Raw genomic sequence first — 57,671 nt, 5'->3', positions numbered from 1 at the left:
GCAACCGCGGTGGCGCCATCGTAGGCCGTTGCGACTTCGTAGCCTGCGGACCTTAGAGTGTCCGCGATCAGCTTCTGCGTGACTTTGTCATCTTCGACTACCAGTACTTTTTTGGCCATCATGAGTTCAGTACGTTCGCACACTATTGCGGCTAGTGTGGGTCAAGAGGACGCCAAACGTCAAGCCCACATCGGACTCGCCCAGTAGTTAACCATCTCTCATCGAAACCTACTTTGCGGACCGATGTGACCCGCGCAAGCAGGCACCCGTGCATATGAGGGCAGGATGGATGAGTAAGCGGCCTCGTCACAGCGCTTCTGTCCTTCGACCTCTCCCTGCAAGAATTCGGGATGGAACAGATTGACGCGGAGAATACCGCCCTGCGAGGGCTTCCCATGCATGAATATGGAGGCGGACAACTATATCCGCGCTCCATTCGTGTACAGAGGTTTGGGCGCGGATTATCTCCGGTCGGGCCGACCGTGCCGTCCGCCGCGGTCCCGCCGCGGTCCGCGGTCGCCCCCTCGGCGCTCGCCACGCTCGCCACCACGGTAGTCGCCGCGGTCGCCGCGCGGCTCGCCGCCTTCACGAGGTTGGCCCTGATCGGCCCCCTCGGCGGGCTGGTCGCCCTGGTCGGTTGGGGCACCCTCGGCGGGGGCGCCGCCCATTTGCTGGTCGCGTTCCGCCATGGCAGCCCGGCGGGATAGCCGCACGCGGCCCTTTTCATCCACGCCGAGGCATTTGACCCAGATTTCGTCGCCGAGTTTGACAATGTCTTCAGTCTGTTTGACACGGAAGTTGGCCAGCTCGCTGATGTGCACCAGGCCATCCTTACCCGGCAGAAATTCAACAAACGCGCCAAACTCTTTGATGGTGACGACCTTGCCGCGGTAGATCTTGTTGATTTCGGCTTCGGCGGTCATGCCCGTAATGGCATCAACGGCAATCTTCATCCCCTCGGCGGAGACTGAGTAGATGTTGACGGTGCCATCGTCATCAATGTTGATTTCACAACCAGATTCCTCGACGAGCTTCTTGATGTTCTTGCCGCCGGGGCCGATGAGCAGGCCGATTTTCTCAGGGTTGATCTTCACCGTCGTGATGCGCGGCGCATACTTGCTGATCTCCGAGCGCGGGGCGGACAGGGTCTTGGCCATCTCCGCCAGCACGTGCAATCGCGCCACGCGCGCCTTTTCCACCGCCTCGGCCATAATGCTATGCGGAATGCCCGGCAGCTTGAGGTCAAGCTGGAAGCCAGTAATGCCTTTCTCGGTGCCGGCGATCTTGCAGTCCATGTCGCAGAATGCGTCTTCCCAGCCGATGATGTCGGTCAGCAGCTTGTAGCTCGCGATCTTGTTCTGGGCATCATGCTCGGTGCATAGGCCGATGCTGACACCGCCCACTGGTCGGATCATCGGCACACCTGCGTCCATGAGCGCCAGGCAGCCGCCGCACACCGTCGCCATCGAGGAGGAGCCGTTGGACTCCATGATCTCGGCGGTGATGCGGACAGAATAGGGGTAAGTCGCTACCGGGACCATGGGTTCAAGCGAGCGTTCGGCCAGGGCGCCGTGCCCGATCTCCCTCCTGCCCGGACCGCTGATGCGCCCGGTCTCGCCGACGGAGAAGTTCGGGAAATTGTAGTGCAGGATGAATTTCTTCTCAGTCGCGCCGCCGGTGTAGGCATCGAATTCCTGAGCATCCTCGCCCGTGCCGAGCGTACACAGCGTCATGGCTTGGGTTTCGCCGCGCTGGAACATGGCGGAGCCGTGCGCTCGCGGCAGCATGCCAACCTCGCTGACGATGGGCCGGACCGTCTCAAAGTCGCGGCCATCCAGGCGCTTGCCCTGGTTCATAATCAGGCCGCGAACCGCCTCCTTCTGGATATAGTAGAACGCGTCCTTAAGCACAAACTCGGTCACCTTCTCCTCGCCAAACTTCTCGACGAGTTTCTTGCCGACCTCCTCGGTGATAGCCGCAACCGCCCCTTCGCGAGCGAGTTTGCCGGGCGTGAGCAGGGCGGTGATGATCCGGTCGCCCGCCAACGATTTGGCTTCCTTGAGGATATCGTCGGGAACTACGTTGAGAGTGATCTGGCGCTTGGGCTTGCCGGCGCGAGCCGCCAATTCCTTTTGGGCTGCGATAGCCGGCTGGATTGCCTCCTGCCCAAACTTGAGGGCCGCGTTGAAGTCCGCCTCGCTGATTTCCTTGGCCGAGCCCTCATACATTACGAGGTCCGATTCATTGCCGACGTAGACCAAGTCCAGGTCGCTTTCGAGCATCTGGCTGTGAGTGGGATTGGCGACAAACTGACCGCCAACGCGCCCGACCCGCACCCCGCCCAACGGGCCGGCCCAGGGAATGTCGCTGACCATCAGGGCGGCAGATGCCCCCAGGACCGCCAACATATCGGGGTCGTTTTCGCCGTCGGCGCTCAGGACGATGCATTGGACCTGGACTTCGTTATACCATCCCTTGGGAAACAGCGGCCGAATGGGCCGGTCAATGAGGCGAGAGGTAAGGATCTCCTTTTCCGTCGGGCGACCTTCGCGCTTGAAGTAGCCGCCGGGGAATTTGCCAGCCGATGCCGCCTTTTCGCGATAATCCACCGTTAGCGGAAAGAACTCCTGGCCTGGTTTGGCCTTGGTAGCAGCGACCGCCGCGACGATGACAATGGTCTCGCCCAGTTGAACAGTTACAGCACCGTCGGCTTGTTTGGCGAGTTTTCCGGTTTCAACAATGAGTTGCTTGTCCCCCACGAGGACTGTGGCTTTTTCTGACATAATACTCTACCCCCCCATTGCCACCGAGGAACTTCAGTGAATCCCGAAATCGTTCGGGACTGAACGAAATTACCCAGGGCAACGGAGCTTTCTCATACGCGTTGGTTTAAACAACTAACCGGGCTGTTCGCGTTTACCAGTCCAGTTAGATCAGGACGTCCGGCCCAGACCTCCACTTCAACAGCTTCGGAAGGGCAGGCAGCCGGGCGGGCGCTTACTTGCGCAACTTGAGCTTCTTGGTAACGGCCTGGTAGCGGTTTGCGTCCACGGTATGCAGGTAATCCAGCAAGCGGCGCCGCTTGCCGACCATCATCAGCAGCCCGCGGCGGGAGCCGTGGTCCTTGTTGTTCTTTTGCAGGTGCTCGGTCAGGTGGTTGATGCGTTGCGTGAGCAACGCGATTTGCACATCCGCCGAGCCGGTATCCTGCTCATGCAGCCTGAAACCATCAATCGTTTTCGCCTTCGCTTCCATACTTTCGAATCCAACCAGTCAATCCTTCATTCAATATAGCTAAGTCATTGTAGATACTCTGGCAGACAGTGTAAAGGGGTATTACATACGAAGGCAAAATCTCCCGGCAGCTACCAATAGCGGGGGATTAGACCGCCGCTGCCATTGTTTGCTGGAAGCGGCGCAGAGGGTAGGTGCGCGGGCCCGCGCGGCCGGATGTGCGCGATCCTAATAGGCCCCAGGAATGACGAATTCCTTTTGGTGGAGCTGCCTGTCTTCGGGTTCGGTCGGTTTGATCAACAGGAAGCCCAGATTCTCCTTAATCCAGGGCCCGGTGAGCGACTTGTCGAAGACGGTCGCCTGCACGGTGTGGAGTGTGGGAAAGAAATTGCTGCCGTACAAGTCATTCTGGAACTTCTCCATCGCCCTTACTTCGGTGGGGCTGAAGTAGCGGGCGTTCAAGAGCGCCAGCACAGCCAGCAGGATACAGCTAAACCGCACCAAACCCGAGCCCATGCCTAAGTAGTACTCGGCACGTCCGAAAACATCGCTGCCCAGCAATTTCCCTCCCAACGCGCGTTTTATCCCGATAAACAACATCACTACCAGCAGCGCCCCGATTACGTAGGCGAGCAGGTAACAGGTCAGTTGACCAAACAGGCTGGTGAATTCCCCAATGAGCTGCGCGCCAGGTTGGTAGAGGAACGCACAGCCGAAGACAATTCCCAGCCATGTCAGCAGGCTCAGCAGCTCTTCCGACATCCCATGCTTGCGGCCCCGGTAAATGCCCGTCATCAGCACGACGATTAGCACCAAATCAAAGAAGTTTATTGGCAATTGATCAATACTCATGCGTTTGTCCTGTCACACGCATCCCTTCGGGAATGCTATATTTTAGGACGTTGGCAGCCAGTTTTGTGCCATAAAACCGGCCGGAATAGGTGCATTTAACGAGTAGCCGCCCCGGTGCGACAACGCTGTGACACCCGTTATAGCCCGGTGTGGTTCCCATGGGGGCCGACCCCCATGGGAACCACACCGTAGTCCCTCCGGATTGACACCGTCCCAACGCCTTTGCTGGCTTGGGTATGGGGTGCCTCAGGCTTGGGGGGCGGGCGGAGCCGGCAGCGGGGCGGCAGATGGCGGGTTTGGCCGGGTACACCCGGCTTACGACGCGTGTCTTGAGCCCACCAGCCCCTGGCCCCGATTCTAGCCGATACTGACCAGGTTGGATTCTGCGTTGTGGGCGGGCATTACGTGGATTTGCGAAATCACGCACTAAGGCGGATTCGCTGCCAACCAGAAGTTAATTGCGCTCGCCTGCGGATGACGCGGGTCGACCTCCAACACTTTGAGGTAGTGCTGACGCGCTTTGGCCGGTTGCTGCAATTGCTGGGCATAGAGATTCCCCAACGCCAGGTGGGCCCGCACTTCGTTTGGGTGCTTGGCCAGGATTCTGTCCAACTCGACAACGGCATCGCTCAAGTGGTTCGCCTGCTTGAGCACCAGTGCAAAGTTATAACGCGCGTCGAGCGATGCCGGCTGAACGGCCAGTGCATTTTCATAGGCCGACAGGGCCAGCGGTAGGTTACCTGCCTGGGTAGCGGCCAGCCCAAGATTGTAATGCGCTTCGAAGAAAGTCGGGTCCTTCTGTACCGCTGCACGATAAGCTTGTATGGCCTCTGGCAACCGGTGCGCCTGGGACAACTGAACTCCCTGGGCAAAAAGTCGCTCAGCCGCCGAACGATTACCCGGTGCGGGTGGGGTTGGTGTCCTATAGCCATAGCGAGCGGACGGGTCGCCCGGAGCAACCGCTGCGTGGCTGGCGGCTGCCGGCTCGGTTGCGGTAGTCCCTCTGCTAACCGATTCACTCCCAGCAGCGCTGGACGCAGATCCCAGCGGCGTCGGCCGCACGGGGGTGTTATCCCCGCTGCGAAGGAGGTTCAAGGGATTGATGCGCCCGAAGAAGCCACGCTTGGCAACTCTTGTGCCGGCTGTCCCCGTTGCCGGTGAAGTGGCAGAGAGGGGCGCGGCAGTCGAAGCCTGCGTTGGGCTCGGGGCAACGGCAACCTCTTGCCCCGGTCTCAGGGCCGGCTCCTCTGGAATCCTGACAACCTCCACATTGGACGGTGCTGTGGTCACGACGGCAGGGGCGGGCTTGGGCATATTGGTCGCGGCCCGTTTCGGTACATTGACTGCCGCCGGCTTAGGCACATCGGAGGCTGGCACGGGCTTGGGTGTGCTGGAGATCCGGGCCACATTGGTCGCGACCGGTTTGGAAGGCGTTGTGACTGCCTTGGACTGGGTGGGGCCATTCGTTGCCACGCGCCGCGAGGGGGGGGTGAGTTCCTGTTCAAGCTGCCGCACGGTCGCCGCCAGCGCGTCGGCATTGGCGGGCGGTGGCATGAGCGCGAGGTACTCCCGGTACTTTTGCAGCGCCAACCGATGATCGCGCAGATGCTGGTGCGCCACGATTGCCAGGTTCAACAAGGCGGGACGGTAATCCGTCCGCTGCTTCAACGCGGCCTCGAAGCACCGCGCCGCTTCGCCCGCCCTCCCGCTCCCAAGCCGGGCCAGGCCAAGCCCATTGAGCGCTTCCGGATTTTGCGGACTGAGGCGGAGTGCCTCGTTGAAGCTCTTCTCTGCGGCGCCGGGCTCGCGCGTGCGCAACTGCGCGGCACCCAGTTTCAAAAAGCCTTGCACGGCATTCGGCCGGCGCAGCGTGTAGGCCGTGAATTCGGCCTTCGCCACCTCGGGTTTGTTCTGGCCCAGCCAAAGGCATCCCAGATTGAAGCGCGCTTCACTCAAATCGTGGTTCAATGTCAGCGCCCGCTGGTAGGCTCGCTGTGCCTCGGCAACCTCGCCCGCATGATGGTAAGCCAGCCCCAGATCATTCCACGCCTGAGCGTTGGTGCCGCCCAGCAGAACGGTCGCCGCCTTCAGCTTCTCAATTGCCCGCGGATAGTCACCTTCCGCGATAAGGCGTTGGCCCTCGAGCAAAGCGCGCGGGCCTGAAGGAGTGCACCCAGCCAGCAGGAGCAACATTGCAGCAAGCGTCGCCAATTTGAAAAAGTTCAACACACTGGTCTCCCGTGTGCCGGCGTCCCCGCTTCCCGCCCGATTTTTGATGGTCAGCATGCGCGGGGGTGGTAACATCCGCGCTCTGAAGTGTCAAGAAACGCACCATTCAGACGCAGCCAAGTTCCGGCGTCAGCCGCCGCCTGTCAGGTTTCAGGGTTGGTGCTGGTGTCGCTTCTTGCCGTGCTCCCCCACTGCAGCCTTTGGTCGGCCCAGGAGCCGGCCCCTTTCTCCCCCGGCGCGTCCCCCGCGCGCGCCCGTGTTGTTATAGCGCAAGATCCCGAGGCCACTGACGCCTTCCGGCCTCGCCTGAAGAAAGTCCGGCCATTAGTTGACCGAGCCATTACCAACCTCACCCGCCAAACCACCGTTCCGGAAGCCTGGCGCAGCTTGGTCTCGACCCAGGACGTCGTTGGAATCAAAGTCTTCTCGGCCCCCGGACCGAACAGCGGCACTCGCCCATCCGTGGTGGCGGCAGTGGTCGAGGGGCTTTTGGAGGCGGGTCTGCCGCCCAGGAATATCATCGTTTGGGACCGCCAAGTCTCGGACCTCCGGCTCGCAGGCTTTTCGTCGCTCTCCGAACGCTACGGCATTCGCCTCGCCGGCAGCGCGCAAGCGGGCTGGGATCCCGAAACTTTCTACGATCCGGACAGCCCCATCCTCGGCAACCTCGTTTGGGGCGACCTGGAATTCGGCCAGAAGGGCAACGGCATCGGCCGCAAGTCCTTTGTCTCCCGGCTTCTCACCCGCCAGATCACCAAGCTCATCAACATCACTCCGCTCCTTAACCACAACATCGTGGGGGTATCCGGCAGCCTCTACAGCCTGGCGACAGGCAGCGTGGACAACCTGATTCGTTTCGAGTCCAATGCGCAGACCCTGGCCATCGCCATTCCTGAGATCTACGGCTTGCCCGCCCTGAGCGACCGCGTCGTCCTAAACATTACCGATGCCCTCATTTGCCAGTATGAAGGCGGCGAACGTAGCTTGCTTCACTATTCCGCAGTGCTGAACCAGCTTCGCTTCAGCCTCGACCCCGTTGCCCTCGACGTGTTGTCTATCCAGGAACTCGATCGCCAGCGACAGGTGGCCCGCGCGCCGGCAGTCAAACCCAACCTTCAGCTTTACAGCAACGCCGCCCTCCTCCAATTGGGTGTGGACGACCCCAAACGCATCCAGGTGGACAACGTGCCGTAAGCAGAACCAACTGCACCGGGCCTCTTTCACTCATTACCTCCGCGCGGCTCCTCTCACTCGCGCATCGCTAGCGATTTGGATTGACCTGCTAAGGCGCGCACACCGCGCGATAGAAACGCTGCGGACTCCCGCCCGCTTCCCGACCGCAAACGTAGGCGTACGGTGAGAACGGCACGTTGGTAATCACCGTCAGCAACTTCCACACCGCTGGCGCGAGGGAATCCGTGTATTCCACACCCACATTCGCGCCCACCGGACAATCAATGATCATCACCGGGTGAAGCGGGGAATCCAATGCGTTTCCCTTGGACTCTGAAGCAGAGGTCGTTCCGGCGCCACCGGTACTGGTCGCAGGCGCGGGCTTAGCCTCGGATGGTCCTCCCGCCACCAGCGCCGGTGCGTCGCGCGTCATTCGAATTGTCACCACGATCCCGTTCGTGGCCACGTCCGGGCGCCGGAACCACAGCCACGGATCATCCGGCAACCGACGCCAACCCTCCTTGATCACCGCGAAGTAGATGCAGGCGCTTTCATACCTTGGGTACCTGACTGTGCCCATCCCCTCCGCCCCGGTGTAAAGCGGCGCCGTGACGGTCGCGGACGGGCTTCCCGCCACACTGATGTTTGGCACGACCAACACCCCTTCGATCGGCTGGTCTGCTTCGTTAATGAGCCGCACCGTAAGCGCCCCGTCGAACGCCCGCTCCGGCCGGTCGAGCGGAACCGGTGGCGTCACCGGCCGAGTAGGATCGGTGCCGGCGACCGTAGCCGCCGCCACGTCATAAGAGGCCACTTTCCCGGCCGACAAAAAATCAATCGTCAGCACCTCCTTGCCCGGAAAGGGATTCACCAGCCGCGTCTTCGACATGCGTGTCGTGGACTTGAAACGGGCCACGCCCGGCCCTCGCCAGACGACCTTTGTGTTGGGGTCGGAGTAGATTTCCTTCTCCTCGGACTGCAGACGTTGCCAGTCGCGCACCTGGCCGCCGTAGGTAATGGGAAACACGTGCCGGGTGCCGTCCGCATAGTTGAGACGCACCGTGGCGACCGTCTCACCTTCCCGATCGGTGAACTGCGTCGCATGGAGAAGGTGCAGCTCGTTGAAGGCGCGCCCCACCTTGACACCAATAATGTCGGGATAGGCGGAAACGGGCCGTTGCCGCTGGTTGGCCAGCGCCCGTCCGTAAAGGCAGGCCCGCCCGTCAACCTGGAATGGCAAGCCATCAAATACCTGCCGGCCGGAGACTGTCACCAGCTCCGCATTCGTGCGATCGGGGGTAACAAACCGCTCCCAGAAGAACGGCGAAAGATCCAGGATGAGCGGCTGCGGCTTGACGGGCCGGTTGCCAATCGCCGGCAATGCACCTGGAGCAGCAGGGCAGAGGCCGGCAGGCAGAACAAGTGCCGCCACGCAGGCCGCAAGAAGTTCAGGTCTCATAGCTTGTTATCGAACCAGAAGAACCCGCTCATTATTTACCGGCGGCAACGCCAGTATGGCGGACATCCGAACTGGCATCCAGCCAGGAATCCCGGCCGGTAGTTCTATTCGGACGATTGGCCGACAGCACAAATCCAGGATGCGCCAGCACTTAAAGCGCCGCGCGGACGACGGGACCGCCGCAACTACTTCCCTGATTTCCCTTGCGCCTTGGCGGCCGCGTTGGCTTTCAACAGCTCGATCGCCTCGCCAGCCGAAACCGCCAGCGTGGCCACCACGCCCGAGCCATCCTGCTTGAGCGCGAGTCCTTCGGCCAGCTTCACCGAGCCGGGGTTGTCCTGTTGCATCCTCATCAACGCCACCAGCCCCTGGCCCACTGACGCCATCTGCCTGGCCGCTTCTTCGTCAGTGGCATCAAGGTTGAGGATCGCCTTTAGCTTCCCTTGCGCCTCGCCAACTTCCAGGCGGGCGCTCTTCGCCGACTGCAACAGGGCCGTGTTAGGGTCCGAGTTCGGCAGGTCCAGCTTGCGCGCTGCGGCCTGGATAAACCCGCCGCCGCCGCGAGCCCCCAGTTGCGCAAACAACGCGCTGCCGGCCAAACTGGCCGTCGCGCGATCCAACACATCCAACGCCCGGGCGACGCGCGGCTCCTGCTGGCCGAAGATCACCACCCGCCTGCCGTGGATGGCGGAATACACGCGCGGTTTGACCCCCTCCTTCCCCCGCCTGTTCTCGTCAATCCAGTTATGGATCACGTGTGCCTTGTAGGTCGTGCTTCGGTAATCCTCCGCTTCCTTGGCCCGCTTGACGAGCCGGTCCGCCTCGAAATCCGCATAGACCAGCATCACCGCATCCTGCGCCGACTTTCCCGCGCTGTACAGGGTCAGCCCGTGCACTTGTTTGCGCAGGTCAAAATTGAAGATGGTCTTGAAGGGGGCCAGCTTGGCCTGCGCCTCCGGCTTCTCCATCTCGGCGAGCAAGTGCTGGCCAATGGCTGTCGGGCGCAGGCCATCGCAGTCCAGGTGCAGCACCCACATCGGTTCCGCCATTACGTCCGATCGTTGAAGCGGCGAGCCTAAAAGTGGCCAGCCAGCACCCGCCAGACTGAATGCCCAAAGGATAAACCTGAGCGAAGTTGTATTCATCGTTGACCGGCGTGGGTGTAGCAACTTCACCCATGCTCCGCAAGACAAACCGGCGCTGCGGTCAATTACCACGTTGGGCGTGGCTCGAACGCAAGAAAAGTGATCTTGGAAGGGCTGTAAGCCGAATTCTGTCTGCGCCCTTGCGGGCGGAGAGAATCATTTGTCTCAGCAGCCAATACCCGGAACCCGTTCCGCAGTGCGGAACTTGGAGCGGGCCGCTCCGGGGTCCCCTATTTGGCCTTGCACCCGATGGGGTTTTCCGTGCCTCCGCGCTTGCGCTTGGAGCGGTGGGCTCTTACCCCACCTTTTCACCCTTACCCGCGCCTCTTGCGAAGCCCGGGCGGTCTAAGTCTCTGTGGCACTGTCCGTCGGCGCGCCTCGCGGCGGCGCCGCCCGCGTGTATCCTGCCCCGGACCTTCTTGCGTCGGTCCCGGCCGGTTACGCGGCATCGCGCCCTTTGGTGTTCGGACTTTCCTCCTCCCCCGGATTGCTCCGGAAGAAGCGATCCTCCGCCCTTCCAAAATCAAGGCAAATATACCTTGCACCCGGCGCAATGACAAGCTTGGCGGCCTTCGGGGCCCGGCCCCGCGTTTGCCCCATCACTCCGTCACAGCCAGGTCCATATCCCGCGTGTAGTAGAGAAGGCGGCCGCAATTGCTGCACGACACCAGTTCCTTCTCGGACTGGCAGGTCACCAGCAATTGAGGCGGCACTCGCATATGACACCCGCCGCAAACCCCATGCTGCACACCCACAACCACATTCTCGCCCTTGCTCCGCACCAACCGCTCATAGCGCGCGCGCGCGGTCTCGTCCACGGCGGAAGCCAACATCTCGCGGTTGGCCTGCAGTTCGGCCAGCTCCTTCTTCAAATTCGCCTCGCGCGCGTCCAGCCGCGCGATTTGCTCCTCCACCAATTTCCCGGTGTCCTTGGCGGCCTGCGCGGCGCGCGCGACTTCCTTTTGCGCTGCTTCCCCTTGCTCCATCAGCTCTATCTCCTGATCTTCGATCTTGAAGATGGCGTCCTTACACAGCTCGATCTCGTGCGCCAGCGCGCGATACTCCTCATTCTTCCGCGTCTGGAACTGCTGGTTGGCGTACCGGGCGATCAACTGCTTCTTGCCTTCAACTTCCAGTTCCAGCTCCTTGCGCGCGGATTCGGTCTGCTTTACCCGCAGCTTGGCACTCTCCAACTCGGACTGGGCGTTGGCAGCCTTGACCTTGAACCTCTGCCGTTCCGGCTCGATGCGCGCCAATTCCACCTCCTGCCGGCGGATTCTCTGGTCGCGGTCCTGCAAAATCAGCAGTTTCTCAATTATCTCAAACATGGTCGCAATGCTAACGGCGACGCAGAATATCTGCGGTCCCGGCTCAAGTCAACCTGCGGTATTCCCATTGCGGATTTCTTCCCGCTGCGCTACTACTAATCTCCCATGCGATTCATCGGCAACGTCATCGAGAAACTGCAGCGGCATCCGAAGCGGATTGTCTTTCCCGAGGGCACCGAACCGCGCGTGCTCCAGGCCGCCCGCCAGTTTCAGGCGTTGCGGCTTGGCGTTCCGATGCTGCTCGGCGAGCACGACCGGATTCAGGGCGCCGCCGATGCCTTGAACCTCTCGCTCGAGGGCATCCGCATCATCAACCCGGCCGAAAGCGAGGACCTCGATAACTTCGCCCGCCGCTTCAAAATGTTGCGCCATTACAAGGGCAAGCGCATGAAGAGCTTCGAGGCCCGCGAGGCCGTCCTCCAGCCCAATTACTTCGCCGCCATGATGCTCGCCATGCACCAGGCGGACGGCTTCGTCGCCGGCACCCGCCAGGTTACCGCTGGTGTTCTCCGTCCGCTCTTCCAGACGATCAAGCCCGCCCCCCACACCAGCACGGTTAGCAGTTGCCTGGTCATGGAGGTCGAGGACTCGCGCCTCGGCGAAAATGGCGTCCTGTTCATGGCGGACTGCGATGTTATTGAGGACCCCTCGGTCGAGCAGCTTGCGGACATCGCGGTCTCGACAGCACAACTCGCCCGGCACTTGCTGGGTGTCCGGCCTCGGGTCGCGCTGCTCTCCTTTTCAACCAAGGGCAGCGCAACACATCCCTCAGTCGGCAAAGTCCAGGCCGCCACTGCCCTGGCCGAGCAGAGAGCCCTGGAACAAAGGCTCGACGCGGAATTTGACGGCGAACTTCAGGTGGACACCGCCCTGGTCCCCGACATTGCCAACTTGAAGCTGCCGAACGGCAAACTGGGTGGCCACGCCAACGTGCTGATCTTCCCCGACCTGAACGCCAGCCAAATTGCGAGCAAACTCGCCCGTTTGTTGGCACGTGCGAAGGGCTACGGCCACATCCTGCTCGGACTGGACCGCCCCGCCGCCGATGTCTCCCGCGGCTCCAATGCTCACGACATCCTCGGCGTGGCCGCCATCGTCGGCGTGCAGTCGGTTGACTACCAGAAGCTTTACCCCGGTGCCGGCGAAAGCTTGCCGGGAGATTGAGTCGGCGCCATCCAGGAAGCAACCGCTTAACACTGATTCCTCTCATGCCCCTCCCTTACTCGACTAATCTGAATCTCCAAGCGATACCCGTTTATCAACCCGGCCGGCCGATCGAGGAAGTCGCCCGCGAACTCGACCTGTCCGCCGACGACATCATCAAGCTCGCCTCCAACGAGAACCCGCTCGGCCCCTCGCGTCGTGCCCTGGCTGCCATGCGCAAGGCACTCGTTCAGGCAAACCTCTACCCGGACGGCAACGCCTACTATCTCAAAGAGAAACTCGCCGCCAAACTGGGCGTGACGCCTGCTCACTTAATCCTCGGCAACGGTTCCAATGAAGTCCTTGAATTCGTTGGCCACGCTCTCATCGCCCCCGGCGCCGAAGTGGTCGTTTCGCAGTATTGCTTCGCTGTCTATCCCATCGTCACGGCCCTGTTCGGCGGCAAACTGGTCATCGTGCCGGCGAAGAATTACGGCCACGATCTTGATGCCATGCTGGCCGCAATCACGCCAAATACGCGGGTTGTTTTTGTGGCCAACCCGAATAATCCCACCGGCACCTGCGTTCGCCCGGAAGACCTTGCGCGGTTCGTCGCCGCTGTCCCGGAAAACGTAGTGCTGGCCATGGATGAGGCCTATATCGAGTTCCTGGACCAGTCCTTCGACCTCGTGCCTGAGATCCGCGCCGGCCGCCGGCCCAATCTGCTGCTCATGCGCACCTTCTCCAAGATCCACGGCCTGGCCGGCCTGCGCCTCGGTTACGGCGTAGGCCACCCAGACCTGATCGCCGATCTGGAGAAGATTCGCCAGCCCTTCAACATCAATGTGATCGCGCAAGCCGGCGCGCTGGCTGCCCTTGATGACACTGCCCACGCCGAAAAGACCCGGCGGCTGAATTCCCGCGGCCTCAAGTTCTATGCGCGTTCCTTCCGCAAGCTGGGCCTGGAATTCGTCCCATCCGCAGCCAACTTTATTCTGGTCCGGGTCGGCGACGGCCAGCGCGTGTTCAACGAACTGCAGAAGCTGGGCGTCATCGTCCGCCCTATGGGCGGCTACGCGCTCCCCGAATGGATTCGCATCTCTATCGGCACGCCTAAAGAGAACAAGCGCTGCCTGGAGGCGCTCAAATCCACTCTCGCCAAGCCCGCCGCCGCCGCCGTATAATCCCGCGTCTAATCTAACGTGAAACTGACTGACCTCCGGGGCATACTCCAGTACATCCCGCAATTCCGCGAGAAGACGTTCATTATCAACGTGGATGGCGCGATCGTCACCGACGAGAACTTCGCCAACATCCTGGTGGACATCGCCGTGCTGCGCTCCCTGAGCATCCGCATCGCCCTCGTCCATGGAGCCTCCGCTCAGATTAACGCGTTGGCTCAAGAGAGACGCCAGACTCCCTCCAACCTCGACGGGACCGGCGTCACCGACGACGCTACGCTCAAGCTCGCCCTGACCGCCGCCAACCGCCTCACCCACGAGATTCTGGAGGGTCTCTCCGCGATAGACCTCCGCGCCGCCTCCACTAATGCCATCATCGCGCACCCGGTCGGCATCCTCCACGGCGTGGATCACCTCTTTACCGGCAAAGTCGAGCGCGTGGACGTCGAGATGCTCCAGCAACTCCTCGAGCACGGCATCATCCCTATTCTGCCTCCCCTGGGCTTTGACGGCGAAGGCAAGACCTACCGTGTCAACTCCGACGGCGTCGCCCTGGCCGTTGCCGAGGCGCTCAGCGCTACCAAGCTGATGTTCATTACCCCATACGATGGCATCAAGGTCGGCGACCACATCATCCGCCAGATGCCCCTCTCGGATCTGGAATCTGTGCTCGCGCTCCAGAAACCGGACATCCGCCCGGATATGCTTTCGAAGGCCATCCACGCGGCCGCCGCCTGCAAAGCCGGCGTGCCCCGCGTCCACGTCATCAACGGCACGGTCGAGGAGGGGTTGCTGGCCGAAGTCTTCACCAACGAAGGCGTCGGCACCCTCGTCTATGGCAATGAATTTCAACAGATCCGCCGTGCCCTCAAGAAGGACATCCGCAGCATCCTCAACCTGACCCGCCGCTCGGTTGAATCCGAGGAACTGGTCAAGCGCACCCGTTCGTCCATCGAAAAGCACCTCGGTGACTACTACATTTTCGAGATAGACAAAAACCCGGTGGCCTGCGTTTCCCTTCACACCTGGCCGGACCTCGGCAAGGGCGAACTGGCCTGCCTCTACGTCAGCCCCGCGCACGAAAACCAGGGCATTGGCCGCAAGCTGGTCCAATACGTGGAAAATAAAGCCCGCGAGCTGGGCCTCCGGGAGCTAATCGCCCTCTCCACCCAGGCCTTCACCTGGTTCCAATCCAAGGGCGGCTTCGCTGAGGGCAGCCCCGACGACCTCCCCCCCTCACGCCGTGACAAATACGACCAGAGCGGCCGCAACTCCAAAGTCTTGCTCAAGAAGCTCAAGTAGCTCGCCGACAGCCAGTCATTTAACCTGGCAATACGCGGCGCAGGCGCAGGCGCACAAGCGGACCACACTGTATGCTCCCCCTATCCACACCGTATCCACAAGCTGGATACAGCCTTGACACCTGTGGCTGTTTTTGGCGTAACCAACTGTAATATTGGCACTTGCGTTGAAAGCGCCATTGGAGACGCCACCGGAACCAGATTCCGTTACAAGTCGCTGCGCCACAGATCAGAACTTATCCCCGTTTTTCCCTGGCTATTTGGAACACAGAACGTCATTCGGCTGAAATGCGGGGGAAGTCTCGAATCCCTGACGTTTGACTTGCCTTCAGCACGCGCTTAGCCTGCGTACGATGAATGTGCTGCAAGATTCGCTGCTGGAACTCATCCGCCGCACCTCGGCCGAAATCCCCGACGACGTCCACAGGGCTATCGTCGCGTCGTTGGAACGCGAGCAGCAGGGCACCATCGCGGCGAGCGCCATGCGCATCATCGAGCAGAATATCGCTCTCGCCAGGAACAAGTCCCAGCCCATCTGCCAGGATACCGGCAGCATCATCTTTTACGTGGATTGCCCGCTGGGCTTCGACCAGGGCGCATTCGAGCGGGCCGCCCGCGAAGCCGTCAAGCTCGCCACCAGAAAGGGCTTCCTCCGCCAGAACTCCGTGGACTCCGTCACCGGCAAGAATGACGGCACCAACGTCGGGCCTGGCTCGCCGACCATCCACTTTCACCAACAGGCTGCTCCCGAGGTCCGCGTCCGACTTATCCTCAAAGGCGGTGGCTGCGAAAACGTCGGCGCCCAATACTCTCTGCCCAACGAGAAGCTCAAGGCCAACCGCGACCTCGACGGCTGCCGCAAGGCGATCCTCGATGCGGTCTTGCAGGCCCAGGGCAAAGGCTGCGGGCCAGGCATCCTCGGCGTCTGCATCGGCGGCGACCGCGCCACCGGCTACGAGTTCTCCAAGCAGCAGTTCCTCCGCAAACTCGACGACACCAACCCCAACCCCGACCTTGGCAGGCTTGAGCGCGACATCGTTGACACCGCCAACCAACTCGGAATCGGGCCCATGGGCTTCGGCGGCAAGACCACCTTGCTGGGCGCCAAGATCGGCGTGCTGAACCGCCTGCCCGCCTCCTACTTTGTCAGCATCAGCTACATGTGCTGGGCCTACCGCCGGCAGGGTGTGGCTCTTGATGCTGGCGGCAATATCACCAACTGGCTCTATTAAACTATGGAATCCCTGACTCCCGGCTCCCAGGCAATTCATCCCGTGCCGCCGAAGGTCGTGTTCTGGTTCCGCATTTACAGCGGATGCATGACCGGTGTCTATGCGCTCTGTGTGCTCGCCGCGCCTTTGATCTTCTTCGCGGGAACCCGATCCAGCCGGGAGGATGCCTTCGTCCTCAAAATTCAGGCGGGCGTCCTGTTGGCCGTTGGGTTGGTGTTCGCCGTCGTGTTCGCCCTGCCTTTTGTGCTGCCGCGCAGACCCTGGGTCTGGGTATACAGCCTAGTGCTCATCTGCATCGGGATGACCAGTTGCTGCATCCTCCCGGCTGCCGTGCCCCTGCTGATCTACTGGCTGAAACCCGACGCCAAAAGTTGGTTCAATTCGGCCCTGACCTTATGACCACCCTCACCACTCCCATCTCCGAATCTGCCGTCCGCTCACTCAAGGTCGGCGAGGAAGTCCTCATCACCGGCACGCTCTTTACCGGCCGTGACGCGGTCCACAAGTACCTGCACGAGGGCGGCCAGCTCCCCGCAGGCGTCAGTTTCCAGGGCGGCGTCCTCTACCATTGCGGCCCCGTTATCATCAAGGACGAGCAGGGCAACTGGAAGTGCGTCGCTGCTGGCCCCACCACGTCCATTCGCGAAGAGCCTTACCAGTGGCAGATTATCCGCGACTTCGGTTTGCGCGGGGTGATCGGCAAGGGCGGGATGGGGGAAAAGACCGTCGCGGCCTGCAAGGAACACGGGTGCGTCTATTTGCACGCGGTGGGCGGCGCGGCCCAAGTGCTCGCCGAATGCATCGAGCGCGTGCCAAACGTTTATTTCATGGAGCAGTTTGGCGCGCCCGAAGCCATCTGGGAGTTCCAGGTCGTCAGCTTTCCCGCGGTAGTGACCATTGACGCCCACGGCAACTCGCTGCACAAGGACGTCCTGGCCGCCAGCCAGGCCGAGCTGGCCAAGCACCTTTAGGCGCCGGGTGGGGAACTGAGCGCCGGTTGCGTCGGGGCGTCAATCAGCTCGATGCGCCGCAGATGCCGGCCACCCTCGAAGGCCGTTTCCAACCAGGTTTGGACAATCTGGAGCGCGGTTTCCAGGGTCATCATCCGCTGGCCGAGCGAGAGAACATTGGCGTTGTTATGCTGGCGGCCCAGTCGCGCGGACTCCACGTTCCAGCACAGCGAACACCGGATGCCTTTGACGCGATTGGCTACGATTGCTTCGCCATTGCCCGATCCGCCCAGGACAATGCCGCGGTCGAAGTCCCCTCGCGCCACTGCCTCCGCCACAGGCCGGATGAACAGAGGATAGTCGGTCGCCTCCTCGGAATGCGTGCCGAAATCCGTAACGCCGTGGCCCGACTTTTCAAGGAACTCCCGGATCTTGCCCTTGTATTGGAACCCGGCGTGATCTGAACCGATAGCGATCTTCATACGGTAAATTGTGCTGCGCCCAGCTTGCCACGTTCACCCTTGCTCCGCCAGCCTCCATTCGCATCGGATGGCAATCATGGTATGCGAATTGTCATCAGCCTTTCTTCCCAGGCGAGTGCTCCGGTTGACCGAGCTGCCGACGCCGAGGACGTTGATCCAAACAAAGTACGGGTGAAACGGCCTGGTAAGAGAAAAGGCCGCTCTGCTTTCACAGAACGGCCTTGAATTCAAGCCGTCAGCTCGACGGCTCTGACGTTAGCCCTACTTTTTGGCCGACTTCCTGGCGCCTTTGCCTTTCTTTTGCGTCGCATCCTCGAGGGCAGCCTGCGCCGCGGCCAGGCGCGCCACGGGCACGCGGAAGGGCGAGCAGCTCACGTAGGTGAGGCCGATCCGATGACAGAACTTCACGCTGGCCGGGTCGCCGCCGTGCTCACCGCAAATGCCCAGCTTGATGCCAGGACGCGTCGCCTGCCCCTTCTTCACCGCGATTTTCATCAGCTCGCCCACGCCGGTCTGGTCAACCGAGGCGAACGGGTTGGTCTTGACGATTTCGTTCTCCTGATATGCCGGGATAAAGGAGCCGGAATCATCGCGGCTCATGCCCAGGCAGGTCTGCGTCAGGTCGTTGGTGCCGAAGCTGAAGAACTGGGCGGTTTCGGCGATTTCGTCCGCCGTCAGCGCGCCGCGGGGGATTTCGATCATGGTGCCGACCATGTAATCGAGCTTCACCTTCTGCTCAGCCATCACTTCTTTGGCCACGCGGTGGACAACCTCGACCTGGAGGTCGAGTTCCTTCTTGAACCCGACCAGCGGGATCATGACCTCGGGCTTCACCTTGATGCCGGCCTTTTGCACTTCGGCGGCGGCTTCAAAGATGGCGCGAGCCTGCATTTCGGAGATTTCCGGATAGACGACGCCGAGGCGGCAGCCGCGGAAACCGAGCATGGGGTTGAACTCATGGAGTTCTTTCACGCGTTGCTCGATCTTCTCAACCGGCAGGTTCATCTTGGCGGCAAGGTCCTGCTGCGCCGCTTCCTCGTGCGGGAGGAACTCGTGGAGCGGCGGATCCAGGAAACGAATGGTTGCCGGGAATCCCTTGAGGGCCTTGAAGATGCCCACGAAGTCGCCCTTCTGGTAGGGCAGGAGCTTCGCCAGCGCTTTCTTGCGATCTGCCACATTGTCCGCGAGGATCATCTCGCGCATGGCATCAATGCGGTTGCCTTCGAAGAACATGTGCTCGGTGCGGGTCAGCCCGATGCCAGTGGCGCCAAACGCGATCGCGTTCGCAGTCTGATCCGGCGCGTCGGCATTGGTGCGAACCTGCAGCTTGGTCACCTTCGAGCACCAATCCATGAGCTTCTTGAACATCTGGTAGGTCTCACTCTTCGAGCCGTCGAGGGTCTTCTGGACCAGGACCTGGACGATCTCGGAAGGTGCGGTCGGAAGCTGGCCGGCATAGACATTGCCGAGCGTGCCGTTGATAGACAGGTAGTCGCCTTCTTTGAAGGTGGTGCCGGCGGCGGTTACGGTCTTGGCGTCGTAGTCTATTTGCAGGGCGCCGGCGCCGCACACGCAGACCTTGCCCATCTGCCGGGCAACCAGTGCCGCATGCGAGCTGACGCCACCTTTGGCCGTGAGGATGCCTTCGGCGGCGATCATGCCGCGCAGATCCTCCGGCGAGGTTTCATTGCGGACCAGCAGCACCTTTTCACCCTTTGCGGCGGCAGCGGCGGCGCGGTCGGCATTGAGATAGAGCTTGCCCGAACCGGCGCCCGGACCCGCCGGCAGGCCTTTGGCGATGATCTTGGCGGCCTTCTCTGCCTTCGCATCAAAGATCGGCGCCAGGAGTTGGTCGAGTTGGTCAGCCGGATTGCGCTTGATGGCGGTCTGCCAGTCAATGAGCTTCTCGTTCACCATATCAATGGAGAACTTCAGCGCGGCAAACGCGGTGCGCTTGCCGTTGCGGGTCTGGAGCATGAACACCTTGCCATCCTGGATCGTGAACTCGAAATCCTGCACGTCCTTGAAGTGCTTCTCCAGGGTGGCGCGGATGCCGTTCAACTCCCGGAACGCATCGGGCATGTGGTTGATAAGCTGCGAGACCGGTTCCGGCGTGCGCACGCCGGCGACCACGTCTTCGCCCTGCGCGTTGATGAGGAATTCGCCGTAGAACTCTTTCACGCCGTTGGCCGGATTGCGAGTGAACGCCACGCCGGATCCGGAGTTATCGCCAGTATTGCCATAGACCATCGCCTGCACGTTGACGGCCGTTCCCCATTCGGAGGGGATGCCGTACTTGCGGCGATACACGATGGCGCGGTCATTCATCCAGGAGCCGAACACGGCCCCCGCGGCACCCCAGAGCTGCTTCCACGGATCTTGCGGAAACTCCTTGCCCGTGCGCTCTTTGATCAGCGCCTTAAACCGCTTTACCAGTTCCTGCTGGTCGGCGGCGGTAAGCTTGGAGTCTTCGATGTCAGAATGATATTTCTCATGCTTGTAGCTGTGGATGACGACCTCAAAGGGCTCGTGATCCTCACCGGCGCGCTTCTGCACACCCATCACGACGTCGCCGTACATCTGGACGAAGCGACGATAGCAATCCCAGGCGAAGCGCTCGTTCTTGGTGGCATTAACCAGGGCCAGCACAGTCTCGTCGTTCAACCCCAGGTTAAGAATGGTATCCATCATGCCCGGCATGGAGTCCCGGGCGCCGGAACGGACAGAGACCAGCAAGGGCATGGCGGACTTGTCGCCGAACTTCGTGCCCATGATCTTCTCGATGAAGGCGACGCCCGCCTTCACTGCCGGCTCAAGAGTCTTGGGGTAGGTCTTCTTGTTCTGGTAGTAGTAAGTGCAGACTTCGGTGGTAATCGTGAAGCCCGGGGGCACAGGCAAGCCAATGCGGCTCATCTCCGCCAGGTTCGCGCCTTTGCCGCCCAGCAGCGGTTTCATGCCGCCATTGCCGTCAGCCTTCTTGTTTCCAAACAGATATACGTATTTTGCAGTTTTTGCCATAAAGTGTCGGTTCTAATCAGTAACAACGTTCAGTTCATCAGGTTTCGCCGGAAGGATTCCTCCGAAACAGTGCGCGGAAATTAGCAAAGCCAGCCAGGCTGTCAAGCGCGCGTCACTTAACGGCCTCGTCCTGCCGGGCATCCAGATTTCGGTGATCTAACACTTCCTATCCGTTGCTGCGGCTTCCCCGGCAGTAACACGCCAAACGCCGCTCCGGCTGGAATGCGGGCAGTTGTGGGGTAAACACCCCATAGCAGAAACCTGAATTCGCAGTATAAGTGTTATCCATCCACTCCAGGCAGGAGGAGGCGAATTGGCGCAATTACGCACAAGGTTATGAAAACCGAAGTTGAGGTCGCACCCGCGGCAGGGGTGCATTCAGCCGCGACCTGCATCTCCCTGTCTCATTGGAGCCTGGTTCGACAGCCTTGGGGCATTACTCCGTTTGAACGATTGCGGACGGCTGTCGGGATCATCCGCTATTTGGCGCACACGGCGACGCAACCGCTCTGGCGCAGTTAGACCACACAAATGGAGTCAACACACCATCAACCCCTGATTATGAAGACATTCTTTGCTATGAACCGCACTTTCGGGAACTCGGCTTTTCGGAGTCCTCCGCGCAGGCCGTGCATCATCCGATTACTCCCCCTCCTCCTGCCGCTACTTCTGGCGGTGAGCGGCAGCCCGGCTGTGGGTGCCATCCGCGACGGCGGCATTGACCCGGCCAATCTTGGCAAGGGCGAATGGCTGTTTCACATGAGCAGCGCCACGAACCAGCTTGGGGGGTATGTGCCGAGTGTGACCAATGAGAACAGCCTGATGCTGTACTTAAAGAGCCAGGGGACGCGGTATGTGATTGTGAAGGCGGCCACCAGCGACCAGTTGTTCAATGGGGACTACGCCGGCCCGCAGTTTACAAGCAACCTGGTCGAAAGCGCCCATGCCAACGGGCTGTGGATTTTCGGTTACAATCGTTCTTACGGGCAGAACATTCCTGGAGAGATCGCGATTGCGGATTATGTATTTTCCCAGGGCGCCGATGGCTTCGTGTGGGATGCGGAGGCGGAGTGGGAGAGCCACCAGACCTGGATCGGAACCAACGGGCCGGCGCTGGCCTGGCAGCTCTGCTCGGCGGTGAGGTCGAATTGGCCGAACAAGTTTCTGGCCCATTCGCCGTTTGCAATTGTGGGGCTGCACTCCTCGTTTCCGTACAAGGAATTCGGCTATTGGAGCGACGCGGTGATGCCGCAGATTTATCACTTTTCGGCTACCAGGGCGCCGAGCGCGGCGATCAATTGGGCGGATGTGAACTGGACCTATTACCAGAACCTCTGGAGCAACCTGCCCCCGGAAACCATCAACGGAGTGACGGTGTATTGGACTAACGCAATCAAGGTGCTGGTGCCGATACAAGATGTGTATGGGCCGCCGTATTCGGCGCCGACCCCGGACAAGGATGTGCAGGAGTTCATTGACTACCTCGCGGCGGATCCAAACACACCGGCAGTCGGGGGCTATGCCGGCGCGAACTTCTTTCGCGCGGACCTGCACGACGCGCAACAGTGGACCTACATCAGCGCCGGGACGCTGGGCGCAACCCCGGGCGTGGTGAATAACCTCGTGCTGGATGAAGCGGACGCGAGCGTGGTGGGGGCGGCAACGTCAGTGCGCACCTTCTACCTGACCAACAACACCACGCCCCGCTTCGAAGGAGCCGGGACCGGGACGGACACTAATTCGTTCGGGACGAACTACGTCGCGCTGGCGCAGGGAAGCGGGGCGAACTATGTGGAATTCACACCCAACGTCCTTGTGCCCGGGGATTATACGGTTTATCAATGGCACCCTTATCGGGCTGACGCGTCGGCGGGGGTGCCGTTTGAAATCGTCTATAACGGGGGTTCGACGACGGTATATGCCAACCAGCAAACCAATGCCGGCAACTGGAGCCTGCTCGGCACATTCAACTTCGCAGCGGGCAGCTCGGGCAGAATCCGGGTGACTGATGCGATCGCGGAGCCTGGAGGGGTGGCGCTGGCGGACGGGATCAAATTGGTGTTCGCAAGTCCTGCGACAGTAGCGTCTGCGCCTCCAAGCGGGCTGACGGCCAGCGCGGCAAGCAGTTCGCGGATTGATCTGACATGGAATAACCACGCGACCAATGCAGTCCATAACGTGGTGGCGCGGGCATCGGTGGCTGGAGGACCGTATGTGGACGTGGCGGTAGTGCCGTGGAGCAGCTCAGGCTGGAGCGACGCGGGGTTGGCGGGGGACACGACCTACTACTACGTGGTGCGGTCCGTGAACGCAGCCGGCGCCTCCGGGAACAGCGGCGAAGCGAGCGCAACCACCCTTCCGGCGCCGCCGCAGATCGTGGTGCATCCGCAAAGCCGGACTGTGGTAGTCGGCTCAACCGTGACGTTCACCGTGGCCGCCAGCGGAGCCGCGCCGCTGAGTTACCAGTGGCGGCATGACGGTTCGATCATCGGGGGCGCGACGCAGAGTTCCTATACGCTGACATCCGCGCAGGTGAGTGACGCAGGAGCCTACTCGGTTGTGGTAACAAATGATGTCGGCAGCGCGACCAGTGGCGACGCGACGCTGACGGTGGTGGAAGGCATGTTCACGCTGACGGTCAACGCCGACGCGGGCGGGTCGGTGTCGAAAAGCCCCAACCAGGCGAGCTACGTGGCGGGGACGGTGGTGACAGTAACGGCTACGCCTGGCGTGGGACACGACTTCGGCGGGTGGAGCGGCGATATCACGAGCGCCGATAACCCGTTGTTCGTGACGGTTCTCAGCAATCTCGCCGTTGCCGCCAACTTCGTGCCTTCCCCAACGGACATTGTTCTGGACAACACCAACGCCGCAGTGACGTTCAGTGGTTCCTGGGCGATAGGCACCACCGCCGCAGGCCGGTATGGACCGGATTATGGTTTTTCGAGCACGATTGCTTCAGGGTCGGCCTCAACAGCGACATATCGGCCGACGATTACCGTGCCCGGGTATTACAGCATCTACGTGATGTACCCACAGGGGGGCAACCGCGCCTTCAGTACCCCGTTCAAGATTCAGACCGACGGCGCCTCTATCGAGGTGCCGGTCAACCAGCAAGTGAATGGCGGAACCTGGTTCCCGCTGGTGCTGCAGGTGGCGCACTTGAGTCCTGGCAACGACGTCTATGTGGAGATCTCGAACCTGACAGGCTACTCCGGATACGTGGTCATTGCCGACGCGGTGCGATTTCAGCTGTACGAAGCGGACGTGCTGGAGCCGTTGGTTCTCTCCCAGCCGCAAAGCCAGGTCGTGGGCCCGGGCGGAATGGCCAGCTTCAGCGTGACGGCCACAGGCGCCGCGCCGCTGAGCTATTTCTGGCAGCGGAACGGCGAATTCATCGCCGGGGCTACCGACTCGAGCTACACCACTAACAACGTCCAACTCTCCGATTCGGGCAGCGTCTTCAGTTGTCTGGTCAGCAACGAGTTCGGCACGATCCTCAGTTCCGGCGCCGTGCTCACCGTTAGGGTGATTCCCACCCCGGTGTTCCTGGGCGGAAACTACCTTTACTTGCCGATCAACACCAACGGGGTCTTCATCGCCGAGTCCACCGGCGGCCGGTTCAATCCCGACGGCACGGGCGGCGTTGCCGGCAGCGACTTCTGGTGGCCCGGCACTCCGGTCTATAACTATGCTATCGGCGTCGACGGCGCCATCCACCCAAGTGGATCATTCACCAGTCTGACGCTCAGCAACTTGAGCAGCGGCGCCTTGCATCAGGCACTGCTGGAAGGGCTGGTGACCCCCGGCCTGAGCTTCTCGCGGGACATTTCCTTTGCGACGGACAGCAAAGTCATTCGCGTTGTGGACACACTCCAGAACATCGGTGCAACCTCCCTGAGCAATGTGGTCACCCTGGACAGCACTGACCCCGACCAGGATGCCCTCGCGGTCACCAATTCCAGTTTTTCCACCCTGAACGATGTGGTTTCAGTCAATCGCGCCTACGACATGGTGGTGGCCACCGGTCCGGCATCGGGTCTCAGCTTGGGTTTCTGTTCCGATTCGGGCTTACAAATCCCGAGCGCAACCGGTTTTGAAAACACAGACCCTTATGCTTGCCTGTCGGTGGTAGATCCCGAAGGGGAATCCAACGACATCGCGATTAACCTAGCCCAGAACTACGGTACCCTCCCCCCGGGGCACAGCAGGAGCGTGGTTTGGTACATGGTATTCGGCACGAACCAGGCGGACGTGATCGCGGCCTTTGCCACCAACGTGCCGCCCTCGATCGTGGCCCAACCCGAGAGTGTCACGACCAACCTGGGCGCGGCGGTCACGTTCGCCGTGGAGGCGGCCGGGGGGACCGCGCCTCTCAGTTACCAATGGCTCAAGAACGACGCTCCTCTCGCCGACGACGCGAGCATCTACGGAACCATGACGTCAACGCTGGTCCTGACCAACGTGGTCAAGAGTGACGAAGGCAGCTACAGCGTGCTGGTCACCAACCAGGATGGCAGTGTCACGAGCGCGGTGGCTACCTTGACGGTCCTGGACCCGTTCATTACGAGCCAGCCGGTGGGGCAGCACGCGCACGCCGGCGAGACGGTGACGCTGAGTGTCGTCGCTGGTGGCACCGATCCCCTGAGCTACCAGTGGTTACGGGATGGGACGGAGCTGGCTCAGGGCACCGGGGCTTCGCTCACGCTCAACAGCCTGCAGGGGGCCGACGCCGGCGACTACCAGGTGGTGGTGAGCAACCTGTCCGGAAGCGTGACCAGCGAGGTGGCGGTGTTGATGGTGAACCTGGCCGCTGCGGACGCGTTTGACTCGGCGGCAAACGGCGCTGTGTATGCCACGGCCGTCCAGGCCGACGGGAAGATCCTGGTGGGCGGCGAGTTCACGACCTTGGGTGGCCAACCGCGCCACTACCTCGGCCGGCTCAACAGCGATGGGACTCTGGACACCACCTTCAATCCGGGAGCGGACTACCTGGTGTATTCCCTGACACTGCAGCCGGACGGCAAGATCCTGGTGGGCGGGTATTTCGCGACGCTGGCAGGGCAAACGCGCAATTACCTCGGCCGGCTCAACAGCGATGGGACGCTGGACGCCACCTTTAATCCGGGACCAAGTTCTGGGGTGTATTGTATCGCCCTCCAGGCGGACGGCAGAATCCTGGTTGGCGGCGATTTCACGGCGCTGGGCGGGCAGACTCGCAACTACCTTGGCCGGCTCAACAGCGATGGCGCACTGGACACCACCTTCGATCCGAACGCGAACAGTGCGGTGTATTCCCTGGCAGTGCAGGCAGACGGAAAGGTCCTGGCGAGTGGTTGGTTCTCGACGTTGGGCGGGCAGCCGCGCCACTTCCTTGGCCGGCTCCACAGCAACGGCACACTGGATACCACTTTCAACCCGGGGGCGGACTACGTTGTCAATGCCCTGGCGGTGCAGGCAGACGGCCGGATCCTGGCGGGCGGCTGGTTCTCAACGCTGGGCGGGCAAACGCGCTACTACCTTGCCCGGCTCAACAGCGATGGCACGGCAGACACCACCTTCAACCCGGGACCGGACGGAGGGGTCAACTGCCTGGCAGTGCAGGCGGACGGCAGCATTCTGGTGGGCGGCCATTTTTCTATCCTGGCCGGGGAGCCGCGCTACTACCTTGGCCGTCTCAATGACGATGGCACAGCAGACACCACCTTCAACCCGGGAGCCGGTTATGCGGTGTATTCCCTGGCGGTGCAGGCGGATGGCAAGACGCTAGTGGGTGGTGCGTTCTCGACGCTGGCCGGTCAGCCGCGTTACTGCCTCGGGCGGTTGAATGCCACCGCGCCGGCCACTCAGGACCTGACCCTGGCCGGCTCGACCGTCACCTGGCTGCGCGGCGGCAGCAGTCCCGAGGTCTGGCGGACTAGCTTCGAGAGCTCCACCGACCATGGAACGAATTGGCTGGCGTTAGGCGCTGGCAGCCGGGTCAGCGGGGGCTGGGAGTTGACCGGGATTTCGGCAGCGCCGGACGCGAACATCCGCGCCCGGGGTTTCGCGGCCGGTGGCTTCTTCAACGGCTCCGGTTGGTTTGTGGAGAGCATCATTGGTCCGCTGCTGCTGGCAAGCCAGCCTGCCAACCGGACCAACCACGCAAGCACAACCGCCACCTTCAGCGTCGAGGTCGCGGGTTCGCCGCCCGTGAGCTACCAATGGCTGAAAGGCGGAGAGATCCTGAGCGACGGGGGGACCCTTTCCGGGGCTCACGCCTCGACGCTGACCTTGAGCAACGTGCTGGGCGCCGATGCCGGCGGTTACTCGGTAGTCATCAGCAACAGCTTTGGCGCAGTCGCCAGCCTGGTGGCGACGCTCACGGTGATTGACCCGACGATCCTGAGCCAGCCGCTGAGCCAGCAACGGCATCTCGGTGAAAGTGCGACGCTGAGTGTGAGCGCGGCGGGGACGGAGCCCCTGGAGTACCAGTGGTGGAAGGACGGACAGGCAATACCCCAGGGCACCGATTCCTCGCTAACGCTGGCCAACCTGCAAGGAGCCGATGCCGGCTCCTACCGGGCTGTTGTCAGCAACCCGCATGGGAGCACGACCAGCGAGGTGGCGGTGTTGACGGTGAACCTGGCGAGCGCAGACGCCTTCGATGCGGGGGCGAACGGTCCGGTGTATGCCACAGCCATCCAGGCCGACGGCAAAATCCTGGTGGGCGGCGAGTTCACGACTCTGGGTAGCCAACCATGCGGCTACCTTGGCCGGCTCAACAGCGATGGCACACTGGACACAACCTTCAATCCGGGAGCAAGCCAGACAGTGATGTCCCTGGCCGTGCAGCCGGATGGCAGGATTTTGGTGGCGGGCTGGTTCAACACACTGGGCGGCCAACCGCGCAGCTGCCTCGGCCGACTCAACCCGGATGGTTCCCTGGACACAACTTTCAGTCCGGGAGCAAACGATGTGGTGTACTCCCTGGCCGTGCAGCCGGACGGCAAGATCCTGGTGGGGGGCTGGTTCAACACGCTTGGCAGCCAGCCGCGCAACTACCTCGGCCGGCTCAACGCCGATGGCTCCCTGGACACCACCTTCAATCCCGGAGCAGACGGTGTCGTTATTTCCCTGGCCGTGCAGGCCGATGGGAACGTCCTTGTTGGCGGCTGGTTCTCGCTGCTGGCCGGCCAACCGCGCAACTGCCTCGGCCGCCTCAACCCGGATGGCGCTCTGGATACCACCTTCGATCCGGGAGCAGACGGTAGCGTTAATTGCGTGGCGGTGCAGGCCGATGGGAGGATTCTTGTTGGCGGCTGGTTCTCGCTGCTGGGCGGCCAACCGCGCTACTGCATTGGCCGGCTTGACCGTAACGGCACTCTGGACACCACCTTCAATCCGGAGGCGGACAATGAGGTGGTTTCCCTGGCATTGCAGGCGGACGGGAAGATCCTGGCGGGCGGTTGGTTCTCAACCCTGGGTGGGCAGGCGCGCAACCACCTGGGCAGGCTCAACAGCAACGGCACGCCGGACATTACCTTCAATCCGGGAGCGAACTCTGGTGTGCTTTCCCTGGCGGTGCAGGCGGATGGCAGGATTCTGGCCGGCGGCTCGTTCTCGACGCTGGGCGGCCAGACGCGCCAGTGCCTGGCTCGGCTGAATCAGACCGAGCCGGCCACCCAGCGCTTGACTCTTGCCGGCTCGACCCTCACCTGGCTGTGCGGCGGCACCTGCCCCGAGTTCTGGCGGACCACTCTGGATGTTTCCACCAATGGCACGGACTGGCTCAGCCTCGCCGCCGGCACGCGCCTCGCCGGGCCGCCAGCCGAGCCGTCAGCAGCTTGGGAATGGACCAATCTATCGGTGTCTGCGGGCAACATCCTCCGTGCGCGCGGCTTCGTGACCGGCGGAGGTTTCGACGCCTCAAACTGGTTCGTCGAGACCAACCTGGTCATCGGCGCGCCGTCCATTGTGGCCCAACCCGTCAGCCTGACCAATAGCGTCGGCACCGACGCCACCTTTGGCGTGGTGGCGGCCGGCACTTCCGCGCTGAGCTACCAGTGGTGCAAGGACGGAACCAACCTCCTCGGGGCCACCAGCGCCGATCTGACCCTGACCAATATCCAGGAGAGCGACCAGGGCGCCTATGCCGTCGTCGTCAGTAACGCCTTTGGCTCTGTGGTCAGTTCCGAGGCGATGCTGGTGATCAACCAGGCCCCGATCGCCGATGCCAGCGCCACCCAGCCGGTGGTTGTCTCCGCGAATGGCACCAACGCCGCGGTAGTGCTCAACGGCACACGCTCCGCCGATCCGGATGGTGACCCGCTGCAGCACACCTGGTATCAGGATGGGAACCCTGACCCGATCTCCCAGGGGCCCGTGGCATCGGTGGTCTTGCCGGTGGGCACCAATGCGCTGCTGCTGGCGGTCCATGACGGGATGCTGATGGCCTCCCAGCCCTTCACCGTTGAAGTTCTGACCACGACCCAAGCCCTCGATCGGCTGATCGCCCTGGTCAAGTCCACCTGGCCGCATCCCCATCTGCTTGTGGCAACGCTCCGGGCCGCGCTGGGCTCGATTGAGCGGGGCCGCCCGATCTTGGCCATCATCGAACTGTGGATATTCCAGTACCAAGTGCGGGCCTGGGTGCAGCCGCACGATGCGGTTCTGGCAGCCACTCTGATCAACGCCGCCCAGCAGGTCATCAACGCGTTGCGTCCCGAGTCTGGTCATCCAGGTGGGTGGCCGCACTGCCACGTCACCTCGGTGCACCGACAGCCCAACGGTCAAGTCCACATCCAATTCTCCGGCCAGCCGGGAGCGGTCTACATCCTTGAAGCCTCCACCAATTTTGTGGAGTGGCAGATGCTTGGCGTGCCTGAGGACAAAGGCAATGGCACATTTGAGTTTGAGGATCCTAACGCTGCCATATTCCCGAACCGGTTCTACCGCCTCGTATCGCCATAGAAGCAGTATGAACCCCTTCGCTCGACGGATAGGGCCCGCTGGCTGCAGGCCGCCCATCCTTCGAGGAGGCGGGCGAGTTGTGAACAAGCTGCAGTGCCCTGCCTGTTTGACTGACGGCAGAAGCGGCGAAAAGGGGTCCATCGCGGATTTCCGAGAAGCTACAGAGGTGGTTTTGACCCGTATCGCCAGGGTGGCCGATGCACCTGGAACACAAGGTCATCTTGGCTCCTCGACCAGAACCAGATGGGCACCCCCCTGTGTCAAGTCGTGCACTGTCCATATTTTGGACAGTGGTGCTGCCTGCCTGCCTCTTCGAGTCCTCATTGGCACCGGCACGCCTTGCTTGGCGATACGGTGACGGGACGGTGATGCTACGGTGTGTATCCCATGGGGAGCGCTCCCCATGGGATACACACCGTAGCACCACGGCACCCGCGAGCCACCCTCCAGCCAGCCGCAAGCCGAAGTCAGTCTGCGCAAGCTGGGTGATTGCAGGTCCATATCAAGCGTACTGACGTTCGCGCCGACAGGACTAGCTAGCCCGGCCAGGGCTGCTGTTGAACAAAAGGGCCCATTAGGCCGATAATTCATATCTATATATCAAGATATGTTGATTTATAATTTGCAACTGTTCCGGTTTGTCGTTAGGTTGGTTCCAGTCGCCCTGTTGAGGGGGCGATTGAATTGTGGAATAAGACGATGGCGGATGCGAATTTAAGATTAGACCGATCGCAGGAGTTGGAGCGGCTGCTGCGCGAGCGGGTCGTGCTTCTGGACGGCGCGATGGGCACCATGATCCAGACTTACCAGCTGGACGAGGCCGCCTTTCGCGGGGAGCGGTTCAAGGATTGGCCGCAGGACTTGAAGGGGAATAACGATCTGCTCAACCTGACGCAGCCGCAGATCATCCAGGCCATCCACCGCCATTACCTGGAGGCGGGGGCGGACATCATCGAGGCGAACACATTCAACTCCACCTTTGTGTCGCTAGCGGATTACCGGTTGGAGAATCTGGCCTACGAATTGAATGTGGCAGGTGCGCGCATCGCGCGCGCGGCTGCGGACGCGGTCATGGCCGCGCAACCAGGCCGCGTGTGCTTCGTCGCCGGGGCCCTCGGACCAACCAGCAAGACCGCGTCGCTCTCCCCGGATGTGCACAATCCGGCGTTCCGCGCCATCACGTTCGACCAACTGGTGGAAGCTTATCTCGAACAGGCTCGCGGGTTGCTGGATGGCGGCGTGGATATTCTGCTGCTGGAAACGGTTTTTGACTCGCTCAACTCCAAGGCGGCGCTCTTTGCCATTGCGCAGCACTTTGAAGAGACCCAGCGCCGCGTGCCCGTGATGGTTTCCTTCACCATCACCGACCTTAGCGGGCGCACCTTGTCGGGCCAGACCGTGGAGGCGTATTGGAATTCGATCTCCCACCACAAGCTGCTGAGCATCGGCATCAACTGCGCGCTGGGGCCAAAGGAAATGCGGCCGTTTATCGAGGAGCTGGCGGGAATCGCGGACATCTGCGTCAGCGCTTATCCGAACGCGGGCCTGCCCAATCCCATGTTGCCGACCGGGTTCCCCGAGACGCCGGAGACGCTTGCGCCACAGCTTAAAGATTGGGCCGAGAACGGCTGGCTCAATATTGTCGGCGGCTGCTGCGGAACCACTCCTGCTCACATCCGTGCCCTGGCAGAAGCTGTCCGCGGCGTGGCACCGCGCACCCTGCCGAAGATCGCGCCGGTCACCCGCTTGAGCGGGTTGGAAGCGCTGACCATCCGGCCTGAGGCGAACTTTGTGAACATTGGGGAGCGCACCAATGTCACCGGCTCACCCAAGTTCGCCAAGTTGATCCTTGCCGGCAACTACGAGGCCGCGCTGGCCATCGCCAAGCAGCAGGTCGAGAACGGCGCGCAGATGATTGATGTCAACATGGACGAAGCCATGCTGGATTCGGAGAAGGCTATGACCACCTTCCTGAACCTGGTGGCTTCGGAACCCGACATTGCCCGCGTGCCGGTCATGATTGACAGCTCGAAATGGTCGGTGATCGAGACCGGCTTGAAGTGCCTGCAGGGCAAAGGCGTGGTGAACTCGATCAGCCTCAAGGAAGGAGAGGAGAAGTTCGTGCGCCAGGCGAAGTTGATCCGGCGCTACGGAGCGGCGGTGGTGGTGATGGCCTTCGATGAGCGCGGCCAGGCGGACACGTTCGAGCGCAAGACGGAAGTCTGCGAGCGCTCGTATCGCATCCTCACACAGCAGGCCGGCTTCCCGCCGCAGGACATCATCTTCGACCCGAACGTCCTCACGGTCGGCACCGGCATCGAGGAGCACAACAACTACGCCGCGGATTTCATCCGCGCGACGAAATGGATCAAGGAGAACCTCCCGTTCGCCCGCGTCAGCGGCGGCATCAGCAATGTCTCCTTCTCTTTCCGGGGCAACAACGTGGTGCGCGAGGCCATTCACTCGGCCTTCCTTTACCACGCCATTCGCGCGGGGCTGGACATGGGCATCGTGAATCCCGGCATGCTGGAGGTTTACGAGGAGATTCCCAAGCCGCTGCTGGAGCTGGTGGAGGATTTGTTGCTCAACCGGCGGCCGGACGCTACCGAGCGGCTGGTCAAGTTCGCCGAGACCCTTAAGCAGAAGGACGAGACGGAAGTTGCCGAAGAGGAGTGGCGCAAGGGTTCCGTCGAGGAACGCCTCAGCCACGCCCTGATCAAAGGCATCACCGATTACATTGACGCGGACACCGAGGAAGCCCGGCAGAAATATGGCCGCCCGCTCCTGGTGATCGAAGGCCCGCTCATGCAGGGCATGAACATCGTCGGCGACCTTTTCGGCTCCGGCCGGATGTTCTTGCCTCAAGTCGTCAAGAGCGCCCGGGTGATGAAGAAAGCCGTCGCGCATCTGCTCCCGTACATGGAGGCCGAGAAGGCCGCCTCCGGCAGCCGCCAGGCGCAGGGGCGCATCGTTATGGCCACGGTCAAGGGCGATGTCCATGACATCGGCAAGAACATCGTCGGGGTGGTGCTCGGCTGCAACAATTACGAGGTCGTTGACCTGGGTGTCATGGCGCCCGCGGAGAAGATCCTGCAGACCGCCCGCGAGAGGAATGCCGACTTGATCGGCCTGAGCGGGCTGATCACGCCTTCGCTCGATGAGATGGTGCACGTCGCGAAAGAAATGGGGCGCCAGGGCTTCACCATACCCCTGCTGATTGGCGGGGCCACCACAAGCAAGGCGCACACTGCCGTTAAGATCTCCCCCGCTTATGCGCAACCAGTGATCCACGTGCTGGACGCTTCGCGCGCGGTGGGCGTAGTGGGCAGTCTCCTCAACGCCAGCCTCAAGCCTGCTTACGTCGAAGGTATCCGAGCCGAATACGACAAGGTCCGCGCGCAACATGCCGAGCAGAAGACGAAGCCGCTGTTGACCATCGAGGAAGCCCGCCGCCGCCGCACGCCTATTGTTTGGAAGGCGACTGACATCCCCAAGCCGTCCTTTACCGGCCTTCGTGTCCTCACGTCCGATGGCCAATCACCAAGTGCCAGCCGCCACGCCCCGATCACGCTTTCCGACCTTGTGCCGTTCATTGACTGGTCGCCGTTCTTCCACACCTGGGAGCTGCGCGGGCGATACCCGGACATCCTGCAGAATCCTGAGGCAAAAAAGCTCTTTGACGACGCGCAGGAGTTGTTGCGTGAGATCGTCCGCCGACGCGGGCTGACAGCGCGTGGGGTATATGGCTTCTTCCCGGCCAATGCGGTCGGTGATGACATTGAGCTGTACACCGACGATTCGCGGACCCAGGTACTTACCAGGTTTCACTTCTTGCGGCAGCAAATGGACAAACCCACGGACCAGTTCAACCATTGCCTGGCCGACTATATTGCGCCCAAGTCACCCCATGGGGACGCACTCGACTCCCAACTCCCCGACTACCTGGGCGCCTTTGCCCTGTCAGCCGGCTTCGGCACCGAAGAACTATGCGCGAAGTTCGAGCGCGACCAGGACGACTACAACTCGATCATGACCAAGGCGCTTGCCGACCGTCTGGCCGAGGCGTTCGCGGAGTGCCTGCACCAGCGGGTGCGCCAGGAATGGGGCTACGGGCAGGACGAGAACCTGACCTGCGCTGATCTCATTCGCGAGAAGTATCGTGGCATCCGACCCGCCGCCGGCTACCCCGCCTGCCCGGACCACACTGAGAAGTGGACGCTCTGGAAGCTGCTCGACGTGGAGCGGTACACCGGCATCAAGCTGACCGAGAGCTGCGCCATGTGGCCCGGCGCGAGCGTCAGCGGGCTTTATTTCGCCCACCCCGAGTCAAAGTACTTCGGGATCGGCAAGCTCGGCCGCGACCAGGTCCTGGACTACCAGCAGAGAAAGCAGATGGATTTGCCCACCGTCGAACGGTGGCTAGGCCCCTACCTGAGCTACGAACCCGGACCGCCTGTCTCAGCGGGGGTCTTGGAAGTAGAAGCGGAAGTAACGAAGCGCTGACTAATGATGCGGCTGGGTTAACGCTCCCTTTTCCCCGCCGGCGTTGCGGTCGGAGGAAGCGAGGTCGCCCCTCGGTCCCCCCATTGGGAACTGGCGGCAGACCGCTGCTCCGTAAAAGTACCAATTTGCGGAGGACTTGTGTTTTCGGATTTGCGTTCTAGACTAACTACATGAAGAACGACGTGGTTCCGGTGCAGATTCGAGGCATCCTGCCCGCCAACAGCGGGTGCGCTCTATTCGTCGGCAATGACGAGAAGGTTTTTGTCATCAATGTCGAGCCCAACATGGGCGCCGTGATCGGGATGTTTCTCCGCCAGACGCCCAAAGAGCGCCCGCTGACCCACGACCTCATCCAAAGCATCTTCAAGGGTTTCAGCATCAACGTCGAGCGCGTCGTCATCACGGAGATGAAGAACTCGACCTACTTCGCGCGCCTGATCCTCCAGCAGCAGAACGAACTGGGCCGCAAGCTTGTCGAGATTGACGCACGCCCCAGCGATTGCCTGGCTTTGGCTACCGCCCAGAAGCGCCCCATCTATGTCACCAACTCGCTCTTCGAACAAGTCGAGGACATGAGCGAGGTGTTGGAGCGCATCAACGAAACCGGGAACGAGGCTGAATAGGGAAATGCCTCCCTCTGCCTCAAAGCGTGCCGCTCCCCTGGTGCTGGTTTGCGGCGAAGATGATTTTGCCGTCAAGCAGCGCGCCAAACAAATCTACCTCGAGTGGACGGAGGAACTGGGCGGCATGGACCACGAGATTATTGATGCCTCTGTCTCGAACAGCGGGGAAGCTCTCAAGGCCCTCGCCAAGCTCCGGGAGGCCCTCCAGACCCTGCCTTTCTTCGGCTCCGGCAAGGTCATCTGGCTTAAGGACTGCAACTTCCTGAGCGACGAGCGGGCCGCCACGCAGGATGTCACCGCGTCGCTCGCCGAGCTAGCCGATGAATTCAAAGAGTTCTCGTGGCAGAACGTGCGCTTGCTTATCAGCGCCGGAAAGGCAGACAAGCGCAAGGTTTTCTACAAGGCCCTCGACAAGCTTGGCTCAGTCGAGAGCTTTGCCGGCTGGTCCGTGGATGACCGCGATTGGGCCAGCCAGGTGGAAAGCTGGGCCCGCGAAGCCCTTCGCTCCCGGCAGAAGGAGATTTCCGACGAAGCGCTTGCCGAACTCATCGGCCGCGTCGGCCCCAATGCGCGCCAGCTCGACAACGAGGTGGAAAAGGTTGCCCTCTATGTGGGCGACCGGAAGAAAATCGAGTTTGAGGATGTGGCCACAGTCTGCACGCGCAACAAGATGGCGCGCGCGTTCGCACTCGGCGACGCGCTCGGCGACCGCGATCTGCCGCGCCTGCTGGCCCGGCTTGACGAAGCGGTGTGGGAGGTAAAGCTCGATCCGCAGAAGTCGGAGATCGGATTGCTCTACGGGCTGATTTCCAAGGTGCGCGCGATGCTCCTGCTCAAGGAGATGCTCCGCGAAGGCTGGGTGAAGCCGGACATGGATTACAAACGGTTTAAGGCGCAGCTTGAGCGAGTGCCCAAAGACCAGTTTCCCGAAGACCGGCGCTTTAACCCACTCGCCATCAATCCCTTCGTGCTGTTCAAGGCGCTCCCGCAGGTGAAGCTCTACAGCGAGGCAGAGCTCATCCGCGCCATGGACCTCCTTTTCGAATGCAACTATCGCCTGGTGTCCAGCAGCCTGGAGGAATCGCTGGTTCTGCAGCAGGCTCTGGTGCAGATTGTCGGCACCCCCAAGCCGCGCGCAAACGCGCCATCGGGCAGGCCGCGCTTGGCCGCGTCCATGAGTTCTTCGAGTTGATCTGGCATGAACGCGCCATCAGCCAGGATGCAAGTCATGACCGGCGAGGGTTTCGCCTGCATCCGGATCATTGGGCGGGCCAACTTCACTTCGAGTGTGGACTTCAAGACCTTGGTCAATGAACTCATCCAAAGGGGTTGTGGCTGCTTTGCGCTCGACCTTTCTGAGTGCGTTTTGATGGACAGCACCTTCCTCGGGGTCTTGGCCGGGTTTGGCCTGAAGCTCAGCGGGGGCAATGGATCAGAGGACCGGAGCGCAATTCAGCTGTTCAATCCCAGTGCGCGCATCATCGAACTGCTCGAAACCCTGGGGGTGCTCCACCTCTTCAGGCTCATCCAGGGGCCTTTGTCGCCCCCGACGCCGACCCAGACCGTGGAGCCAGTGACTTGTAATCCGACTCAAGCTGAATTGAGCCGCACCTGCCTCGAAGCCCATCGAACGCTGATGGACCTTAACCCGGCGAACGCCGCCCGGTTCAAAGACGTCGCGCAATTCCTGGCTGAAGGCCTGAAGAAACCTAAGAACGAATAGACCTGCTGACTCCGTGACAACACATGGTCCGACGCCAGACCAAGAACGACTAGGAGGCGGAGAAGTAGAAGAGAACTGGGCCGAGCCGGGTTTTGCGGCTTTGGCCTGTGGTTCGGATTTGATTCAGGCGTGGGGTTTCAGGCTCTCAATGGCGCCGCAGCACCAACCGGTGGTCCACGCGGCGGGTCTGATGATACTCCAGCGGTGGCAGATCGGTGAGCGTGGGTGACTCAGTTTCGTTCAGGACGCCTCTGGCCATCGCCTGCAAGGCGCGCCAGCGGGGCCATTCAAGGGCTGGCGCGTGGGCAATCTGCCGCAACAGACTGCGCCATTCGATGATGACGCGGTCAATGTCTCCCGGGCCGAGAAGGTCTGTGATCCACATCTGTTTGTCTTGCGGGTTTTTGTGCACAGAGGCAACAATTTGCTCTGCCCCGGCGCCGTACTTGGGCGGAACACCGTTTTCGAGGTAGCCGGGGATTGATTGGAGGCCATACTTCTCATGGCACACGATGCCCAGACGGCCACCCCAACGGTTGATCTCCTCACCTGCAAAACGGAAGCCGGCGTCGAGGTTCGCGAGGTCGTAGATCAACTCGTCGAGCGCGTAGGTCTCATCCTCCAGCGCTGCGGCAATGGCCAACCCATCACCCTGGCTGAAGAAGCTAACTACCCGGCCTCGAAGTGTCGGAACCCCCGCGGCATCCACTAGTCCCAGCCGTCGCCAAAGCAGCGCGACTCCCGTGCCAATCGGTAGTTGCCGGCACACGGCGACCAGCGGGCACTGGGCGCAATCCGCGGGTAGGACTTCCCGCTCAACGGGCTTCCAGATGGCAACACCATACCGGTCCACCGGGACGCGCATGGGCAGATCAGCGATGCTGACCAGGGCTAGAATGCGCTGGGACTGGTTTTGGAAGGTGACGACGGGCGTCTTTTGTTGGGCAAGCCTTTCTATGATGAGGGGAACTACCTTCTCCTCCCAGACCACCAGCGGCACTTGCCGTGAGTTCCAGTTAGTAAGGCGGCGAACCCATTTGGCGAGGAGTATGCGGTCATGGCCCAGCCGGTCGGCAACGGTGAGGGCGCGGCCATAGGTCTTGCCTCCCTTGTCCTCCGAAACCACACACAGGCTGCCTGTGCCGACTTTCTCCAGGGCGGCAGGCACGAGGAGCACGGGCACCTGGGGTGGAGGCTCGATCGTATTGCGTGGTGCGTATTGCGTGTCACCTCCCGCCTCCGACACACCACTCGTAGCACGCAACACACGAATGTCTCTAAGCGGCACCGGGATCGGCGCCGGGTAGCTTTCCCACTCCCCGCGGCTATTCAGAATCTCGCGGAGGCGTTTGCGGACATGCCGGGCGCGCTCCGCGTCCGTGCGAAGGCCACAAGGGACGTCCGGATGGCGAAGCGATTCCTCGACGCCAAGGAAGATGGGCTTGGTGGTGAAAAGCCGCTCTTGGGTGCGAACGGCCTCGCGGAACGGATTGCGCCCGAGTTCGGCGGCCACTGCCATAAGACCGAGCAAAGCCGACCAATCTACCGCGCTGCTGCGCGACAGGTGGCAGGGGTGGGAGTCAAGCAGGCGCAACTCGTTGGCCGTAATCAGCACGAACCCGGCTTCATCCAGGCCACGGCGGCCGGCGCGGCCGAACATCTGCAGGAGTTCATCGGGCTTCAGCAGCTGCTCGGCTTCGTCCCGTCGGTAGGATTCGGCGGCCAGTGCGACACTGCGCAGAGAGAAATTAATTCCGGCGGCCAGGCCCATCGTGGCCACGACGACGCGCAGTTGGCCGGCCTTGGCCAACGGCTCGATGACGCCGGCGCGGGCACCGTAACTCAAGCCGCTGTGATGGTAGGTCACCCGGCTCTTAAGCAGCTTGGCCAGGTGCTCGCCGACCAGGAGCCTTTGCTCGGCGTTGAGTTGGAGGGGATTGGGGGTTGGCAATTGGCGGGCGAGTTCATTGGCCATCGCTTCGGCGGCCTGACGGCGAGGGGTAAAGATCAGGATGGGGCCCAAGTCCTCCGCCAGTGCTTTGGCCACCAGCCGCGGCCAGTAGCCGCGGATCTCATTCGGCACGTGGTAACTCAGGCTGTTGGCATGGATCTCGTCGAGCGGTACAGGACGCTCGTCGTGGCGGATCAATACAGCTTTGCGGCCCAACCGTTGCAGCCAATTGGCCACCTCCTGCGGATTGCCCACGCTGCCGCTCAGGAGCAGCAATTGTGTTTGTGGTGGAGCCAGAGCAATAGCCAGTTCGTAGTTGAGTCCGCGATCCAGGTCGCTGAGCATTTGGTATTCATCCACGACCAGCAGGGCCGGGCCGTCCCCGTGGATCAGGCGGTTCTTCTGTGTCTCCAGCGTGGCGACCAGGACGGGCGCGTCCAGGTTCTCGGCCAGATCGCCCGTGGCGATGCCGACGTTCCAACCGCGCGCGCGCCATTCCGCCAGTTTGTCGTTGGCCAGCGCACGAGTCGGCACTGTGTAGATGGCCTGGCCGCGATTCTTGCCCTGGTTGGACCAGAGTTCGAAGATCAGCGTCTTTCCCGCTCCTGTGGGCGCCTGAACGACTACATCCTGGCCCTCGCGCAAAGCCGCGACTGCCTGTTGTTGCCAAAGATCAGGCACCAAAACCTGGTTAAGGGCGGGCAAGTCTACCGGTTGTGCAGGGAACGTTGGCACGCATAGAAGATAGCCGAATTCGTGGACTCGCAAACTCTGAAAAGGTAAAAGTAGAGCCGGTCGGGATGGAAAATGAAATACGCCACGGGAGCAGGAGTTCGACTTCACACCGCCCAGGTCAGGGGCCTGTGGTAAATTGGGAACAAGTTCGCTTGTTGAGCGTTCCAGGAATACCGCGGTTGCGGTTGGGGCCGGATGCCTTCCCCGAAGGGGTTTGACTTGGATGTTCAGCAACCTTAGAATTTGCGCACATGTTAACCGCCGACTCCAACGTGGTCTGCAATACAATCCCTGACGGGCCCAGTCCCGAGCCGCCTGGTGACTGGAAGCAGATCATCAGCCCTCTCGAGCCCTTCCTTGAAGCGGTTGGTTATCGCTTGGCTGCGCAGGTCGAGGCGTTTGATCCCGACATCTCACGTTATGCGGATTATGCCCTTAACGGGCAGGGCAAGCACCTGCGGGCGGCGCTGGTAGGGCTGGCCGCTAAGGCTTTGGGGAAGGTTACTGACGCGCACGTCATGGTGGCGGTGATCATCGAATTGGTGCACCTGGCGACCCTGGTGCATGACGATGTCATCGATGAAGCCGAGATTCGCCGTGGACGCCCTACGCTGGCGGCCAATTGGAGCAATGAGCTCGCGGTATTATTCGGGGATTGCCTTTTTGCCCATGCGCTGAAACTGGCGGCGGGTTTTCCTACGCCCGAGGTTTGCCGCGCGGTGGCAACAGCAACCAACACGGTGTGTTCGGGAGAAATCCTGCAATTGCAGCACCGGCGTGACTTTCGCTTCACCCGCGAGAAGTACTTCAAGGTGCTGGAGATGAAGACGGCGGAGCTTTTTGCGCTCTCTTGCGAGCTAAGCGCCGGCCTGAGTCCGACGGGGATAGAGCACAAGATGCCACTGCGCCGATTCGGTCTGGCCTTTGGGACCGCTTACCAGGTGTACGATGATTGCGTGGATCTGTTCGGGTCGGAGACGGCGGCCGGCAAATCGCTGGGGACGGATCTGGCCAAGGGCAAGCTGACCCTGCCGGTGCTGCTGGTGTGGGAACGGGCGAACGCCGCCGATCGGGCGTGTTTGCGCGTCCTCTTCGAGGAATGGAAGCCGGGGTCCTTGAAGCGCCTTGGGGAGTTGCTCGCGCAGTACGATGCGCTCAAGGCTTCCTTGGAGATTGTTGAGCAGTACCTGGGGGCGGCGCGCCAGACGTTGCGGGCGTTGCCCGTCTCGAATGGTCAGGCTGGTTTGTTTGGCCTGGCTGATTACCTGGCGCGCCAAGCGGATGCGCTGGGAGCCGCCGCTGGGCACCGGCTATGATTATGGCTGAACCGGCGAGTCGCAAGGTGTCAAAGCCGCCGACTGACCAGCCGGCGGGTGCACCGGCGACGCCGGCCCCGGTCGAGGACATGGATTTGGTGAAGCGGGCCCGCCGTGGCGATCTGGGCGCGTACGATGAGTTGGTGCGCCGCTATCAGGAACGCATCTACGCCACCATTTACCACATGACGGCCAATCATGAGGACGCCAACGACTTGGCGCAGGAGGCCTTTATCAAGGCTTTCCAGGCCCTGCGGTCATTCAAGGGTGGTTCGAGCTTCTACACCTGGGTCTATCGCATTGCGGTCAACAAAACCATCAACTTCCTCAAACAGCGGAAGAACAAATCCCAGATGAGCCTTGACGATTTGGATTTCCATGCGGAGCATGATCCTGACCTTGTGGCCTTGATTTCTGAGAAGACGCCCCGCCGCGAAGTCAGTCTGGCGGAATTGCAGGAAAAGTTGAACGCGGCCATGCAGAAGCTGTCAGAACCCCATAGATTGGTTGTGACGCTGCACGATGTGCAGGGCATGTCGCATGAAGAAGTCGCAAACATCATGGACTGCAACATCGGCACGGTGCGTTCGCGTCTGTTTTATGCCCGGCAACAGTTGCAGGGCTATCTGATTGATTATCTGAAGTGAGTATGAGTACGGATCAGGAGAACTTTGAGTCATTGCGCTGTTTGCTGTCCCTCAAACGCCATGAAGCGCCGCCGCCCGGTTATTTCGATCGATTTTCCCGCGAGGTCATCGAGCGCATCAAGTCTGGCGAACGGGGAGCGGGGTTTGCCCCGCTCGAAAGGATGCTGTGGGAAGCGCCTTGGTTGCAGCGGTTTTGGGCGGCTATCGAGGCCAAGCCCGTCCTGGCGGGCGCGTGCAGTGTGGCTATGTGCGGCCTTCTGATTGCCGGCGTGATCTACTCAGATAAGGCGGAGATTCCGCCTGTGGGCCTCGTGCCCGTCGCGGAAACCGGGTCAGCCCCCATGGCGCCAACCGCCATGGCCGCCGCCGATCATCCGTTGCTGGCCAAGCCCGCTGTGTTTCCAGAGACCTCCAGCACCAGTCCCATCCCGAACGGCCCAGCGGGAACATCGCTAATGGGCGACATCGGGCAACTCCGGGCGCAGCCTGCCAGCTTCAGTTTTCCCAGAGGGAACTGACCGGCATTCTAATCTTCCCGGTCAAATACCAACCCCAGCCCGGTCCCGGACATCGTCAGGCGGTCGCCTTCCACTGACGCTGTCAGTTCTTGATCCCGGATCCCTCCCGACAGGGTAAGCTCATAGGTGCTATCCAGCTTCTTCCACTGGCCTTTGAGAGTCTGCGGTCCGCCAGTGGATGGGGCGGCGCCCGGGGTCGGCAAAGTCAATTGCGGCACGTTTTTGAGAATGGCCTGCTGATCGGTCATTGCCACAAAGCTGGTTTTGGCGAATGCCGCCGTCATCCAGCTTCGCCAGAACTGCATTTCCTTGGACGTGATGTTCGGCTTGGCCTTGCGGAACAGGGACATGGCGACAGTCACGTTGAAGTTCCAGCGCCCGAGTATCTTCTCCGGATCGTATTTGGGCGATTTGCCGGTTTCCAGAAAGGCATGCAGGTCCTTCATGTCGGGCACGACCGTAGCCCAGATGGACCTCAGCAGGTCAGGGTTCTGGATAATCGCCTGGGCTTTGGGATAATGCAGCAGATCGAGGATCGGCTCCTGTCGCTGCCAGAGTTCGGTGAACTGGGTGTCGGCGGCCAATTCCTGGAACTCCTGCCGTTCCGCCAGGCCCAGAAAAGCCGGGTAGCGCCACAGGCGCGCTTCGAGCAGGGAATTCCTATATAACAGGCCGGTAAGGTCAGCCGAGTCGTACCACACTTTCGGCATGGGATCTATCGCGCGGGCCACCTTGGCGAAACCGGTGCTCTGGAGGTCCTGACCCAAGCGACTGAGGATCCTCATGGATCTCGGGTCATTGGCGCCCGACGCTAGTTGAAAGCTCCAATAGCTCAGCGGGTAGATCACTGCCGAGATTAGAATGAGATACAGCGCGCCATTGACCAGGCCGAGGCACAGGCCTAGCCGCCGGCTCAACCGTTCCCACAGTGCCAGGCGCAAATCCCCCGCATGGTACTTGAAATGCACGTCCACCTTCTGGTGGACCATGTAGCCGCCCACTTTGAAGATAATGGAGATGATCAGAAAAACGACCACTGGCGCGAGCAACCAGGCCAGGACTGGAGTCTTCAAGCCAAACGCCACCAGCAACGGCTTGACCAGTTTTGCCAGGGGGCCTGCCAGCAGGGCGCCCACCAGGATGCCGAGAAAAGAAAACGCCACGCGTATGACGCCCTGCCGGTATCCTATCCCGGCCAGCGACGCCAGCAGAACGAACGTGAGGAGCCAAAACATCATATGGCCAGTTAATACGGTTCCAGCGCAAAAAGCACGAGGAAAATGCGAGGGGAATCGGCCGCCGGGCGGATCCGGCGCATTTGCTCAGCTCAAGCCTCCGAGGAAAGTGCGGATTCTGTGGAAGGCCCTGGCGATGGCCGGGAGGTAAAGCGCGGCCATTATCGCAATGATGGCGACGACGCACAGGAGCTCTATCAGAGAAATCCCGGCTCTTCGCTTCGAGCGTTTGTTCATATTCCACCGTATTGGACCGGGCAGGCGGGATTGCCTCACGCCGATTGGGGAGGCGGTCGCCTGGGTATTAGATTGGCTCAACACCACGCGCATGCGGGGCTTGAGACTTCGCCGGTTTTCCCTTATCCATATATCTGTATGCAATTGGACCGGTTTACCATTAAGTCACAGGAAGCCCTGCAAGGGGCGCAGCGCATTGCGCGGGAGCATTCGCATCAGGAGGTGGATGGGGAGCATCTCCTGCTGGCGATGATTGGCCAGACCGACAGCCTGATCCCGGACTTGTTGGAGAAGGTTGGCGTGACCTTGGCACAGCTTAAGCCCGAGCTGGAGCGTGAACTCGCCCGCCGCCACAAGGTCCAGGGTGTTAGCTCACTCGATGTGTTCCTCAGTCCGAGCCTCAAGAAGACGCTGGATGCCGCGCAGACCGAGGCAGGCAAGCTGAAGGACGATTATATCAGCACCGAACATCTGCTGCTCGGCCTGCTGGACGAGGCCGGTCCCGCGCTTAAGAAGATTTTCCAGGCGCATGGCCTGAAGCGTGACGCGGTGCTGCGGGCGCTGGCCGACCTGCGCGGAAACCAGCGGGTTACCGACGCCAATCCGGAGGATAAGTTCCAGGCGCTGGAGAAATATGGGCGCGATCTGACCGCGCTGGCGCGGCAGAACAAGATTGACCCGGTCATCGGCCGCGACGAGGAGATCCGCCGGGTCATGCAGGTGTTGTCGCGCCGCACAAAGAACAACCCGGTGCTTATCGGCGAGCCCGGCGTGGGGAAGACGGCGATTGCCGAAGGACTGGCGCGGCGGATCATCAGCGGCGATGTACCCGAAACGCTGAAGAACAAACGGCTCCTGGCCATGGACTTGAGCGCCATGATCGCCGGCGCCAAGTATCGGGGCGAGTTCGAGGACCGGCTTAAGGCTTTCCTCAAGGAGATCGCCTCCAGCGAGGGCAAGATCATCCTGTTCATTGACGAGCTACACACCCTCGTCGGCGCAGGCGCGGCGGAAGGCGCCACGGACGCGGCGAACATCATGAAGCCGCAACTGGCCCGCGGCGAGCTTCGGGCCATCGGCGCGACCACGCTCGACGAGTATCGCAAACACATCGAGAAGGACCCGGCGCTGGAGCGGCGGTTCCAGCCGGTGCTGGTCTCCGAGCCGAGCGTCGAGGCGACCATCGCCATCCTGCGCGGGCTTAAAGAGCGTTACGAGGTCCACCACGGCGTGCGCATTCAAGACGCGGCGCTGGTCTCGGCGGCGACGCTGTCGCACCGCTACATCGCCGATCGGTTCCTGCCCGACAAGGCGATTGACCTGATTGATGAAGCGGCCTCGCGCCTGCGGATGGAGCTGGACTCCATGCCGACGGAGATTGACCAGTTGGAGCGTCAAATCCAGCAACTGGAGATTGAGCAGAGCGCGCTCAAGAAGGAGAAGGACGAAGGCTCGCGTGAGCGGCTCAAGAAGCTGGAGCGGGACCTGGCCAACCTCAAGGACCAATCCAAGCAGCTCAAGGCGCAGTGGCAGAACGAGAAAGCCGCCATCAATGCCGTCAGCATTGTCAACAGCCAGATTGAGCAGGCGAAGCTGGAGCTGGAGCAGGCGCAGCGCCGCAACGATTTGAACGCAGCGGCGCAAATCCAGTACGGCAAGCTGCCCGAGCTGCAGAAGAAGCTCGCGGCGGCTGAGAAGACCCTGCACGACAAGCCCGCGGGACAACGCCTGCTCACCCAGGAAGTGAGCGAAGAGGACATCGCGAAAGTGGTGGCGTCGTGGACCGGCATTCCCGTTTCGCGGATGCTCGAGGGGGAACGCGAGAAGCTGGTGAAGATGGAGGAGCGGCTGGAGCAACGGGTGGTTGGACAGAAGGAGGCGCTGGAGGCGGTAGCCAACGCGGTGCGGCGCTCCCGCAGCGGCTTACAGGAGCCCAACCGGCCCATCGGATCGTTTATCTTCCTGGGGCCAACCGGCGTCGGCAAGACCGAGACGGCTCGCGCGCTGGCCGAGTTCCTGTTTGACGACGAGAACGCCATGGCGCGCATTGACATGAGCGAGTACATGGAGAAGCACACCGTCGCGCGGCTCATCGGCGCGCCTCCCGGCTATGTCGGGTACGAGGAGGGCGGCCAGCTCAGCGAAGCGGTGCGGCGGCGGCCCTATAGCGTGGTGCTGTTCGATGAGATCGAGAAAGCTCACCATGACGTCTTCAACGTCCTCCTGCAAATGTTGGACGACGGCCGGCTAACGGACGGCCAGGGGCGCACGGTGGACTTCCGCAATACGATCATCATCATGACCAGCAACATCGGCTCACCGGTCATCCAGGAGTTTTACGCCGGCGGCAGCGCCTCGGTGAAGGACGAAGGAGAGCTGGAGCGGGTGGTGAAGCTGGAGCTCAAGACGCACTTTCGGCCGGAGTTTCTGAACCGGGTGGATGACATCATCATCTTCCACAATCTCGATGAGAAGCACCTTGCGCGCATCGTCGAGATCCAGCTACAGCGGCTGGAGAAACGCCTGGCACAACAGCAGCTCAGCCTGGAAGTGGATCGCGCGGCCAGGCAGTTGCTCGCCAAGGAAGGCTTCGATCCGCAATTCGGCGCCCGCCCGCTCAAGCGCAGCATCCAGGATCTGGTGCTGGATCCGCTGGCCACGAAACTGCTGGTCGGCGAATTCAAGCCCGGCGACCGTATTAAAGTGGTCACACGCGACGGTGCGCTGAAGTTTGAGAAGAAGTAAAGTGGTGCGGCGGGGTTGCCTTAGAAACCCCCGGGCGGTGTTTTCCGCTCAAGGAAGTATCTGTATCCGGTAAAACCGGGCGGCGGCGGCCTTTGAAAGGACCAGCGTATTAGTGGTCGCGGTGGGCGGCGGGTTCGTGAAAATGTTGGTCCACGAACTGCCCATCGCCACGGATTGCTGCAACACCTGCCGTGCGTTCTGGCCGCCAGTCCAGCGCAATGCCAGAGTGCCGTTCGTGGCCGCAAGGCTGATGAACCTCAGCACGGAGGCGGAGGATGCCGGGTTTGTATCTGCCGCTTGCTCCTGCAGGTTGTTCATTCCGTCGCCGTCGTTGTCATCGGTTGCCACTGCCACGACCGGATTGCTGAAGTACTGTTGTTCCCAGCCATTCCGCAGCCCATCTCCGTCCGCGTCCAGGTCGGGGTGCGCCTGGCGCGAGAGGACCAACACGCTGTAGGGACCGATGGCGACCTGGCCGCTGCTCCCGGTGACGTTGACCATGGAGCTGCCGAAGTTGCCGAAGTCACTTCCGTAGCGGGGCCAATCGGAGTTGAGGTTCACGTACCAGTTGCCGCTCGCGGGCCAGGTGTGAATCCAATAGCTGGGAATGGCCGTGCTGGTGAAGTTCATGACAATCATCACCTGGTCGTTCGCGCCCGCGCCATAGCGATGGAATGCGAGCAGCTTCCACGGGGCGTCGTTGCGGACGACATGGCTGGTGACATTGGGGCCGGTGAGGCCGAGGCTTATGCCGTCGAGGTTGCGGCGCAGGTGAATGATGTCGCGGTAGAAGTTGACGACGTTGGAATAGGTCGTGGCGCGCGTCCAATCGAGCGGGTTGTCGTCGTTGAATTGTTCGACTTCCAGCAACTCCTGGCCCATAAAGAGCATCGGCAGCGCGGGAATGGTCATAGTGACCGCCGCGGCCAGCATCGAGCGTTTGCGGGCGTAATAGCCGTCCGGGTCGGCGGGTTGAATGCGCGTGGGAAGGCGCTGGTTGCCTGACCCGTTGAGCTCGCCGGTCAGGTCGTGGTTTTCGGAATAGACGACACGGAAGAAGCCGTTGCCGTTCATCGCGTTCCACAAGTCGTTCATGTTGCGATTCGCATCCGTGCCTTCGACGATTTGCCGGATCAGCAGGTCGGCGAAGCCGCGGTCCCACTCTCCGTGGAAGCCCTGTCCGTAGGCCTCGTCCTCGGCGATACTGATCACGCCCGGCCGTTGGGCGCGAATCTCGGTGTTGTTGATGTGTTGGATGAGCGAGTCGGCCTCGGGAATGTTCACATGCCCCGGGTCGTAATAGCGCATCGCACCCACGGCATCCCAGCGGAAGCCGTCAATGTGGTAGTCGTCCATCCACATTCGGAAGTTGTCTATGATGTATGAGCGAACGCCATCCGCGTTATACCGCGGGCGGCTGCCCCAGAGGGTGCAACAGATGTCCGGGGCCGAGTAGAAATAGATGCCCGGGGTGACGCCGTTATCGAAGCCCCACAGGTCGAGATCGCTGGGGCCGTAGTGATTGTGGACGATGTCCAGCAGCACGCGGATGCCTCGCGCGTGCGCGGCCTTCACGAAGATTTTCAAGCCGTCCGGCCCCCCGTACCCGGCGTTTTCCACCGCGTAAGGTTCGGCTGGGTTGTAGCCCCAACTGTAGTCCCCGGCGAACTCCGTCACTGGCATCAGCTGTACCGCGTTGATCCCTAGCGCGGCGAGATGGTCCAGCTTCTGGATTGCGTTGGAGAATTTGCCGGGGTCGCCGCTGCTGGGCGTGGGGTCGTAAAACGCTCCGACGTGCATTTCGTAGATCACCAGGTCGGATTGATTAATCGGCAGCCGGGTGTCGCCCGCCCACCGAAACGCCTGCTGGTCATAGACAATGGAGTTTCCCGCAGAATGCTCCACCTTCCGGCTGCGGGGGTCGCGCTTCCAGATCGAATTGTTCAGATGGAGCTTATATTTATGACCGGCGCGGGCGGCCGGGATGTCCGCCGACCAGTATTCGGTGCCGGTTTCCCTCGTGAGGTAATTCGCGGAAGTACTCCAGGCGTTGAAGTCGCCCGGCACGCTCACCGAGGTGGCATTGGGGGCCCACACGCGAAAGGTGACACCGGTGCCCTGTGCGTCGGCGTAAGGTATTGCGCCGACACCCGGGCGGGATGATTGGGCCGCGACTGGCAACGCGCACAGCCCGCTCAGGACCAGGACCGCGCCTGCCGCGGAATGCCAGTGCCGGGGGGCCTTGCGCGCCGACGGCCATGAGCAATCCGAGAAATGCATGCTTCGGGCCATATAGCGATGGTAGTGGATACGGCATGGCCGCGCAAACGATGAAACCGCGGATGCGCCCGCATGTTTGTGCGGCGCGGCGGCGGGTCTGCTTTACAGCGTGGTCGAAGTCAAGCTGGACGCGAATCGGGGGAATCTGGTCGGCGCGACGCTGCGGCAGCGGCAGAGTTACCTGCAGCACCGCAAGGAGTTTCCGCCGGAGGGTGATTTGGTGGTGGTGAAATTGCGGTTTTTGTGCAACTAGCTGCGGAAACGCTACTTATGACGGATTGCGCGTTCGGCAGGTGTTTTCGAGATGCTTGCGTCGTAACTGCGGCAACGACAGTATGTTAGGCTGAATCGCGTCAAAATGTCAAGGTTGTATCCACGGTGTGGAGACGGTGAGGATACGGTGAGGATACGGTGAGACTCCCTGCTGAGAGGCGCTGTGATGGGCGCGCGGCATGTTAGGGCTTTACTCCGTGCCGAGGTTGGTTTCTTATGCGAGCGCACAATGACACTGAAGCGGCTTACCAGACCTCGGCATGGGTAATACTCCGCAGGCGAGCGCGGGTTTCCTGGGCAAGTTCACCGTGCTGGGCGGTGCGGCGCGGGAATTGTGGGTCACGTTTGCGGTCAAGCTGTTGATGGTGGCGGCCTACGCGCTGGCGAACTCGACGATCGTGCTGTGGCTGTCGTCGGATTTTGGTTACAGCGACCAGGACGCGCTCGGGATGGTGGCGCTGTGGTCGGTGCTGATGACGGTGTGCACGGTGCTGGTGGGGTCGCTGACGGATGCGATTGGGCTGCGCCGGACGTTTTTCCTGGGGGTCTGGATTTGCATTGTCGCGCGCGCGGTGATGGTGTTCGTGGATGTGGAGTGGCTGGCGCTGGCGGGCGGTTTATTCCCGCTGGCGGTGGGGGAGGCGCTGAGCACGCCGGTGTTGATCGCGGCTGTCCGCCGCTACACGACGACGCAGCAGCGGTCCATATCGTTCTCCATCTTCTACATGATGATGAACGTGGGCTTCCTGATCGCATCCTTCGTGTTCGACTTTGTGCGGCAGGGGCTGGGGGAGCATGGGCAGCTGACGCTGCCGCTGGTGGGCATGAAGATCAGCACCTACCGGGCGCTGTTCCTGGCGAGCCTGGGGGTGGAGATTTCCGTGTTGCCGTTGCTTTACCTGTTGCGCGTGGGTGTGGAGGTGACCGACGAGGGGTTGCGGGTTGTTCCGGTGCAAGTGAAGGAGCGGCGGGGCAACATGGTGCAGGCGATGTTGGAGGTGGTGCGGGACACCGCGCTGGAGTCAGTGCGGCTTTTCCGAAAGCTGTTCCAGCAAGCCGGCGTTTACCGGCTGTTGGCGTTCCTGATTCTGATCGCGTTTCTGAAGCTGATCTTCATGCAGATGTATTACGTCTATCCGAAGTTCGGCATCCGCGAGCTGGGTAACGGCGCGCCGGTGGGGCGGCTCTGGGCGATCAACAGCATCCTGATCATATTCCTGGTGCCGCTGGTGGGCGCCCTGACGCAGAAGATCTCGGCGTATAAGATGGTGACGCTGGGTGGGATTATCTCCGCCGCGTCGGTGTTCATCATGGCATTGCCCACGGCGTGGTTTGAGCCGTTGGCGAACGGCCTGCCCGGTCACTGGCTCGGCCACGGGTATCTTGGGCTGAAAGGCAGTGTGCATCCCTATTACCCGATGATCGCATTGTTTGTCATTCTGCTCTCAGTGGGCGAGGCCTTCTACTCGCCGCGGGTCTATGAGTATGCGGCTGCGATTGCGCCCAAGGGGCAGGAGGCGTCCTACGCGTCACTTTCCTACGTGCCGTTTCTGCTGGCGAAGCTGCTCATCGGGACGTTCTCGGGGATGCTGCTGGCGCGGTATTGCCCGGAACATGGCGAGCGGCACTCGGAGACGATGTGGCTGTATGTGGCGTTGACCGCCACCATCGCTCCGGTGGGCCTGATCCTGTTGCGGCGCCTGATCCGCGTGCAGGAGGCAGGCAGGGAAGATTGAAGCCAAAGGGCCGAAAGGTCCTGCTCGGGCGGGCGTGTCAGCCCGAGGGAGTGGCGGGGCTACTTTACGGCGGGCTGGGTGATGCGCAGGTCGCCTTTGACTGCGTCGAGAGTGACGCGCACGCCGATCGGCAGTGTGGCGTTGAGGGGGATGTGGCCAAACGGCAAGCCCGTGACGAGGGGCACTTTGAGTGGGAGCAGCCTTTCCCGGAAGACGTCTTCCAGCGTCTGGCGGTATTCCCTTGCGTACCGGGCTTTGGGGTCTTTGCAGCCGGCGTTGATGCCAATGGCGATGCCGGCGACTTGCTGGAGGAGTCCGGCATTGAGAAGCTGGGTCAGCATTCGATCGAAGCGGTAAGGGACTTCGTCGAGGTCCTCGAAGAAGAGGATGCGCTTCTTGAAGTCGGGCAGGTAGGGAGTGCCCAGGGCAGCGCAGAGCAGGGTGATGTTGCCGCCCACCAGCGGGCCGGAGGCAACGCCGGGGCGCAACACGGTGACGGTCTTCCTCCTGTAGCCGTCGCAGATGCTGCCTGGCGCGGTCGGCTGCATGAGGGTCTTGAGGAAGCTTCGCAGTGTGAAGCCGGGCATGTCCTGCTTGATGATGTCCGAGTTGAGCATCGGGCCGTGGAAGGAGACGAGTCCGGCTTTGAGCAGGAAGGCGCAGTGAAGCGAGGTGATGTCGCTGTAGCCGACGAAGATCTTCGGGTTGGCGCGGATGACCCGGTAATCGAGCAACGGGAGGAGGCGCGAGCTGCCGTAGCCCCCGCGGACGCAGATGATGGCTTTGACCTTGCGGTCGGCGAACATCCTCATCAGGTCGCCCGCGCGGTCACGGTCGCTGCCGGCGAGGAAGCCCCACCGGCGACGGACGTTGGGCGCGAGCTTGGGCTTGAAACCGAGGCGCTCCAGCGCGGCGACGGAGCGGTCAACGTTCTTTGGGTCCGGCGGCGCGCTGGCCGGGGCGACGATGCCAATGGTGTCACCGGGGTGCAGACGGTCGGGGATGGCAGGCATAGGGGCGGGCGACGGGCGGGAGGTTTATTGGCAGCGAAGCGTGAGAAGCTGGGCTTTGGTCTGGGTGAAGGCCTCCTGGAGTTGCTGGAACAAGGCGGGGGCGCCGAGGACATTCCTGCCGCGGCCACAGTCCTCGAGCTTCTGGGATAGCTCAATGATGCGTTTGGTGCCCAGCTCGAGGCTCATGCCCTTCAGCGCGTGCGCATGGAAGGCGAGCATTGGTCCATCGTTAATGGACTGGCCAATTTGGGCAATGCGCGGGGGGGCCGTCTCAAGGAAAACGTCAATGAGTTCCTGGAGCATACTCATGCCGTTGGAGGCAGGCACGTTGCGCAAATCGGCAACTATGGCCTGGTCGAGCAGGGCATCCGCCGGGATGGATTTGATGCGGGACAGGAATGCCGTCTCGGACTTTCTGGCTTTGGTGGGACCCCAGCGTTCCAGCGCCGCCTGCAGTTCATTGACCCGCACGGGCTTGGTAATGTAATCATCCATGCCCGCCTGCAGACATCGTTCGCGGTCCCCAACCAGCGCGTTGCCGGTCATGGCAATGATGCGGGGGCGTTTATCGGCCGGCCAGCGCCGGCAAATCTGGCGGGCGGTTTCCAGGCCGTCCATCTCCGGCATCTGCACGTCCAGGAAGAGCAGGTCGTAAGCATTCTGTTCGAGAGATCTGAGGACTTCGAGGCCGTTACTGGCAGTGTCGGCGTGGTATCCCAGCTTACTCAGGACGCTGATGCCAACTTTCAGATTGATGGGATTGTCGTCGGCCAGGAGCACCCGCAGGGGCATGCGTTGAGCAAGGTCGTGATCGAGCGCGGGTTTGGCCGGCAGCTTCTTCTCGCGCTGGACTTGAACGCTCAAGGCGCGGCAGAGCGCGTCGAGCAACTGGCCCGGGCGGATGGGCTTGTGGATGGCGACCGCAATCCCACCCGGCAGCGGGCGCGCCTCTTCGCCGCCTGAGCGCATTGAGGAAAGCATAAGCAGGGGCACGTAGCGCCCGGCGGGTTGCTTCCGGATTTGCTCGGCCAGAGACAATCCGCTATTCTCTGGCAGTTCCAGGTCGAGGATGACCGCGTCAAACAGGTCCCCTTTGCCGAGCAGTGACAAGGCGTCGCGGCGATTGGCGGCAGTTTCCACCGTCATGCCCCATTGCTGGCCGCGTTCCACGATGATGCGCCGGTTGGTGGGATTGTCTTCGATAACCAGCAGGCGCTTCCCGATGAGTTGGGGCTGCGGGTTTCGCCAGGCAGGCGGAGCAGTAGCGGCGGCTGCCCTGGCCGAGATCGTGAAGTGGAAGCCGGCGCCTTTGCCGGCCTCGCTCTCGACCCAGATCCTCCCTCCCATGAGCTCCGACAGGCGTTTGCAAATGGCCAGCCCCAGGCCGGTGCCGCCGTAATGGCGCGTGGTGGAGGCATCCACCTGCTGGAAGGACTTGAAAAGACGACCCTGTTTGTCCAGTGCAATGCCGATGCCAGTGTCGCGTACGGTGAAGTGGAGCAGCCACTGCTCCGGGTGCCGGAGAAACTCCGTGTCATGCTCCTGGCCCGCGGGGATGGTTCGCACGGTGTGGTCGGCAGGGGTGACTTCAATGACGACTTCTCCCTGGGGAGTGAACTTGACGGCGTTGCCGATGAGATTGACGAGGATCTGCCGCAGCCGGGTGACGTCGCTGACCAGGATCTTGGGAATGGCGTCATCCACCAGGTAGGCCAGATCAAGGTTCTTCTCAGCCGCTTTGGGCGCGAGCAAATCCAGTGCCTCCTCGAGGCAGGTATAAAGGTCGAAGGGATGATGCTCCAACTCGAGCTTGCCGGACTCGATCTTGGAGAAGTCGAGAATGTCGTTGATGATAGTCAGCAGAGCCTCGGCGCTGCTGCGGGTGGCCTCGACATAGTCGCGTTGTTCGTCGGTCAGCTCGGTGTCCAGGAGCAGGCCGGTCATGCCGATCACGCCGTTCATTGGGGTGCGGATTTCATGGCTCATGTTGGCCAGGAACTGGGACTTGGCCATGGTGGCTTCCTCGAGTTTCTGGTTGAGGGAGATGAGCGCGGCGTTGCTTTCGATGAGCTGCTGCTGGCTTTCACGAAGCGCGCGATAGGCGGCGTCGCGCTGGACCAGGTTGAGGTGGGCCTTGGCGTGATGGCGGATGCGGGCGGCCAATTCAAGCTTGTCCGGGAGCTTGACCAGGTAATCGTTGGCGCCGAGGGCAAAGGCGTTGCCTTTGACGTGCGGGTTCTCATTCGTCGAGAGAACAATGATTGGGGTATTCTGTGTGGCCGGGTTGGCGCGGAATTGCTTGACCAGGGTGAGGCCATCCACGCCGGGCATCACAAGGTCCTGAAGAATAACGCTGGGCTTGATCTGGTTAGCGACCGCAATTGCTTCGCGAGGATCTGCGCAGTAATGGAAATCAATATCGAACTCGTTCGCCAGGGCGCGGCGAACGGCTTCGCAAACCAGGGCCTGGTCATCCACGAGCAGCACCATCACGTGGTGCTCGCCCGGGAACGCCGGGTGTTCCTGGGCCGGCTTTATGGTGAAGCTGGTGCCTTCGTCAGCCATGCGATGAAATCTTGTCTGTGACTATATTCGTGAGCCTGGCGGCGATTTTGTCGAGCGCTAAAATTTCACTCGCGGCGCCCAGCCTGGCAGCGGCGGCGGGCATGCCATAAACGGCGCTGCTGGACTGGTCTTGAGCAATCGTGTGATGATTTTTGGCGCGCAGGGCGCGCAGCCCTTCCGCGCCGTCAGCGCCCATGCCGGTCAGCACGACGCCGATGACGTCCCCAGGCCAGAATTGCGCCGCGCTCTTGAAGAACTGGTCAACAGAGGGATGCCAGGCGCAGTCGGCCGGCTGGCTGGTGTAAACCAAGCGGGACGGACTGGCGAAAACGAGATGATTGTCCTGCCCGGCCAGCAGGGCGGTGCCGGCTTGCGGGCGATCGCCCTCGCGGGCCACACGCACGTGGAGGCGGGACTGGCCGTCCAGCCAAGCCGCGAGGCCCTTGGCGAATTGCATGTCCACGTGCTGAATGATGATGATCGGTGCGGGGAAGTCAGCTGGCAAATGTGCCAGGACTCGAGCCAGCGCCGTGGGGCCGCCGGCGGAGGCGCCGATGCCTACCAGGCGCGGCTGACCGGGGGCCAGGGAACAGGCGGCGCGCTGGGTGGGTATCGGGCGGGGCTTTCTCTGATTGGCGCCCAGTAGCCTGCCGATAGTCTCAATCTTGCTCAGCAAAGCTGTCGCGCCAGCACTGGCTTCCGGAGAATCGAAGACTGGCGTATTGACCGCATCCAGGGCGCCAGCGCCCATCGCTTCGAACACCTTCGATGAGTTGCTGGTGACGCTGGCAGTGACCACTACAATGGCGCATGGATTGCGCGCCATGATGCGGCGCGTGGCTTCCACTCCATCCATGCCCGGCATGATCAAGTCCATCAGGATGAGGTCCGGTGTGTCACGGGCGTTGAGCTCGACCGCGGCGGCGCCGTCGCGCGCAATCCAGGCGATCTGATGTTCACGCGTGTGCAGGACCACGCGGCGCATCGCTTCGACCGCGGCCATAACGTCGTTGACCAGCGCGATTCTCATGTGCCGGGTTCGCCGACGAGATCCACGACGGCTTGCAGGAGGAGCGCATCGTTGAAGTCGCCCTTGGGAAAGTAGTAGTCGGCGCCGGCGTCCATGCCACGCAGCCGGTCTTCCTCGCTCTCCTTGTAGGAAACGACCATGATCGGCAAGGATTTCAAGCGCGGGTCCCGCTTGATCAGCGCGATGAGCCCGATGCCGTCCAGGTGCGGCATGTCCACATCGGTAATTATCAGGTCATAATCACCGGAGCGCACGGCGTTCCATCCGTCCGTGCCGTCCACGGCCGTGTCGATCAGGTAGCCATGGGTGGTGAGGATTTTGCGGACGAGCTCGCGGACCGTGAGCGAGTCGTCCACGACCAGGACACGTTTGGCTTTCTGCTCGGGCAGTTCGAGTCCCGGGCGCGGAAGCTCGACCAGCGGGCGTTCTGCGACCAACTTCTCGATGGACTGAAGCATGTCGTCCACGTCCACGATGAGGACCGGGGAGCCGTCTTCCATCATTGCCGCCGCGCTGATGTCCTTGATCTTGCCGAGCCGGGAGTCCAGTGGTTGAACGACGAGTTCGCGTTCCCCCAGGAAGCGGTCCACGACCACGCCGTAGCGGACGTTCCGTTCCCCGAGTACCACTACGGGCAAGTCGCTGCCGAACGGCCGCGCGGCACCCGTGTCAAAGACCTGCTGAGCAGCCACCAGGCCAACTTGGTGGCCAGCGAGGGGGAAGTGGTAGCGGTTTTCCAGCTTCTCGACGCGCTCGCGACTGAGTCTCAAGGCGCGGCTGATGTGATTGAGCGGGAAGGCGTAGGGTTCGCCGTCCACCTCGACCAGCAGGGCGCGGACCACGGAGAGCGTGATGGGCATTTGGAGTTGCACGCGCAGGCCGCGGCCGGGCTGGGTGATGACGCGCAGGTTGCCGCGCACATTCCGAACCATGTTTTGCACGACGTCCAAACCAACGCCGCGGCCGGAGATCTCGGTCACGGATTCCTTGAGAGTGAAGCCCGGCCGGAAAAGGTAATCCAGGAGCTCGGACTCCGCCAGCTTCTCGACGACCTCAGTGGGCGCCAGCTTGCGTTGCAAGACGATCTGGCGGACGCGCTCCAATGGGACGCCGGGGCCGTCGTCGGCCACGGTCACCAGCAGCATGCCAGCGCTGTGGCGCGCCTCCAGGCGAATGATGCCTTCGGGGGGCTTGCCGGCGAGCCGGCGTTGCTCGGGCGGTTCGCAACCATGATCTACCGCGTTGCGCAGCAGATGTGCCAGCGGGGCCTCCAATCGCTCCATGACGTCGCGATCCACCTGGGTGTCTTCGCCGGTGACCTCGAGCCGTACCTTTTTGCCTAAGGCGCGGGCCAGGTCCCGCACCATGCGGGGAAACCGGGAGGCGCAATCGCTGAAGGGTCGCATGCGGGCGCGCAGCACCTCGAGGTACATTCGCTGGGAGAGCAATGCGGAACGTCGCTCGAACAAGTCGAGCTCCTGCATGCGTTCCGCCAGCAGCTGCTGACAACTGGCCACACTGCGCGCCAATTCCTCGAGTTGGTGCTCCCCGCGGGCGGTCCCGGGCTCTTCCCGGAGGACCTGGCGCAGGTCATCCAGCGTCCGACCCAGCTCCGTCTGCTGGCGTCTTAGCCGCTGGAGCGAGTCGGCAAAGGGGCGCAGCCACCGCGATTCCACCAGCGACTCGCCCGCCAAACCGAGCAACCGGTTCAGGTTTGCGGTCGCGAGCCGGACCACGCGCTCGGGCACACGCTTGCCGCGGGCTTCGACCGGCACCGGCAGGGCTTGTTCCTCCGGCGGCGGGCGCCGGGCCAGGCTGCCGGTCTGCGCCAGGTGCGCCAGCGAGCTGAGCGCGTCGTCCATATCAGCGGCATGTTCGACCTCCCAGGGGGCGATGTCCGCTTCCCCTTGCCTGGCGATCTGCTGCAGCAAATCAACGGCACGGAAAAGCAGGTCAATTTCCGGCTGGCCCAGAGTCAGCTTCCTGTCTTGGGCCTGCGTGAAGCAATCCTCCATGACGTGGGCGAGGCGTTCCACCGCCCTCACATTCACTATCCGGGCGGCGCCTTTGATCGAGTGAGCGGCGCGCATGAGCATCTCCAACTGCTCCGGGCCGCGGGAACCGCGTTCCAACGAGAGCAAACCGTCGCTGAGGCTGTTAGCCTGGTTTTCGACTTCGCCGCGGAAAAGCTCCAGCATTGAGCGTTGGGTTGGGTCGTTGCTGTCGGGTTTGCTCATGTCAGGCTCCGGTTCAGGGCGGCGAAGAGCAACCCGGGATCGAGCAGGCCGACGGCGTGGCCCTCACATTGCACGATGCCTCGCGTGTAGCTGAGCCCAGACCGGGCCAGGGTGGCGGGTGGCTCGGTCAGGTCCGCCGGCTGGTACCGGTGGATACCGCGAACTTCATCGACAGGGAAGACGAAGCGATCGCCATCGAGTTGGGTCACCAGCAGCCGTTCATAGGTTCGGTGCCGCCTGGCGCGGGGCAGTGTTGGGTCCAACCCCAGCAGCCGGCCCAGCGAGACGCAGAGCACAAGCTCGCCGCGAATGTTCGCCAGGCCCAGCACAACGCCCTGGCGCCGGTGCGGCAGCGAATGCACCGGCCGGTGCTCGGCCACTTCCTGAATGGCCGGCGCGTGCAACGCAAACCACTCCGTGCCAAGGCGGAAGATCAGTGCCGATTTCCTGGCGGAAGCCGGGGGCACTTTCTGCTGTGCGAAATGTTCGGTCCACGCGCGCCGGTATTCCGGCGCCAGCGGACGGTCGAGCAGCCGCACGCCCGCAGCCGAGAACGTCGGACAGCTATGACAATGGCCCACCTCCGCCAGCTTCGGGCAACTGCCGTTGCCACGCACGCCGATCT

General features: G+C 61.9%; 37 protein-coding genes, 1 other RNA gene and 1 pseudogene (2 of these 39 cut by a window edge). 19 read left to right on the top strand and 20 right to left on the bottom strand.

What is annotated here, in order from left to right; translation table 11 throughout:
• The 5 genes from P5205_12630 to P5205_12610 all read right to left on the bottom strand — a co-directional run.
• Nucleotides 1-122 carry the beginning of a response regulator gene (locus tag P5205_12630; protein ID HSA11205.1) on the bottom strand. It extends 316 nt beyond the left edge of the window, so the window shows 122 of its 438 coding nt (coding positions 1-122); the start codon lies at nt 120-122; its stop codon lies beyond the left edge, outside the window.
• A 339-nt stretch (nt 123-461) separates the two neighbouring features.
• The gene (pnp, locus tag P5205_12625; protein ID HSA11204.1) at nt 462-2,783 is read right to left on the bottom strand and encodes a polyribonucleotide nucleotidyltransferase; all 2,322 of its coding nucleotides are present in this window, start codon (nt 2,781-2,783) and stop codon (nt 462-464) included.
• Nucleotides 2,784-2,997: 214 nt separating this feature from the next.
• Entirely contained in the window at nt 2,998-3,255 is a 258-nt protein-coding gene (rpsO, locus tag P5205_12620; GenBank protein ID HSA11203.1) for a 30S ribosomal protein S15, read from the bottom strand.
• Between the two features lie 207 nt (nt 3,256-3,462).
• Nucleotides 3,463-4,086, bottom strand: a complete 624-nt coding sequence (locus P5205_12615) for a CvpA family protein (protein HSA11202.1) — start codon at nt 4,084-4,086, stop codon at nt 3,463-3,465.
• 426 nt (nt 4,087-4,512) lie between these two features.
• The gene (locus P5205_12610; protein HSA11201.1) at nt 4,513-6,372 is read right to left on the bottom strand and encodes a tetratricopeptide repeat protein; all 1,860 of its coding nucleotides are present in this window, start codon (nt 6,370-6,372) and stop codon (nt 4,513-4,515) included.
• Between the two features lie 123 nt (nt 6,373-6,495).
• Here P5205_12610 and P5205_12605 point away from each other — a divergent pair, with 123 nt between their 5' ends.
• The gene (locus P5205_12605; protein HSA11200.1) at nt 6,496-7,509 is read left to right on the top strand and encodes a DUF362 domain-containing protein; all 1,014 of its coding nucleotides are present in this window, start codon (nt 6,496-6,498) and stop codon (nt 7,507-7,509) included.
• Nucleotides 7,510-7,597: 88 nt separating this feature from the next.
• On the opposite strand, the gene P5205_12600 is transcribed toward P5205_12605, so the two are convergent.
• The 4 genes from P5205_12600 to P5205_12585 all read right to left on the bottom strand — a co-directional run bounded on the left by P5205_12600 (nt 7,598) and on the right by P5205_12585 (nt 11,420).
• Nucleotides 7,598-8,947 carry a hypothetical protein gene (locus P5205_12600; protein ID HSA11199.1) on the bottom strand — a complete coding sequence of 450 codons (1,350 nt, stop codon included), beginning with the start codon at nt 8,945-8,947 and terminating at the stop codon, nt 7,598-7,600.
• Nucleotides 8,948-9,132: 185 nt separating this feature from the next.
• Nucleotides 9,133-9,996: a hypothetical protein gene (locus P5205_12595; protein HSA11198.1), complete on the bottom strand. Its 864-nt coding sequence runs from the start codon at nt 9,994-9,996 to the stop codon at nt 9,133-9,135.
• 197 nt (nt 9,997-10,193) lie between these two features.
• Nucleotides 10,194-10,613, bottom strand: an RNA gene (gene rnpB / locus P5205_12590) — RNase P RNA component class A.
• A 78-nt stretch (nt 10,614-10,691) separates the two neighbouring features.
• Nucleotides 10,692-11,420, bottom strand: a complete 729-nt coding sequence (locus P5205_12585) for a C4-type zinc ribbon domain-containing protein (GenBank protein HSA11197.1) — start codon at nt 11,418-11,420, stop codon at nt 10,692-10,694.
• A gap of 105 nt (nt 11,421-11,525) precedes the next feature.
• Between P5205_12585 and P5205_12580 the strand changes: the two genes are divergently transcribed.
• The 6 genes and pseudogenes from P5205_12580 to P5205_12555 all read left to right on the top strand — a co-directional run bounded on the left by P5205_12580 (nt 11,526) and on the right by P5205_12555 (nt 17,248).
• Nucleotides 11,526-12,584 (top strand): phosphate acyltransferase, encoded by a 1,059-nt coding sequence (locus P5205_12580; GenBank protein HSA11196.1) that lies wholly within the window; start codon nt 11,526-11,528, stop codon nt 12,582-12,584.
• A 44-nt stretch (nt 12,585-12,628) separates the two neighbouring features.
• The gene (gene hisC / locus P5205_12575; protein HSA11195.1) at nt 12,629-13,747 is read left to right on the top strand and encodes a histidinol-phosphate transaminase; all 1,119 of its coding nucleotides are present in this window, start codon (nt 12,629-12,631) and stop codon (nt 13,745-13,747) included.
• Between the two features lie 18 nt (nt 13,748-13,765).
• On the top strand, nt 13,766-15,046 hold the full coding sequence (gene argA / locus P5205_12570) for an amino-acid N-acetyltransferase (protein ID HSA11194.1): 1,281 nt from the start codon (nt 13,766-13,768) through the stop codon (nt 15,044-15,046).
• A 352-nt stretch (nt 15,047-15,398) separates the two neighbouring features.
• The gene (locus P5205_12565) at nt 15,399-16,277 is read left to right on the top strand and encodes a fumarate hydratase (protein ID HSA11193.1); all 879 of its coding nucleotides are present in this window, start codon (nt 15,399-15,401) and stop codon (nt 16,275-16,277) included.
• Between the two features lie 3 nt (nt 16,278-16,280).
• The gene (locus tag P5205_12560; GenBank protein ID HSA11192.1) at nt 16,281-16,676 is read left to right on the top strand and encodes a hypothetical protein; all 396 of its coding nucleotides are present in this window, start codon (nt 16,281-16,283) and stop codon (nt 16,674-16,676) included.
• Nucleotides 16,677-16,681: 5 nt separating this feature from the next.
• Nucleotides 16,682-17,248 (top strand): annotated as a pseudogene (locus tag P5205_12555) (FumA C-terminus/TtdB family hydratase beta subunit).
• Here the strand turns inward: P5205_12555 and P5205_12550 are convergent.
• Nucleotides 17,245-17,709: a ribose-5-phosphate isomerase gene (locus P5205_12550; protein HSA11191.1), complete on the bottom strand. Its 465-nt coding sequence runs from the start codon at nt 17,707-17,709 to the stop codon at nt 17,245-17,247. The pseudogene P5205_12555 and the gene P5205_12550 sit on opposite strands and share 4 nt — an antisense overlap.
• A gap of 261 nt (nt 17,710-17,970) precedes the next feature.
• The gene (gene ppdK / locus P5205_12545; GenBank protein ID HSA11190.1) at nt 17,971-20,727 is read right to left on the bottom strand and encodes a pyruvate, phosphate dikinase; all 2,757 of its coding nucleotides are present in this window, start codon (nt 20,725-20,727) and stop codon (nt 17,971-17,973) included.
• A 336-nt stretch (nt 20,728-21,063) separates the two neighbouring features.
• Here ppdK and P5205_12540 point away from each other — a divergent pair, with 336 nt between their 5' ends.
• The 6 genes from P5205_12540 to P5205_12515 all read left to right on the top strand — a co-directional run bounded on the left by P5205_12540 (nt 21,064) and on the right by P5205_12515 (nt 36,528).
• Nucleotides 21,064-21,249, top strand: coding sequence for a hypothetical protein (locus tag P5205_12540; protein ID HSA11189.1), 186 nt, complete (start codon nt 21,064-21,066; stop codon nt 21,247-21,249).
• Nucleotides 21,250-21,288: 39 nt separating this feature from the next.
• The gene (locus tag P5205_12535; protein ID HSA11188.1) at nt 21,289-29,679 is read left to right on the top strand and encodes an immunoglobulin domain-containing protein; all 8,391 of its coding nucleotides are present in this window, start codon (nt 21,289-21,291) and stop codon (nt 29,677-29,679) included.
• 699 nt (nt 29,680-30,378) lie between these two features.
• Nucleotides 30,379-34,182, top strand: a complete 3,804-nt coding sequence (metH, locus tag P5205_12530) for a methionine synthase (protein HSA11187.1) — start codon at nt 30,379-30,381, stop codon at nt 34,180-34,182.
• A 170-nt stretch (nt 34,183-34,352) separates the two neighbouring features.
• On the top strand, nt 34,353-34,805 hold the full coding sequence (locus P5205_12525; protein ID HSA11186.1) for a DUF151 domain-containing protein: 453 nt from the start codon (nt 34,353-34,355) through the stop codon (nt 34,803-34,805).
• A 4-nt stretch (nt 34,806-34,809) separates the two neighbouring features.
• Nucleotides 34,810-35,997, top strand: coding sequence for a DNA polymerase III subunit delta (gene holA / locus P5205_12520; GenBank protein ID HSA11185.1), 1,188 nt, complete (start codon nt 34,810-34,812; stop codon nt 35,995-35,997).
• Between the two features lie 6 nt (nt 35,998-36,003).
• Nucleotides 36,004-36,528 (top strand): STAS domain-containing protein, encoded by a 525-nt coding sequence (locus P5205_12515; GenBank protein HSA11184.1) that lies wholly within the window; start codon nt 36,004-36,006, stop codon nt 36,526-36,528.
• Between the two features lie 145 nt (nt 36,529-36,673).
• On the opposite strand, the gene P5205_12510 is transcribed toward P5205_12515, so the two are convergent.
• Nucleotides 36,674-39,214, bottom strand: coding sequence for a DEAD/DEAH box helicase (locus P5205_12510; GenBank protein HSA11183.1), 2,541 nt, complete (start codon nt 39,212-39,214; stop codon nt 36,674-36,676).
• Between the two features lie 251 nt (nt 39,215-39,465).
• On the opposite strand from P5205_12510, the gene P5205_12505 reads away from it, so the two are divergent.
• From P5205_12505 to P5205_12495, 3 genes are read left to right on the top strand one after another with little or no spacing between them, the layout of a single operon-like run.
• The gene (locus P5205_12505; GenBank protein ID HSA11182.1) at nt 39,466-40,530 is read left to right on the top strand and encodes a polyprenyl synthetase family protein; all 1,065 of its coding nucleotides are present in this window, start codon (nt 39,466-39,468) and stop codon (nt 40,528-40,530) included.
• A 2-nt stretch (nt 40,531-40,532) separates the two neighbouring features.
• Nucleotides 40,533-41,177, top strand: a complete 645-nt coding sequence (locus P5205_12500; GenBank protein HSA11181.1) for a sigma-70 family RNA polymerase sigma factor — start codon at nt 40,533-40,535, stop codon at nt 41,175-41,177.
• Between the two features lie 2 nt (nt 41,178-41,179).
• A complete protein-coding gene (locus P5205_12495) occupies nt 41,180-41,695 on the top strand; it encodes a hypothetical protein (GenBank protein HSA11180.1) in 516 nt (171 codons plus the stop codon).
• Between the two features lie 8 nt (nt 41,696-41,703).
• Here P5205_12495 and P5205_12490 read toward each other — a convergent pair whose 3' ends face one another.
• Both P5205_12490 and P5205_12485 read right to left on the bottom strand, forming a co-directional pair.
• Nucleotides 41,704-42,933: a CvpA family protein gene (locus P5205_12490; GenBank protein HSA11179.1), complete on the bottom strand. Its 1,230-nt coding sequence runs from the start codon at nt 42,931-42,933 to the stop codon at nt 41,704-41,706.
• An 84-nt stretch (nt 42,934-43,017) separates the two neighbouring features.
• Complete coding sequence (locus P5205_12485) at nt 43,018-43,167, bottom strand: type II secretion system protein (GenBank protein ID HSA11178.1); 150 nt, start codon at nt 43,165-43,167, stop codon at nt 43,018-43,020.
• 138 nt (nt 43,168-43,305) lie between these two features.
• On the opposite strand from P5205_12485, the gene clpB reads away from it, so the two are divergent.
• Nucleotides 43,306-45,912 carry an ATP-dependent chaperone ClpB gene (gene clpB, locus P5205_12480; protein ID HSA11177.1) on the top strand — a complete coding sequence of 869 codons (2,607 nt, stop codon included), beginning with the start codon at nt 43,306-43,308 and terminating at the stop codon, nt 45,910-45,912.
• Between the two features lie 48 nt (nt 45,913-45,960).
• Here clpB and P5205_12475 read toward each other — a convergent pair whose 3' ends face one another.
• A complete protein-coding gene (locus P5205_12475) occupies nt 45,961-48,204 on the bottom strand; it encodes an alpha-amylase family glycosyl hydrolase (protein ID HSA11176.1) in 2,244 nt (747 codons plus the stop codon).
• A 97-nt stretch (nt 48,205-48,301) separates the two neighbouring features.
• On the opposite strand from P5205_12475, the gene P5205_12470 reads away from it, so the two are divergent.
• Both P5205_12470 and P5205_12465 read left to right on the top strand, forming a co-directional pair.
• Nucleotides 48,302-48,445: a hypothetical protein gene (locus P5205_12470; protein HSA11175.1), complete on the top strand. Its 144-nt coding sequence runs from the start codon at nt 48,302-48,304 to the stop codon at nt 48,443-48,445.
• Between the two features lie 280 nt (nt 48,446-48,725).
• Nucleotides 48,726-50,201, top strand: coding sequence for an MFS transporter (locus tag P5205_12465; protein HSA11174.1), 1,476 nt, complete (start codon nt 48,726-48,728; stop codon nt 50,199-50,201).
• Nucleotides 50,202-50,260: 59 nt separating this feature from the next.
• Here P5205_12465 and P5205_12460 read toward each other — a convergent pair whose 3' ends face one another.
• The 5 genes in view from P5205_12460 to P5205_12440 are tightly spaced (at most 24 nt apart) and all read right to left on the bottom strand, a layout consistent with a single transcriptional unit that may run on beyond the window.
• A complete protein-coding gene (locus P5205_12460; protein HSA11173.1) occupies nt 50,261-51,214 on the bottom strand; it encodes an LD-carboxypeptidase in 954 nt (317 codons plus the stop codon).
• A gap of 24 nt (nt 51,215-51,238) precedes the next feature.
• Entirely contained in the window at nt 51,239-53,779 is a 2,541-nt protein-coding gene (locus tag P5205_12455; GenBank protein ID HSA11172.1) for a response regulator, read from the bottom strand.
• Nucleotides 53,772-54,809 carry a chemotaxis response regulator protein-glutamate methylesterase gene (locus P5205_12450; protein ID HSA11171.1) on the bottom strand — a complete coding sequence of 346 codons (1,038 nt, stop codon included), beginning with the start codon at nt 54,807-54,809 and terminating at the stop codon, nt 53,772-53,774. Before P5205_12450 ends, P5205_12455 begins: the two co-directional genes overlap by 8 nt.
• Nucleotides 54,806-57,046, bottom strand: coding sequence for a hybrid sensor histidine kinase/response regulator (locus tag P5205_12445; GenBank protein HSA11170.1), 2,241 nt, complete (start codon nt 57,044-57,046; stop codon nt 54,806-54,808). The genes P5205_12450 and P5205_12445 overlap by 4 nt, the downstream gene beginning before the upstream one ends.
• Nucleotides 57,043-57,671, bottom strand: partial view of a chemotaxis protein CheW gene (locus P5205_12440; protein ID HSA11169.1) — the 3' portion only. 64 nt of this gene lie beyond the right edge of the window; only the last 629 of its 693 coding nucleotides appear in the window; its start codon lies beyond the right edge, outside the window — the gene reads right to left on this strand; the stop codon is at nt 57,043-57,045. Before P5205_12440 ends, P5205_12445 begins: the two co-directional genes overlap by 4 nt.

The organism is Candidatus Paceibacterota bacterium (assembly GCA_035452965.1).
Lineage (GTDB): Bacteria > Verrucomicrobiota > Verrucomicrobiia > Limisphaerales > UBA8199 > UBA8199.
This window is presented reverse-complemented; position numbering and strand designations above follow the sequence as displayed.

Excerpts from the sequence above, each read along its gene's own strand:
- pnp (HSA11204.1), bottom strand. The coding sequence starts at position 2,783 with ATGTCAGAAAAAGCCACAGTCCTCGTGGGGGACAAGCAACTCATTGTT.
- rpsO (HSA11203.1), bottom strand. The coding sequence starts at position 3,255 with ATGGAAGCGAAGGCGAAAACGATTGATGGTTTCAGGCTGCATGAGCAG.
- P5205_12615 (HSA11202.1), bottom strand. The coding sequence starts at position 4,086 with ATGAGTATTGATCAATTGCCAATAAACTTCTTTGATTTGGTGCTAATC.
- P5205_12610 (HSA11201.1), bottom strand. The coding sequence starts at position 6,372 with ATGCTGACCATCAAAAATCGGGCGGGAAGCGGGGACGCCGGCACACGG.
- P5205_12600 (HSA11199.1), bottom strand. The coding sequence starts at position 8,947 with ATGAGACCTGAACTTCTTGCGGCCTGCGTGGCGGCACTTGTTCTGCCT.
- P5205_12595 (HSA11198.1), bottom strand. The coding sequence starts at position 9,996 with ATGGCGGAACCGATGTGGGTGCTGCACCTGGACTGCGATGGCCTGCGC.
- P5205_12585 (HSA11197.1), bottom strand. The coding sequence starts at position 11,420 with ATGTTTGAGATAATTGAGAAACTGCTGATTTTGCAGGACCGCGACCAG.
- P5205_12580 (HSA11196.1), top strand. The coding sequence starts at position 11,526 with ATGCGATTCATCGGCAACGTCATCGAGAAACTGCAGCGGCATCCGAAG.
- hisC (HSA11195.1), top strand. The coding sequence starts at position 12,629 with ATGCCCCTCCCTTACTCGACTAATCTGAATCTCCAAGCGATACCCGTT.
- P5205_12565 (HSA11193.1), top strand. The coding sequence starts at position 15,399 with ATGAATGTGCTGCAAGATTCGCTGCTGGAACTCATCCGCCGCACCTCG.
- P5205_12560 (HSA11192.1), top strand. The coding sequence starts at position 16,281 with ATGGAATCCCTGACTCCCGGCTCCCAGGCAATTCATCCCGTGCCGCCG.
- P5205_12550 (HSA11191.1), bottom strand. The coding sequence starts at position 17,709 with ATGAAGATCGCTATCGGTTCAGATCACGCCGGGTTCCAATACAAGGGC.
- ppdK (HSA11190.1), bottom strand. The coding sequence starts at position 20,727 with ATGGCAAAAACTGCAAAATACGTATATCTGTTTGGAAACAAGAAGGCT.
- P5205_12540 (HSA11189.1), top strand. The coding sequence starts at position 21,064 with ATGAAAACCGAAGTTGAGGTCGCACCCGCGGCAGGGGTGCATTCAGCC.
- P5205_12535 (HSA11188.1), top strand. The coding sequence starts at position 21,289 with ATGAAGACATTCTTTGCTATGAACCGCACTTTCGGGAACTCGGCTTTT.
- metH (HSA11187.1), top strand. The coding sequence starts at position 30,379 with ATGGCGGATGCGAATTTAAGATTAGACCGATCGCAGGAGTTGGAGCGG.
- P5205_12525 (HSA11186.1), top strand. The coding sequence starts at position 34,353 with ATGAAGAACGACGTGGTTCCGGTGCAGATTCGAGGCATCCTGCCCGCC.
- holA (HSA11185.1), top strand. The coding sequence starts at position 34,810 with ATGCCTCCCTCTGCCTCAAAGCGTGCCGCTCCCCTGGTGCTGGTTTGC.
- P5205_12515 (HSA11184.1), top strand. The coding sequence starts at position 36,004 with ATGAACGCGCCATCAGCCAGGATGCAAGTCATGACCGGCGAGGGTTTC.
- P5205_12505 (HSA11182.1), top strand. The coding sequence starts at position 39,466 with ATGTTAACCGCCGACTCCAACGTGGTCTGCAATACAATCCCTGACGGG.
- P5205_12500 (HSA11181.1), top strand. The coding sequence starts at position 40,533 with ATGGCTGAACCGGCGAGTCGCAAGGTGTCAAAGCCGCCGACTGACCAG.
- P5205_12495 (HSA11180.1), top strand. The coding sequence starts at position 41,180 with ATGAGTACGGATCAGGAGAACTTTGAGTCATTGCGCTGTTTGCTGTCC.
- P5205_12490 (HSA11179.1), bottom strand. The coding sequence starts at position 42,933 with ATGATGTTTTGGCTCCTCACGTTCGTTCTGCTGGCGTCGCTGGCCGGG.
- P5205_12485 (HSA11178.1), bottom strand. The coding sequence starts at position 43,167 with ATGAACAAACGCTCGAAGCGAAGAGCCGGGATTTCTCTGATAGAGCTC.
- clpB (HSA11177.1), top strand. The coding sequence starts at position 43,306 with ATGCAATTGGACCGGTTTACCATTAAGTCACAGGAAGCCCTGCAAGGG.
- P5205_12475 (HSA11176.1), bottom strand. The coding sequence starts at position 48,204 with ATGGCCCGAAGCATGCATTTCTCGGATTGCTCATGGCCGTCGGCGCGC.
- P5205_12465 (HSA11174.1), top strand. The coding sequence starts at position 48,726 with ATGGGTAATACTCCGCAGGCGAGCGCGGGTTTCCTGGGCAAGTTCACC.
- P5205_12460 (HSA11173.1), bottom strand. The coding sequence starts at position 51,214 with ATGCCTGCCATCCCCGACCGTCTGCACCCCGGTGACACCATTGGCATC.
- P5205_12455 (HSA11172.1), bottom strand. The coding sequence starts at position 53,779 with ATGGCTGACGAAGGCACCAGCTTCACCATAAAGCCGGCCCAGGAACAC.
- P5205_12450 (HSA11171.1), bottom strand. The coding sequence starts at position 54,809 with ATGAGAATCGCGCTGGTCAACGACGTTATGGCCGCGGTCGAAGCGATG.
- P5205_12445 (HSA11170.1), bottom strand. The coding sequence starts at position 57,046 with ATGAGCAAACCCGACAGCAACGACCCAACCCAACGCTCAATGCTGGAG.